This is a genomic window from Paenibacillus sp. FSL H7-0716, assembly GCF_038002705.1.
GTDB classification, from domain to species: Bacteria; Bacillota; Bacilli; order Paenibacillales; family Paenibacillaceae; genus Paenibacillus_AQ; species Paenibacillus_AQ odorifer.
Map to the genome: position 1 here is coordinate 1 of NZ_JBBODA010000036.1, position 56,292 is coordinate 56,292.

47 protein-coding genes, 1 pseudogene and 1 riboswitch are annotated in these 56,292 nt (G+C 44.6%); all 48 genes and pseudogenes read left to right on the forward strand.

Going from position 1 to position 56,292, the window contains the following annotated elements:
• On the forward strand, positions 1–484 hold a 484-nt coding region (locus MHH60_RS28010; protein ID WP_341161182.1), incomplete at its 5' end, for a HemK/PrmC family methyltransferase.
• Between the two features lie 140 nt (positions 485–624).
• Positions 625–1,809 carry an FtsW/RodA/SpoVE family cell cycle protein gene (locus tag MHH60_RS28015; protein WP_076123938.1) on the forward strand — a complete coding sequence of 395 codons (1,185 nt, stop codon included), beginning with the start codon at positions 625–627 and terminating at the stop codon, positions 1,807–1,809.
• 646 nt (positions 1,810–2,455) lie between these two features.
• Positions 2,456–3,643, forward strand: a complete 1,188-nt coding sequence (locus MHH60_RS28020) for an FtsW/RodA/SpoVE family cell cycle protein (RefSeq protein ID WP_076137886.1) — start codon at positions 2,456–2,458, stop codon at positions 3,641–3,643.
• An 83-nt stretch (positions 3,644–3,726) separates the two neighbouring features.
• Positions 3,727–4,485: a stage II sporulation protein R gene (gene spoIIR / locus MHH60_RS28025; RefSeq protein ID WP_081389131.1), complete on the forward strand. Its 759-nt coding sequence runs from the start codon at positions 3,727–3,729 to the stop codon at positions 4,483–4,485.
• Between the two features lie 105 nt (positions 4,486–4,590).
• Entirely contained in the window at positions 4,591–5,946 is a 1,356-nt protein-coding gene (locus MHH60_RS28030; protein WP_076137932.1) for an L-threonylcarbamoyladenylate synthase, read from the forward strand.
• Positions 5,947–6,050: 104 nt separating this feature from the next.
• A complete protein-coding gene (locus MHH60_RS28035; protein WP_038573646.1) occupies positions 6,051–6,623 on the forward strand; it encodes a manganese efflux pump MntP in 573 nt (190 codons plus the stop codon).
• A 45-nt stretch (positions 6,624–6,668) separates the two neighbouring features.
• On the forward strand, positions 6,669–7,256 hold the full coding sequence (locus MHH60_RS28040) for a low molecular weight protein arginine phosphatase (RefSeq protein ID WP_036681588.1): 588 nt from the start codon (positions 6,669–6,671) through the stop codon (positions 7,254–7,256).
• A gap of 48 nt (positions 7,257–7,304) precedes the next feature.
• A riboswitch (ZMP/ZTP riboswitch) is annotated at positions 7,305–7,387 on the forward strand.
• A 74-nt stretch (positions 7,388–7,461) separates the two neighbouring features.
• A complete protein-coding gene (locus MHH60_RS28045) occupies positions 7,462–8,046 on the forward strand; it encodes a TIGR01440 family protein (RefSeq protein ID WP_076137884.1) in 585 nt (194 codons plus the stop codon).
• 115 nt (positions 8,047–8,161) lie between these two features.
• Positions 8,162–9,409, forward strand: a complete 1,248-nt coding sequence (gene glyA, locus MHH60_RS28050; protein WP_076137882.1) for a serine hydroxymethyltransferase — start codon at positions 8,162–8,164, stop codon at positions 9,407–9,409.
• 422 nt (positions 9,410–9,831) lie between these two features.
• The gene (gene upp, locus MHH60_RS28055) at positions 9,832–10,461 is read left to right on the forward strand and encodes a uracil phosphoribosyltransferase (RefSeq protein ID WP_036681583.1); all 630 of its coding nucleotides are present in this window, start codon (positions 9,832–9,834) and stop codon (positions 10,459–10,461) included.
• 58 nt (positions 10,462–10,519) lie between these two features.
• Positions 10,520–11,680 (forward strand): non-hydrolyzing UDP-N-acetylglucosamine 2-epimerase, encoded by a 1,161-nt coding sequence (gene wecB / locus MHH60_RS28060; protein ID WP_076137881.1) that lies wholly within the window; start codon positions 10,520–10,522, stop codon positions 11,678–11,680.
• A 178-nt stretch (positions 11,681–11,858) separates the two neighbouring features.
• A complete protein-coding gene (locus tag MHH60_RS28065) occupies positions 11,859–12,092 on the forward strand; it encodes an AtpZ/AtpI family protein (protein WP_036681579.1) in 234 nt (77 codons plus the stop codon).
• Positions 12,085–12,462 carry an ATP synthase subunit I gene (locus MHH60_RS28070; protein ID WP_036681578.1) on the forward strand — a complete coding sequence of 126 codons (378 nt, stop codon included), beginning with the start codon at positions 12,085–12,087 and terminating at the stop codon, positions 12,460–12,462. The genes MHH60_RS28065 and MHH60_RS28070 overlap by 8 nt, the downstream gene beginning before the upstream one ends.
• Before the next feature lie 29 nt (positions 12,463–12,491).
• Positions 12,492–13,259, forward strand: coding sequence for a F0F1 ATP synthase subunit A (gene atpB, locus MHH60_RS28075; protein ID WP_036681575.1), 768 nt, complete (start codon positions 12,492–12,494; stop codon positions 13,257–13,259).
• A gap of 105 nt (positions 13,260–13,364) precedes the next feature.
• The gene (atpE, locus tag MHH60_RS28080; RefSeq protein ID WP_036681574.1) at positions 13,365–13,577 is read left to right on the forward strand and encodes a F0F1 ATP synthase subunit C; all 213 of its coding nucleotides are present in this window, start codon (positions 13,365–13,367) and stop codon (positions 13,575–13,577) included.
• A 97-nt stretch (positions 13,578–13,674) separates the two neighbouring features.
• On the forward strand, positions 13,675–14,163 hold the full coding sequence (atpF, locus tag MHH60_RS28085; RefSeq protein WP_076123930.1) for a F0F1 ATP synthase subunit B: 489 nt from the start codon (positions 13,675–13,677) through the stop codon (positions 14,161–14,163).
• The gene (locus MHH60_RS28090) at positions 14,160–14,711 is read left to right on the forward strand and encodes a F0F1 ATP synthase subunit delta (RefSeq protein ID WP_076123928.1); all 552 of its coding nucleotides are present in this window, start codon (positions 14,160–14,162) and stop codon (positions 14,709–14,711) included. Before atpF ends, MHH60_RS28090 begins: the two co-directional genes overlap by 4 nt.
• 11 nt (positions 14,712–14,722) lie before the next feature.
• Positions 14,723–16,234, forward strand: coding sequence for a F0F1 ATP synthase subunit alpha (gene atpA, locus MHH60_RS28095; protein ID WP_036681566.1), 1,512 nt, complete (start codon positions 14,723–14,725; stop codon positions 16,232–16,234).
• 191 nt (positions 16,235–16,425) lie between these two features.
• Complete coding sequence (gene atpG, locus MHH60_RS28100) at positions 16,426–17,295, forward strand: ATP synthase F1 subunit gamma (protein WP_036681564.1); 870 nt, start codon at positions 16,426–16,428, stop codon at positions 17,293–17,295.
• 239 nt (positions 17,296–17,534) lie between these two features.
• On the forward strand, positions 17,535–18,935 hold the full coding sequence (atpD, locus tag MHH60_RS28105; RefSeq protein ID WP_036681562.1) for a F0F1 ATP synthase subunit beta: 1,401 nt from the start codon (positions 17,535–17,537) through the stop codon (positions 18,933–18,935).
• A 102-nt stretch (positions 18,936–19,037) separates the two neighbouring features.
• Entirely contained in the window at positions 19,038–19,454 is a 417-nt protein-coding gene (locus MHH60_RS28110; protein WP_036681559.1) for a F0F1 ATP synthase subunit epsilon, read from the forward strand.
• Between the two features lie 195 nt (positions 19,455–19,649).
• The gene (locus MHH60_RS28115) at positions 19,650–19,907 is read left to right on the forward strand and encodes a DUF1146 family protein (protein ID WP_036681556.1); all 258 of its coding nucleotides are present in this window, start codon (positions 19,650–19,652) and stop codon (positions 19,905–19,907) included.
• A 200-nt stretch (positions 19,908–20,107) separates the two neighbouring features.
• On the forward strand, positions 20,108–21,484 hold the full coding sequence (gene murA, locus MHH60_RS28120) for a UDP-N-acetylglucosamine 1-carboxyvinyltransferase (protein WP_076137879.1): 1,377 nt from the start codon (positions 20,108–20,110) through the stop codon (positions 21,482–21,484).
• A 216-nt stretch (positions 21,485–21,700) separates the two neighbouring features.
• Positions 21,701–22,843: a stage II sporulation protein D gene (gene spoIID / locus MHH60_RS28125; RefSeq protein WP_076137877.1), complete on the forward strand. Its 1,143-nt coding sequence runs from the start codon at positions 21,701–21,703 to the stop codon at positions 22,841–22,843.
• A gap of 61 nt (positions 22,844–22,904) precedes the next feature.
• Complete coding sequence (locus tag MHH60_RS28130) at positions 22,905–23,648, forward strand: M23 family metallopeptidase (protein ID WP_076137875.1); 744 nt, start codon at positions 22,905–22,907, stop codon at positions 23,646–23,648.
• A gap of 272 nt (positions 23,649–23,920) precedes the next feature.
• Positions 23,921–24,208 (forward strand): sporulation transcriptional regulator SpoIIID, encoded by a 288-nt coding sequence (gene spoIIID, locus MHH60_RS28135; RefSeq protein ID WP_036681548.1) that lies wholly within the window; start codon positions 23,921–23,923, stop codon positions 24,206–24,208.
• A 129-nt stretch (positions 24,209–24,337) separates the two neighbouring features.
• Positions 24,338–25,336, forward strand: coding sequence for a rod shape-determining protein (locus tag MHH60_RS28140; RefSeq protein WP_036681546.1), 999 nt, complete (start codon positions 24,338–24,340; stop codon positions 25,334–25,336).
• 47 nt (positions 25,337–25,383) lie between these two features.
• On the forward strand, positions 25,384–26,262 hold the full coding sequence (locus tag MHH60_RS28145) for a flagellar hook-basal body protein (protein ID WP_038573634.1): 879 nt from the start codon (positions 25,384–25,386) through the stop codon (positions 26,260–26,262).
• A 52-nt stretch (positions 26,263–26,314) separates the two neighbouring features.
• Positions 26,315–27,136, forward strand: a complete 822-nt coding sequence (locus MHH60_RS28150; protein WP_076099680.1) for a flagellar hook-basal body protein — start codon at positions 26,315–26,317, stop codon at positions 27,134–27,136.
• A 10-nt stretch (positions 27,137–27,146) separates the two neighbouring features.
• Positions 27,147–27,371: a DNA-directed RNA polymerase subunit beta gene (locus tag MHH60_RS28155; RefSeq protein ID WP_081389130.1), complete on the forward strand. Its 225-nt coding sequence runs from the start codon at positions 27,147–27,149 to the stop codon at positions 27,369–27,371.
• A 263-nt stretch (positions 27,372–27,634) separates the two neighbouring features.
• Positions 27,635–28,057 (forward strand): 3-hydroxyacyl-ACP dehydratase FabZ, encoded by a 423-nt coding sequence (fabZ, locus tag MHH60_RS28160; protein WP_036681536.1) that lies wholly within the window; start codon positions 27,635–27,637, stop codon positions 28,055–28,057.
• A 42-nt stretch (positions 28,058–28,099) separates the two neighbouring features.
• On the forward strand, positions 28,100–29,821 hold the full coding sequence (locus MHH60_RS28165) for a phospho-sugar mutase (protein WP_076137873.1): 1,722 nt from the start codon (positions 28,100–28,102) through the stop codon (positions 29,819–29,821).
• A 128-nt stretch (positions 29,822–29,949) separates the two neighbouring features.
• The gene (locus tag MHH60_RS28170; protein ID WP_076137872.1) at positions 29,950–31,986 is read left to right on the forward strand and encodes a DUF5693 family protein; all 2,037 of its coding nucleotides are present in this window, start codon (positions 29,950–29,952) and stop codon (positions 31,984–31,986) included.
• On the forward strand, positions 31,962–33,095 hold the full coding sequence (gene csaB / locus MHH60_RS28175) for a polysaccharide pyruvyl transferase CsaB (RefSeq protein WP_076137870.1): 1,134 nt from the start codon (positions 31,962–31,964) through the stop codon (positions 33,093–33,095). Before MHH60_RS28170 ends, csaB begins: the two co-directional genes overlap by 25 nt.
• Before the next feature lie 6 nt (positions 33,096–33,101).
• Positions 33,102–33,857 (forward strand): WecB/TagA/CpsF family glycosyltransferase, encoded by a 756-nt coding sequence (locus MHH60_RS28180; protein WP_076137869.1) that lies wholly within the window; start codon positions 33,102–33,104, stop codon positions 33,855–33,857.
• 116 nt (positions 33,858–33,973) lie between these two features.
• The gene (locus tag MHH60_RS28185; protein ID WP_036681523.1) at positions 33,974–35,101 is read left to right on the forward strand and encodes a glycosyltransferase family 4 protein; all 1,128 of its coding nucleotides are present in this window, start codon (positions 33,974–33,976) and stop codon (positions 35,099–35,101) included.
• A 160-nt stretch (positions 35,102–35,261) separates the two neighbouring features.
• A complete protein-coding gene (locus tag MHH60_RS28190) occupies positions 35,262–39,188 on the forward strand; it encodes an S-layer homology domain-containing protein (protein ID WP_076137867.1) in 3,927 nt (1,308 codons plus the stop codon).
• Positions 39,189–39,343: 155 nt separating this feature from the next.
• Positions 39,344–39,685 (forward strand): hypothetical protein, encoded by a 342-nt coding sequence (locus MHH60_RS28195; RefSeq protein ID WP_036681520.1) that lies wholly within the window; start codon positions 39,344–39,346, stop codon positions 39,683–39,685.
• A 500-nt stretch (positions 39,686–40,185) separates the two neighbouring features.
• Positions 40,186–42,999: an Ig-like domain-containing protein gene (locus MHH60_RS28200; protein ID WP_076099678.1), complete on the forward strand. Its 2,814-nt coding sequence runs from the start codon at positions 40,186–40,188 to the stop codon at positions 42,997–42,999.
• An 87-nt stretch (positions 43,000–43,086) separates the two neighbouring features.
• Complete coding sequence (locus MHH60_RS28205) at positions 43,087–43,626, forward strand: hypothetical protein (RefSeq protein ID WP_076137865.1); 540 nt, start codon at positions 43,087–43,089, stop codon at positions 43,624–43,626.
• Between the two features lie 153 nt (positions 43,627–43,779).
• Positions 43,780–44,049 carry an alpha/beta-type small acid-soluble spore protein gene (locus MHH60_RS28210; protein ID WP_076137864.1) on the forward strand — a complete coding sequence of 90 codons (270 nt, stop codon included), beginning with the start codon at positions 43,780–43,782 and terminating at the stop codon, positions 44,047–44,049.
• 339 nt (positions 44,050–44,388) lie between these two features.
• Complete coding sequence (gene metK, locus MHH60_RS28215; RefSeq protein ID WP_036681514.1) at positions 44,389–45,591, forward strand: methionine adenosyltransferase; 1,203 nt, start codon at positions 44,389–44,391, stop codon at positions 45,589–45,591.
• Positions 45,592–45,792: 201 nt separating this feature from the next.
• Positions 45,793–49,827, forward strand: coding sequence for an Ig-like domain-containing protein (locus tag MHH60_RS28220; protein WP_076137862.1), 4,035 nt, complete (start codon positions 45,793–45,795; stop codon positions 49,825–49,827).
• A gap of 214 nt (positions 49,828–50,041) precedes the next feature.
• On the forward strand, positions 50,042–52,774 hold the full coding sequence (locus MHH60_RS28225; protein ID WP_081389129.1) for a stalk domain-containing protein: 2,733 nt from the start codon (positions 50,042–50,044) through the stop codon (positions 52,772–52,774).
• Positions 52,775–52,831: 57 nt separating this feature from the next.
• Entirely contained in the window at positions 52,832–53,992 is a 1,161-nt protein-coding gene (locus MHH60_RS28230; RefSeq protein ID WP_036681511.1) for a sensor histidine kinase, read from the forward strand.
• A gap of 4 nt (positions 53,993–53,996) precedes the next feature.
• Positions 53,997–54,719: a response regulator transcription factor gene (locus MHH60_RS28235; protein ID WP_036681509.1), complete on the forward strand. Its 723-nt coding sequence runs from the start codon at positions 53,997–53,999 to the stop codon at positions 54,717–54,719.
• A gap of 135 nt (positions 54,720–54,854) precedes the next feature.
• Positions 54,855–55,298 carry a glycosyltransferase family A protein gene (locus MHH60_RS28240; RefSeq protein WP_051491194.1) on the forward strand — a complete coding sequence of 148 codons (444 nt, stop codon included), beginning with the start codon at positions 54,855–54,857 and terminating at the stop codon, positions 55,296–55,298.
• Between the two features lie 138 nt (positions 55,299–55,436).
• A pseudogene (locus MHH60_RS28245) lies at positions 55,437–56,292 on the forward strand (hypothetical protein); the annotation flags it as partial.

Genomic DNA, 56,292 nt, shown 5'->3' on the forward strand with positions numbered 1-56,292 from the left:
CGCCGGCAGCGGTGCGATCTCCGTCACGTTGGCGGCGGAAGCGCCGGCGTGGCGGGTCTGCGCCGGCGATATTTCGCCGGCGGCTCTGGCTGTGGCCGAGCGCAACGCTTTGCGCAATGGCACAGCTGTGGACTTTCGGCTCGGCGATCTGCTCGAGCCGTTCGCGGGGATGGAGACGGATATTCTCGTCTCCAACCCGCCGTACATCCCCGGCGAGGATATCGCCGGGCTGCAGCGTGAGGTGCGCGACCATGAGCCGCGCACTGCGCTGGATGGCGGAGCGGACGGGCTGGACCCGTACCGCCGCATGATGGAGCAGCTGACGCTGCTCCCGGCACCGCCGCGCCTGATCGGCTTTGAGCTTGGCTTCGGTCAAGCTGAGCAAGTCGCTGCACTCCTTGCGGCAGCGGGCCATTGGACGGAGATTATCACCATTAATGATCTGGCTGGAATCCCGCGTCATGTGCTAGGCATAACGAGATAATATTGCCTGCTATGCAGAGGGTTCATTTTGTCCGGGGTAGAGAAATTGTATTTTCAATCCGACTTCCTTTACAATAGAATTTAGCAGGATTTCTTAGGGGATCATAAAGAAAGCCCAGATATAGAGTAGGGAGGCAGAGCGTGCTTCAGAAGATTAAAAAGATTGATGGTGCTATTGTAGTCGTTCTGTTATTACTCATGGTGGTCAGCATCTTCGCCATATATAGTGTTACTCATGGAAGAGAGAAGCTGGACGGACATCATATTCGTATGATGATGTATTATGCTATTGGTTTTGTAGCTTTTATTGGAATGACCTTTTTGGATTACAGAATTTTAGTGAAATATGCGATATATATTTATTTGTTCGGGATAGGGATGCTGGTGCTCGTCAGCTTTTTAGGCGAGACCAAAAATAATGCGCAAGGCTGGTTGACCCTGCCTGGGGGTCTTAGTCTGCAGCCTGCTGAGCTGTTTAAGCTGATATTAATTCTTTTTCTGGCGGCCATGCTTGTCCGCAAGAATAAGAGTAAGCTTTTGTTCTGGCGGGATGTTGTGCCACTCGGCCTTCTGACCTTGTTTCCGTTCCTTATTGTCCTTACTCAAAATGACCTTGGGAATGCCTTGTCTTACGTTGTGATTCTTGCGGGTCTGTTGTGGATAGGCAATATTAAATACACGCATGCATTAATCGGGTTGGTCATCGTGGCTAGTTCTGCGATTGCGGGAATTATGAGTTATATCCATTATCATGATGAAATTAAAACCTTCCTAACGGATATTGGACGATCTCACTGGATTGAACGTTTTGATCCTTGGCTTGTTCCAGACAAAGCGACAGCCAAAGCTCTTTATCATACTAAAAACGCCAAGCTGGCGATTGCCTCAGGTGGAATGAGTGGCGAAGGCTACATGAACGGCAGCTCCGTTCAGACGGATCGGGTGCCATATACGTATTCAGATTCTATCTTTGTGCAGATTGCCGAAGAATTTGGGTTTGTAGGTTCTGCGTTTGTGTTGCTGCTGTACTTTATTTTGATTCACCGGATGATTCTGATTGCGCTGGAGTCTAGGGATAGAGCTGGCCCTTTCCTGATTGTCGGCGTTGTCGCGATGATGTTGTATCAGATTTTTGAGAATATCGGCGCATTTATCGGCTTGATGCCATTGACTGGTATTACGTTACCTTTCATCAGCTTCGGGGGTACATCACTGCTCATCAATATGGCCAGCATCGGGCTGGTAATGAGTGTGCGTCTGCACGGGCAAGAAGTGGAAGAGGATTTCCCTAAACCTACTCCTTATGCAGCTGCCAAACAGGTGTAACCACGAAATAAAATAGAACCGTCAGGTCCTTATTGTTTAATAGGGGCACTGGCGGTTCTTTTTGCTGGAGGACGGCTTCGTCGGATTGGTGTAATATAATACGGACCGTTTCAGGTAAGCAGGCTGGAAGCAATTCGTATTAGTATTCGTATTCGTATTCGTATTTGTATTTGTATTTGTATTTGTATTTGTATTTGTATTTGTATTTGTATTTGTATTTGTATTTGTATTTGTATTTGTATTTGTATTTGTATTTGTATTTGTATTTGTATTTGTATTTGTATTTGTATCCTGACTCGGACTCAGATGCCCTTATATTCGAATATTAACTACTTATTGGATAGTATCGGACCGCAAAGACGTTATTTGATCAAAAAGACTGGATTTACTGCAAAGTGGCAAGTAATAACGACTCTGGAGTCCGCAAAAGTTCCCGTGGAGCAATAAATCCATAAATAAAGTCTACGGAGTCCGTTAGGTTTGGATCATAGAGTAAAATCACGTCAGAGAGTAATTTTAATAGAAAGATATTTTATAGATTGGCTACATAAATTTGGAATTATATTCACGAATGTTCTACAATAGAAAGGAACGACTTTCCCTGAGAGAGGAGAGTTGAAACCTTAACAGAGTAAGGGGCTTGCAGATGCTTCAAAAGTTCAAAAGGATTGATAAGGTAATTGTTACTGTTCTGATTTTGCTGATGGTGATTAGTATTTTTTCAATATACAGTGTAACCAATGGAAGAATAACGCCTCCGATGAAATTGGATGGATTTCATTTTCAAATGCTTAAATACTATATTTTAGGTTTTGTAGTTTTTATTGTGCTCGCTTTTGTGGACTTTAAGATATTTGTTAAACATGCACTTTATATTTATCTCTTGGGCTTAGTCTTGTTAGTGTCGGTTAGTTTTATTGGTAAAGTAGAGAACGGTGCTCAATTGGGACTTGAGATCGGTGGACTTAGGTTTCAGCCTGCCGAGCTGTTTAAATTGGTATTGATTCTTTTTTTATCATCGATCTTAATTCGAAAACAAGGGTCTACCTTAACCTTCTGGAAAGGGATTGTGCCTCTCACTATTCTTACGTTTATTCCATTTGGTATAGTGATTATGCAAAATGATTTGGGAAATGCCCTTAGCTACATCGTAATATTGATTGGGCTTCTATGGATCGGGAATATCAAATTATCGCATGCACTCATCGGTTTGCTTATAGTGGGTGGGATTGGTCTTGCTGGGATTTTGAGCTACATAAACTATCATGATGAAGCAGTCAATTTTTTTGAAGGCATTGGTAAGGATCATTTAGTGGAGCGGTTTGACCCTTGGCTGGTACCTGATTTAGCGACAGATAAGGCAAGCTATCACACGAAAAATGCCAAATTAGCTATAGCCTCCGGGGGAATGAGTGGAGAGGGATATATGCAGGGCAGCTCTGTGCAGAATAATCGTGTCCCATATACCTATTCGGATGCGATATTCGTGCAGATTGCCGAGGAGTTTGGATTTGTGGGATCTGCGCTGCTTCTCTTGCTCTTTTTTATTTTGCTGCATCGGATGATACTGATTGCTCTCGAGAGTAAGGAGCGTAGCGGTCCATTTCTAATCATTGGAATTACGGCTATGCTGTTGTACCAAATTCTTGAGAATGTTGGAGCTTTTATCGGCCTGATGCCGTTGACAGGAATAACACTTCCGTTTATCAGTTATGGAGGCACGTCTCTTCTAATTAATATGGCCAGCATGGGGGTCGTGATGAGCGTGCATCTTTATGGTCAGGATGTAGAGGAAGATTTGCAGCTGCATAAGGAGCTGGCATTGAAGTTATAAATTTAATAGATTCATAGGTTTGCAGTCTCTTATCTCCGGGCATACTACTAGCATGAGAGTTAAGAGGAGAGGGGCTGCAACAAATGAACGATAATCATATGGATAAAAGAGATTCCTTACGTGTAACTTTTAAGTATACTGCCATTTTAATTTGTTTTTTTATGGTCCTCATGATGGCTTGGGAAGGTCAAAAAACCGATGCTGCAGTAGCTGAAGTATCTATTCCCCAAGAATCTATCCGGTTACGTATTCTAGCTAATTCTGACGGAGCGCAAGATCAGCTGGTGAAACGGCAAATTCGCGATAAAATTGTGGAGCAAATGAACCAGTGGGTATCTGCTCTTGAGGATCCGCAGAGCTTGGAGCAGGCACGTGCTCTGATTAGAAATCATCTGCCGGAGCTTAACGCGTTGGTTGGATCAGAGCTGGAGAAACGGGGCATTGAATATTCCTATAAAGTGGAGCTGGGCGTAGTCCCTTTTCCAACCAAATTATACGGTGGTACCGTCTATCCTGCTGGGGAGTATGAAGCTGTACGGGTCACACTTGGTGCGGGCAAGGGACAAAATTGGTGGTGTGTACTGTTTCCTCCGCTTTGCTTTATCGATGCAGGCTCTGGAGATGCGGCAGCACCTGCTGCTGACAAAGGTACAAAAACAGTGTCCGCTTCTGGTGCTGATAACAGTGCTAAGGTGAAATCAGCAGCTGCAAAAACAGTACAGGCTGATTCCTCGGCAGGAAGTGCTCCATCAGGAGAAACCGCCGCTGAGCCAGAGGTACGGTTCTTCGTCTGGGAGCTGCTGCAAAACCTTTGGAACTGGATCAGTGGATTATGGTCGTAAGACCCCAGATATGTTACTATTTTATAAGCAGATCTATCACGGCTCCCGACTGGGGCCGTTTTTTTGCTAAGATAAATTATATCTTCTAGAAAGCCTGTGATGAGAATGAATGAACACAATAATCCTTTATTCGCCGTTCAACGGCGGAGTGGAAATAGAGATGAGACTGTATACTGGAAGTTGAATTCTGCTGAGGGAACGAATTCTGAGGTATTTCAGCCGAATGAAGCTGACAAGCTGGCGATAGCGGAGGCAGCAACGATGCTTCGTGAAGGCGGAACCGTGGCTTTTACAACCGAAACCGTCTACGGGCTAGGGGCGGATGCGCGAAATACGGCGGCGGTTGAGGCTGTTTTTGCAGCAAAAGGACGGCCATCTGACAATCCGTTAATTGTACATATTGCGGATACGGCAGCTTTGGACGAGCTTGTTGCAGAGGTGCATCCTAAGGCGGCCGCGCTGATGGCAGCTTATTGGCCTGGTCCGCTGACAGTTGTGCTTCCTGTTCGTGAAGGTGTGCTGTCGCCTTGTGTGACGGCGGGTTTGGATACGGTTGGTGTGCGGATGCCGGATCATCCGGTAGCTCTGGCGCTGATCAGTGCCGCAGGTTGTCCGGTTGCGGCGCCCAGTGCTAATCGTTCGGGTCGCCCGAGCCCGACATTAGCTTCGCATGTGATGGAAGATTTGGCTGGATACATTGATGGCGTCCTTGATGGTGGTGCTGCTGGAGTTGGACTAGAGTCAACAGTCGTGCAGGTACAGCCTGACGGAAAAGTTGCTGTGCTGCGCCCCGGAGGGATTACTTCTGAGCAATTGGCTGTAGTGGTGGGAGCAGAAGCTGTAAGCTCAGAGCCCGGTAATGCTGAGGCAACTGCTGCCTCTACCGCTACTGTCATGGCTGATTCGGGGACGACAATCTCTGTTGTTGATTCCAGTGCTGCTGAGCCAATCACAGCTAAAGCAACTACAGCACAATCTTCAGTGGATTGCCTGAATGTTAACAATCGTGAGCCTTTCGAAAGGGCTTCCGCATCTATTGAGCACCATGGTGCGGATGCTGCTAGCGACAATTCTGCACCGCGCGCGCCGGGCATGAAGTACACGCACTACGCACCGCGCGGCTGGCTTGGTGTAGTACGCGGCTCTTCCCCGCAGCGCGTGGCGGACGAAGCCGCAAGTCAACTTCAGGCGGCGCAGCTAAACGGCGAGATCACGGGCCTGCTCCTCTTCGAGGAGCATAAGGCCCTTTATCCCGGCGATCCTGCCGCCTGTGTCCTTTCCCTTGGCTCGTTATCCTCGCCGGAGGAAGGGGCTCGCTCCCTATATGCCGCTTTGCGGCGGTTCGATGAAGTGGGAGCGACTTACATCTTAGCCGAGGCTTGCCCATATACGGGCCTCGGCGCTGCCATCATGAACCGGCTTATGAAAGCCGCCGGCGGATCTGTCATCGACGCCGGATAACTACGGCGTTGCTTTTTCGTATATGACTCCCATATGAAGTCATGATTACCCCCTTGTCCGCATATCGTTGTTGTACAAGATATTTCGGACTTGGGGGGTTAAGCATGGGCTTAGGAGATGTATATACCGAATGGGGGCAGATTGTTACCATTACTATAATGGCGGTTGCATTAGGGATGGATGCCTTTTCGCTCGGTGTAGGGATCGGGATGAAAGGTATTCGTCTGCTGCATGTTCTGCAAATGAGTCTGCTCATTGCTGTTTTTCATATGCTGATGCCTCTCCTGGGTTTATTGACAGGAAGTTATGTTGGACACCTGTTAGGTCAAGTAACGACTTATGCTGCTGGAGGTCTTCTAGTTCTTTTGGGCGGGCATATGGTGTACAACTCCTTTCGTCCGGATACAGGAAGCTCGCGAGCTATGGATCATCGAACCTTGTGGGGGATGATACTTCTTTCGCTCAGTGTCAGTATTGACTCTTTCTCCGTGGGTGTATCACTGGGGATGTTTGTGAATGGAGTGCTTTTGACCATCTTAGCCTTCGGTGCTTGCGGGGGACTAATGTCGATTCTAGGGTTGCTAATTGGACGGCATGTCAGTCGTGGTCTCGGGGATTATGGAGAAGCGCTAGGCGGCGCAATACTTCTGGGGTTTGGCTTGCTATTCATCTTTTGATACAATAACGGCATTAGAATATTTAATTTCATGGGGGTGCAAAACATGCTGCATATTTTATTCGTCTGCACCGGGAATACATGCCGAAGTCCTATGGCTGAGGGGCTTTTACGAAAGCTCGCGAAGGAACGTGGAATCGACCTGGAAGTGCGGTCTGCAGGTGTATCCGCCATTTCCGGTACTTCTATATCAAGACATGCTGCGGCTATACTGCAGGAAGAAGGAATTCATGATTCAATGGAGTCGTCACAATTGACAGGTCAAGCTGTCGCTTGGGCCGACCTTGTGCTGACCTTGACGGGTGGGCATAAGCAGCATTTACTGCAGTATTTTCCGGATGCTGTAACGAAAACCTATACATTGAAGGAATACGTGCATGATGAAGATGCGGTGACGGAGGATATCAAGGAATTGGACAGCCTTTACGCAGATGCGGAGTTGAGCTTAGCCCTTGGTGGTGAACCGAATGCAACGGATCTGCAGCGGATGATTGAGATTCGCCAGCGTATTCCGAGCTTCGATATTTCTGATCCATTTGGTGGCACACGTGAGGACTATGAGCTAACTGCTGCTGAGATTCGCACTGCGCTATTCAGTTTGCTGGATAAGCTGGAAACCTTCCGCCATTTGTAAATGGTTGATTTTCAGTTCACTTTGCTTTAAGATGAAGTTACAAATAATCGGTTCCGATGTAACTGGCGACAAATGTGGATCAAACCACGATGGAGCATCGGAATAAACGGCCGGTCGCCTGGGCAAAAGAGCAAATCCGCAGCTACCTGCGGACTGCTCTTTTTTGTTTAAAATAAGCTTGTTTGAAGTTTGAGGAGGTAGAGTGATGGACGAAGTTGTGGAGCTATCATTAACTGAAGCCACCGTCACTGTGTTAAGAGAGTTGGCGGAGGCTGGTAACCTTGGGTCAGGCAAAATTGTTGTCGTCGGAGTGAGCACAAGTGAAGTTGCTGGTGTCCGGATTGGAACTGGTGGTGCACTTGAAGTTGCAGAACAATTGCTTGAAGGTGTTCGTTTAGTAGCAGCGGAAAAAGGATTTCATCCGGTGTATCAGTGCTGCGAGCATTTAAATCGTGCACTTGTAATGGAACGCTCTCTGCTAGAGTTACTTGGTCTGAAGGAAGTATCAGCTGTACCTATACGAGGTGCTGGAGGTTCGATGGCTACGGCTGCTTATCACGCTATGAAAGATCCTGTTTTGGCGGAAACGATAGAAGCTCATGCTGGTTTAGATATTGGCGAGACTCTGATAGGAATGCATTTACGGCGGGTAGCCGTTCCTTTCCGTCCGACTCTACGCTACATTGGAGCAGCCAGAGTGAATGCGGCATGGACCAGACCCCCACTAATTGGCGGGGAACGTGCGGTATATCGTGGTCCGGAACAAAGTGGTTCACAGTTTTGTGATTAACGAACTTTAGTTTTTATATTTTTTGCAGAAACGTAAACCTAAGTCACTTTATGGCGGGCAAATCGTTTCTACTTAAATACAACATATCTTCACACACTAGGGAGGAAATAAGAACATGGAACAATTGCGTAAGAGTGACCCGGCAGTACTAGAAGCGATGGAACTGGAACTGAAACGTCAGCGTGCCAACATTGAGCTTATTGCCTCAGAGAATATCGTTAGCGAAGCCGTAATGGAAGCTATGGGCTCCGTGCTTACGAACAAATATGCAGAAGGTTATCCAGGTAAACGTTATTATGGCGGCTGTGAAGATGTAGATATCGTTGAGAACCTTGCTCGTGATCGTGCAAAAGAATTATTTGGCGCGGATCATGTCAACGTACAACCACATTCCGGCGCCCAAGCAAATATGGCAGTTTATCTGGCTGCGCTTAAGCCGGGCGACACTGTTCTTGGAATGAATTTGGCGCACGGCGGTCATTTGACACACGGTAGCCCAGTTAATGCTTCTGGATTGCTTTATAACTTCGTTGCTTATGGAGTACAAGAAGATACCTTCCTAATTGATTATGATGAAGTACGTAAAGCAGCCTTCAAGCACCGTCCAAAAATGATTGTAGCTGGTGCTAGTGCCTATCCGCGTATTATTGATTTCGAAAAACTCGGCGCTATCGCCAATGATGTGGGTGCGTTATTTATGGTAGATATGGCCCATATCGCAGGATTGGTTGCTGCTGGCCTTCATCCGAGCCCGGTTCCTCATGCTCATTTCGTTACAACTACTACGCATAAGACTTTGCGCGGTCCCCGCGGAGGTATGATTATGTGCAGACAGCCATGGGCAGCTGCTATTGATAAAGCGGTATTCCCTGGTTCCCAAGGTGGACCTCTGATGCATGTAATTGCTTCAAAAGCAGTCGCATTTGGTGAAGCATTGCAGCCATCCTTTAAGACTTATGCTCAAAATGTAGTGAAGAATGCTAATGTTCTTGCAGAAACGTTGATCAGCGAAGGGGTTAACATTGTATCCGGAGGTACAGATAACCACTTGATGCTGCTGGACACCCGTAATCTGAACATTACCGGAAAAGATGCGGAAAAAGTACTAGATTCCATCGGGATTACTGTGAATAAAAACGCAATTCCATTTGATCCTACAAGTCCTTTCGTAACAAGCGGTATTCGTATTGGTACACCTGCAGTCACATCCCGTGGTATGGACGAGCAGGCGATGGTCACTATTGGACGTATCATTGCTAATGTTCTAAAGAATCCGAAGGATGAGGCAAACTTGGAAAAATCTGCCCGTCAAGTGGCTGAGTTGACTGACCAATACCCTCTTTATCCAGAGTTGAAATACTAAATCTTTGCTTCTAATAAGAAATGACTTTGCCTCCATTCATACCCTCTTCCGGGTTGGATGGAGGCTTTTTTGTTGCATATTGTTCACAAATATTACTGTAGGTATTAGATGAAATTGAATGAAATCAATCATGAAAGTTCATGGAACTTTCAATAAAATTAGTGAAAATAATGTGAATAGTATGAAAAATCCAAAGTTGCACAACATAATCTAGGTTTTATAAGTGATTGGTTTCCTAATTAAGCCAATCATTACCTTTAAAAACAAGGAAATACAAAGGAATATGTTCAATGTGAGTTCAAGTACCATTCTGAGGTGAAATGCAGCGGCGGGAGTGCTATAATAGACAGGATTTAGCCACTGAGAAGCAAAGCGCTTTCTATGGCTATAGACAAGACTTACAATTACCGGAGGGACAGTAAATGGGAAAATTGGTGATTTGCGATCATCCTTTAATTCAACACAAACTAACATTTATTCGCGACGTTAGAACAAACACGAAGGATTTCAGAGAACATGTTGACGAAGTTGCCACATTGATGGCTTATGAGATTACACGTGATATTCCACTAGAGACCATTACGGTACAAACACCGGTCACTGAGACGGAAAGCAAAGTGATTTCGGGAAGAATGCTGGGGCTTATTCCTATTCTCCGTGCGGGTTTAGGTATGCTTGAAGGTGTACTGAAGCTTCTACCTGCGGCTAAAGTAGGACATGTAGGGCTTTTCCGTGATCCAGACACTCTTCAACCAGTGGAGTATTATATCAAGCTTCCAACGGACGTACAGGAACGTGAATTGATAGTAATTGATCCGATGCTTGCTACAGGCGGATCCGCAATTGCTGCGATTACCTCACTGAAGAACCGTGGTTGTACGCAGATCAAAATGATGAACTTGATTGCAGCGCCAGAAGGTGTTGCTGCAGTTCAGGAAGCTCATCCGGATGTTGATATTTATGTAGCGGCGCTTGATGATCATTTGAATGAACATGGTTACATCGTGCCGGGTCTTGGTGATGCTGGTGACCGTCTTTATGGAACCAAGTAATAAGTAATTAAGTATTAAGTATAGTAATGCGAGAATATTTGATGAGAGGGTAGGGGTTATGTCCAAAATCAAAGTAATGACTATTTTCGGAGTGCGCCCCGAGGCGATCAAGATGGCTCCTCTGGTTCTTGAACTGAAGAAGCATCCTGAGCATATCGAATCAATAGTATGTGTAACAGCACAGCATAGAGAACTGCTCGATCAAGTGTTGGAAGTGTTTAATATCACCCCTGATTACGATTTGGACGTGATGAAGGACCGTCAGACCTTGAATGAGATTACTATTCGTGTGCTTGAAGGTTTGGAACCTGTACTGAAAGAAGCTAAACCTGACCTCGTGCTGGTGCATGGGGACACCTTAACAACGTTTTTAGCTAGTTACGCTTCCTTCCTGCAGCAAATTCAAGTTGGGCACGTAGAAGCAGGACTTAGGACATGGAACAAATTGTCTCCGTATCCTGAAGAAATGAACCGTCAACTCACAGGTGTATTAGCTGATCTACATTTCGCTCCAACCGATTTGTCAGCTAACAATCTGAGACACGAGAACAAAAAAGAATCAAGTATTTATATCACAGGCAACACCGTAACTGATGTGTTTCAATATACCGTACAGCCGGATTACCGGCATCCTGTTTTGGATTTTGCTTCAGGAAAAAGACTTATTTTGATGACCGCTCACCGAAGAGAATCTCAAGGTGAACCGCATCGTAATATCTTCCGAGCTATTAAAAGAATCGCTGATGAATTCGAAGATGTCGCCATTGTTTACCCTGTGCATCCGAGTCCTGCCGTTAAGGAACCTGCGCATGAGATACTGGGAGGACATCCAAGAATTAAGCTGATTGATCCGCTGGATGTCGTGGACCTGCATAATTTTTATCCGCATACCCACTTGATATTGACTGATTCCGGCGGTCTGCAAGAGGAAGCTCCTTCTTATGGAGTGCCTGTTCTTGTGCTTCGTGATACAACGGAGCGTCCCGAAGGGATCGAGGCTGGAACGCTGGAACTTGTGGGCACGGACGAGGAGAAGGTGTATCAACGGACACATGCTCTTTTGACTGATAATGAGCTCTATCAGTCGATGAGTCGGGCCGCCAACCCGTATGGAGATGGCAAGGCTTCCCAACGGATTGTCAATGCGATTTTGCACCATTTTGGTGTTAATAAGGAACGTCCTGAAGAGTTTCACAGAATGTTCACAAAAAATAAATAATTTCAATTAAACTAATATCTGATCTGATTAAAATCAACATACAGTGAAACTGTACGGTTTATATGGTTTTGGAACGTTTTGCTGTGATTATTTTCATGTTTTCAAGGGTTTTTAGGCAATGTTCAATGAATTGACAAAGACTCAGGAAATTCAGTAAAATTAGTTGGGATTGTAGCCCATGAAAGAACAAAATAGCAAGGACAGCTTGTTACAGACCGCGCTTGTCATTGGAAGTGCAGGCACTTTGCTTGCCGCTTACATTCTTATTGGTTTTTTTGCGGCAAGATGGCTGAAAGACCTGATGGAGGGTCCGAAATATTGGCTCGCCATTGGCACTATAACTGGAATGATTCTGGGAATTGTGAATGTCGCCTTGTTAATTAAAAAATTTTTGGGGGAGCAGAATGGATAATATGACTCCCATGATCAATACCGTCACTAGAGTTACGCTCGTCCTTATGGCAGGACTCTTAATGGGCTGGGTGCTTCATCATGAGACCCGGGCAATTACACTGGGCATGACTCTGGGTCTGGTGGCGGGATTGGTAAACTTTCGTTATCTGGCCGTCAAGGTTCGACGGGTTACGCAGTCGATTGCGAGCAACGAAGGGAATGCCTTCAGCCTCGGTTTTGTTACACGGATTAGCTTTGCAATTTTGGTCACCATGTTTTCGGTCAAGATTGAGCATTTCTCCCTGGTAGCAACTGTTTCGGGCGTATTCATTCCTCAGCTTCTCGCCATTCCTGCGGGGATATATCTGAGTGTGAAGAATAAGCTTTAACCAGATTAAAGAGAAAGGGGGATGATACTATGCATGACATGCCGAAAATATTTGTCGGGGGAATACCGATAGATTTATCCGCCGTGTTGATGCTTCTGATCAGTTGTACAGTGGTATTTGTTCTGGTTATGCTTTCGGTTCGTAAGCTTTCCGTTGAAAATCCATCCAAGCTTCAGAACTTCATGGAATGGGTAGTGGAATTTGTAGAGGGTGTCATAAGCAGTGCCATGGATCTGAAGAAAGGAAAACCTTACATATCTTTAGGGTTGACATTGATTCTGTTTATCTTTGTTTCCAATCTACTTGGATTGCCTTTCTCCGTTGTAACTGAGGCGCATGGACCTGTAACAGTGTTTGGCCACGTGATTGAAGCAACTAAGAACTTGGCGAATGGTGAGCATGCAGAAATTTTATGGTACAAGTCGCCAACTGCTGACATTAACGTCACTGCAGGATTGGCAATCATAGTATTTGTACTGATGAACTTTCTGGGCATTAAGCTCAACGGCAAACATTATTTCAAACACTACATCGAACCGTTTCCAATCTTTTTGCCACTGAACATTATCGAAAACCTGGCAAAACCTGTAGCGTTGGCTATTCGTCTATTCGCTAACATTTTCGCCGGAGAAGTACTGATTACAGTCATTTTGAAGCTGGGAATTCTCAGTATTCCGTTCCTGGCTGTATGGCAGGGCTTCAGTATTTTCGTCGGGGCACTACAAGCGTTTATCTTTACGATTCTGACGATGGTTTATATCGCACAGATGACGATTCACGAAGAAGAAGCACATTAATGAACTGCTGCGAAGAGAACGGCTATCGTCTGATTTTCCTTCGTGGGAGATATCTTATATCATTAAACACAAATATGAACCGAAATTAAAGGAGGATATTTACAAATGGAATTTTTAGCAGCAGCAATAGCGGTTGGATTGGGTGCACTTGGCGCAGGTCTTGGTAACGGTATGATCGTTAGTAGAACAGTTGAGTCCATCGCTCGTCAACCAGAAGCGAAAAATGCTTTGCAAACAACAATGTTTATTGGTGTAGGTATCGTCGAAGTTATTCCGTTGGCAGCAACAGTTATCGCATTCCTGATTATGTTTACTTAATAAACCGTAGTTACGGTTTGGCGGGGACGGCCGATGCCATCCGCGCCTTACTTTTGTATACGTCCGCATGACGCGGTAACGGAAGGGAGTGACCTCAGTGGATATTGTTTGGACAAACATAGTATTTTCAATTGTCGCCTTTGGGATTTTATATTTCTTGCTTAGCAAATATGCGTTCAGCAAACTTTTTGCAGTTATGGAGAAACGCCGTGAGCTGGTAATGCAGCAAATGGACGAAGCTGCGAAGACTAGAGAACAAGCGGTCGCGTATGTGGAAGAGCAGAAGCAAGCGCTGAACAGTGCACGCCAGGAAGCTCAACAAATTATTCAACAATCGCAAATCACAAGCAATCTACAGGTAGAACAAACTTTGGCACAAGCCAAAGCAGATGCAGCACGTGTCAAAGAAGAGGCCGTGCGCGATATTGAGAACGAAAAGAACAAAGCAGTGGAAGAGTTGCGCAGCGAAATTGGAACGGCATCTGTTCGTATTGCTTCTAAACTTCTTAAGAAAGAAGTTAGTGCTAACGGCGAGCAGGAGCAACTTGTGAACCAATACCTCAAAGAGGTAGGAGGCCAATCATGAGCCGCGATACGGTAGTTGCCAAGCGCTACGCTAGAGCATTGTACAGTGCAGCGGTAGAGAAAGGGATTACCCTTGAAGTAGAAGAAGAGCTCAAGGCAGTGGTTGGATTATTACATTCCGACCAAGAGATAAAGCGGTTTATTCTTGCACCGCGCATCTCGGAGTCCGACAAGCTGAAAGTGCTGCGCACAGCGCTTCAAGATAAGCTCTCTCCCATCGTGATGAACATTGTAGAATTGTTAGTAGAGCGAGGCAGAACCGATATTTTTGCCGATCTGCTGGATACGTATATCAAGATTGAAGGAGACGCTCTTGGCATTGGTGATGCTAAGGTATACTCTGTTTATTCTTTAAGTGAAGAAGAAAAAGCAGCTGTAGCTGCAGAATTCGGCCAACTCGTAAACCGTAAAATCCGGATTACGAATGTGGTGGACCCAAGCCTGTTGGGAGGACTGAAAGTTTATATCGGCGATACGCTGTATGACGGCAGTCTGTCTAACAAATTGGAGCGTCTCGAGAAATCCTTTAATGATAAGCATAGAAGATAGGGGTGAGGATATTGGGCATCAGACCTGAAGAGATCAGCACTTTGATCAAAAGTCAAATTGAGGAATATAAAGCCGATATCGAAGTTGCCGAAGTCGGCACCGTCATTCAAGTCGGCGACGGTATCGCCCGTGTCTACGGTCTGGAAAACGCAATGGCAGGCGAATTGCTAGAGTTCTCCAACGGAGTAGTGGGCATGGCGCTCAATCTGGAAGAAAGCAACGTCGGTGTTGTTATTCTGGGTGAGTACAAGGAAATTCGTGAAGGCGATCAAGTAAAACGTACAGGACAAATTATGCAAGTTCCTGTTGGTGAAGCTCTGCTCGGTCGTGTAGTTAACGCACTTGGTATGCCGCTTGACGGCAAAGGCCCAATTGCTACAACTGAATTCCGTCCTGTAGAAAATAATGCACCAGGTGTTATCGATCGTAAATCGGTACATGAACCGATGCAAACAGGTCTTAAAGCCATTGATGCGATGGTACCAATCGGTCGTGGACAACGCGAACTTATCATTGGTGACCGTCAAACAGGTAAGACTGCAATCGCAATTGACGCGATTATCAACCAAAAAGGCAACGGCATGAAATGTATTTATGTTGCCATTGGTCAAAAGCAATCCACAGTAGCACAGGTTGTAGAAACTCTTCGCCGTCATGGCGCTTTGGAATATACAATCGTTGTAACTGCATCGGCTTCCGAGCCGTCCCCATTGTTGTACATTGCTCCATACGCAGGTTGCGCAATGGGCGAATACTTCATGTACAAGGGCGAGCACGTACTGATCATTTACGATGACCTTTCGAAACAAGCTTCGGCTTATCGCGAATTGTCCTTGCTGCTTCGTCGTCCACCGGGTCGTGAAGCATTCCCAGGTGACGTATTCTACTTGCACTCCCGTCTTTTGGAGCGTGCAGCTAAGCTTAGTGATGAGCTTGGTGGTGGTTCATTAACCGCCCTTCCATTTATCGAAACACAGGCATCTGACGTATCAGCTTACATTCCTACGAACGTAATCTCGATTACAGATGGTCAAATCTTCCTTGAATCCGATCTGTTCTACTCTGGTCAACGTCCGGCGATCAACGTCGGTATCTCCGTTTCCCGTGTAGGGGGCTCCGCTCAAATCAAAGCGATGAAGAAGGTAGCAGGCTCGCTCCGTCTGGATCTTGCCCAATATCGCGAACTTCAAGCCTTCTCACAGTTCGGCTCAGATCTTGATAAATCTACACTTGCCCGTCTGAATCGCGGGGCACGTATGATGGAAGTTCTGAAACAAGGTGTGAATCAGCCGTTGTCTGTTGAGCATCAAGTACTTAGCTTGTACACAGCTGTAAAAGGATATTTGGATGATATTCCAGTTAAAGACGTAAAACGTTTTGAAAAGGAATTCCTTGCTTACATGGATAGCAGTGCTGCTGATGTAGCTCAATCCATCAGGGATACAAAAGATTTGACAGCTGATAACGAAGCCGCTCTTAAAGCAGCGATTGATACCTTTAAAAGAGGTTTCGCTACTAGCTAATATAGATAGACTTTAACGGATTTTACTAAGTGAGCTTTGGCTCTGCCGAAGCTCAGGCTGTGCTTATGAAGTAGCTTTGACTTCGTCAAAGTTAAGAGAATGCTTACGAAGTTAGCTTTGACTCCGTCAAAGCTAAGATGATGCTTACGAAGTTAGCTTTAACTCCGTTAAAGCTTTAAGGTGGTGAAATCATGGCAAGAAGCATGCGTGATATTAAACGTCAAATTAAGAGTGTTCAAAACACAAGACAGATCACAAAAGCGATGGAAATGGTAGCCGCATCCAAGCTGAGAAAAGCTCAGGAGAAGGCAATTGCCGCCCGTCCTTATGCTGAGAAGCTAAAAGAGGTTGTATCGAGCATTGCTGCTGGCACAGAAGGTGTTCAACACCCTATGCTGGTTAGCCGCCCTGTGAAGAAGACTGGTTATCTAATCGTTACCTCTGATAGAGGGCTTGCAGGTGGTTACAACGCTAATATTTTGCGTAAGGTGACGATGCTCATCGCGGAGAAGCATAAGTCCAAAGATGAGTACGCATTGTTTGTTATTGGTCGTAAAGGTCGTGACTTTCTACGTCGCCGTGAATATCCGATTGTACAGGAAGTCACTGAGCTATCGGATGCGCCGAAGTTTGCTGACATCAAGTCTATCGCGAATTCGGCAGTACAGCAGTTTGTAGATGGTACGTATGATGAGCTGTATGTTTGTTACAATCAATTCGTCAATGCTATCACTCAGATCCCAACCGTTGAGCGACTGTTGCCTATGGATGGAGTAGGGAATCAAGAGCATCATGAAGCTTCTGCAAACTACGAATATGAACCTTCACCGGAAGGCGTGCTAGAAGTATTGCTTCCAAAGTACGCTGAAACTTTGATTTATAGCGCAATTCTGGATGGCAAGGCCAGTGAGCTGGGTGCGAAAATGACAGCTATGGGCAGTGCAACGAAGAACGCGTCGAAAATGATCGGAGAACTTACCCTTACGTACAACCGTGCCCGTCAGGCGGCAATTACGCAGGAAATTACCGAGATCGTGGCCGGAGCGAACGCGCAGTCTTAAAATACAAGAAAAGTTAAACTAAGTGCTTAACTTGTCTTGTGTTTTACGAGAAACAGTGTCGCTTGCTTAGGGTGCATAGCTCCTTAAGAACGGCACTGTAAGTTCTTCTTAAAAGATAACAAAGTATAGGTTTTACACTATACAAAATGCTTATATTTCTACGAGAAACGGTTGTCACCTTTATAAGACGACAACGTCGTTTCTTCTTGATGTAACAGCTTTCGAGGAGGGAAAAGAAGATGAACAAAGGACGCGTTGTAAGCATTATGGGTCCGGTTGTCGATATTGAATTTGAACGCGGCCAGTTGCCCGAGATTTTCAACGCTATCAAAATTGAAACCGTCTTGGACAATGGTCGTCAGCTTAACCTAACACTTGAGGTTTCCAATCATTTGGGAGACAATCTGGTACGTTGTATCGCGATGTCTTCTACTGATGGTCTGGTTCGTGGACTGGATGCGATCGATCAAGGAGGTCCAATCTCGGTTCCTGTAGGGGAAGCGACATTAGGCCGTGTATTTAACGTACTTGGCAATCCAATTGATAACGCTGGTGAAGTTCTTGCTGAGAAAAAGAACCCGATTCACCGTCTCGCACCAACATTTGACGAATTGTCAACACAAGCGGAAATCTTGGAAACAGGTATTAAAGTTATCGACTTGCTCGCACCTTATGCTAAGGGTGGTAAAGTCGGCCTCTTCGGCGGTGCCGGCGTAGGTAAAACAGTAACAATCCAAGAATTGATTAATAACATTGCCCAAGAGCACGGTGGTATTTCCGTATTCGCAGGTGTCGGTGAACGTACTCGTGAAGGTAATGACCTTTATCACGAAATGACGGATTCCGGCGTTATTAAGAAGACAGCAATGGTCTTCGGACAAATGAACGAGCCTCCAGGTGCACGTCTTCGTGTAGCTTTGACCGGTTTGACCATGGCGGAATATTTCCGTGATGTGGAAGGCCGCGATACGCTGCTCTTTATCGATAATATATTCCGCTTTACCCAAGCGGGTTCCGAAGTGTCCGCTCTTCTCGGCCGTATGCCATCCGCGGTTGGTTATCAGCCGACTCTGGCTACTGAAATGGGCCAGCTGCAAGAGCGTATCACATCGACTAAAAAAGGTTCCGTTACATCGATTCAAGCAATCTACGTACCGGCGGATGACTACACTGACCCTGCTCCGGCTACAGCGTTTGCTCACTTGGATGCAACAACTAACCTTGAGCGTAAAATTTCCGAGAAGGGGATTTTCCCAGCGGTTGACCCACTGGCTTCCAGCTCGCGTTTGCTAGCTCCAGAAATTGTTGGTGAAGAACATTACAACGTGGCACAAGGTGTTAAACAATTGCTGCAACGTTATACCGAGCTTCAAGACATCATTGCCATCTTGGGTATGGATGAATTGAGTGAGGATGATAAGGTTATCGTAGCTCGTGCTCGTAAAGTTGAACGCTTCCTGTCGCAGCCATTCCACGTGGCTGAACAGTTCACTGGCTTTAAGGGTAAATATGTACCAATCAAAGAAACTGTACGCAGCTTTAAGGAAATCCTGGATGGTAAGCATGATGATCTTCCAGAAGCAGCTTTCCTATTTGTAGGTACGATTGAAGAAGCAGTAGAAAAAGCGAAATCGATGTAACCTGAGCTTAGCTAATGCTTTCGATGCAAGCTTTACTTCGTAAAGCTTAGTGCATGCTTTCGAAGCGAGCTTTACAATGTAAAGCTTTAAGGAGGAATGGAAGTGAATACCTTTTTGTTGGAAATTGTCACGCCGGAGCATCTCGTTTACTCCAAGCAAGTGAATAGCTTGATTGTAAGAGGGGTCGAAGGCGAGTTGGGTATTTTGCCGGGACACATTCCGCTTGTGACTCCACTTCAGGTTGCTCCGTTATCCGTCAAATCGGACGGTGTTACGATCTCCATCGCTGTTCATGGCGGGTTCGTTGAAGTGCATAAGGACAAAGTAACCGTGCTGGCTGAAAGTGCTGAGCTGCCGACAGATATCGATGTTGAGCGCGCCGAAGCGGCTAGAGAACGGGCTCAACGCCGTCTCCAGACTCGGAGCAAACAAGATGATATCGATCACCGCCGTGCGGAATTGGCGCTGCAACGCGCTGTTACACGGATTAAAGTGTCCACTGGAAAAGGACAACAGTAGGATAAAAGCAGTCAAGCCTTAGGGTTTGACTGCTTTTTATTATAGTAATCTATTGAAAAAAGGTTAAAATTTCTTCATTATTTTGGATAATGGCGTTGAATTGTTTAAAAATTTGTAAAAGTACTGGATTCTTTTGCCCTTCACAAGTATGATATAAGAGTCGATTTCCGAGTAATACGAACACGGAGGGTTAGCATGGAGGATATATTGTCGGGTGGGTTGTCTAGCGCAGTTGGAACCAGCAGTATGGTCTCAATGATTGTATCTTTGCTCAGTGTTGTATTATCTTGGTGGGCATTGCAGAACCTTAAGCTCGATTTGGTCATAAGATATCCCAAGAGTCCTCAGGGAAGGCTGCTGCACTTGCTGTTGGCCATTGTACTTGGTCGTTTTGTAGCGGGGTTCTTCCTGGATTACCTGAGCTGGAGTGGGATGATCCGATATATGTTTTAAGGGGATGTAGTTTGGTTATAAGTGTCTTAGGTCGCAGTGGTCAAAAGGTGTCGAATAATAAGGTTTTATTATGTCAACACTGAACTTTAAGGAACATGCCCGAGTAAATGGGCGTATTGATGGAGTAGAGAACTTTTTTTGCAATTACTTTAATCTAAAAAAATAATTTAAGAAATAATGGACGCGGAGGGAAACCGAAAATGAGCAAATTTATCGTCCGCGGTGGCAACAGATTGACCGGGAGCGTGAAAGTTAGCGGCGCAAAAAATTCCGTATTACCGATCATAGCCGCCTCTCTATTGGCAGAAGAAGGAGTAAGCGTCATTGTAGACGCACCTCCGCTTGATGATGTGATGACGATATCAAAAATGCTGGAATCTCTGGGTGCAGGGGTTACATATCAGAACGATATTATCCAGGTGGATGCTACAAATATCACATCCTGTGAAGCACCTTATGAATGGGTTCGAAAAATGCGGGCGTCTTTTTTAGTCATGGGCCCACTGTTATCTAGACTTGGTCAGACAAGAATTTCCCTGCCAGGCGGCTGTGCCATTGGTACACGACCGATTGATCAGCATTTGAAAGGGTTTGAAGCACTGGGTGCGGAGATTAGTCTCGGCCAGGGCTACATTGAAGCGAAAAGCAACGGACGCCTGCGCGGTGCCAAAGTGTATTTGGATGTAGCAAGCGTAGGTGCGACCGAAAATATAATGATGGCAGCTACACTAGCCGAAGGCGTGACCGTTATCGAGAATGCAGCTAAGGAGCCTGAGATTGTCGACCTGGCCAATTACTTGAATGGTATGGGGGCAATCGTACGTGGTGCGGGAACAGGCGTTATCCGTATTGAAGGGGTAGAACGTCTGCATGGGGTCAAACATCATGTAATCCCTGACCGTATCGAAGCAGGTACGTACATGGCGGCTGCAGCAATTACCGGTGGCGATGTATATGTGGAAGGCGCGATTGCTGATCACTTAGGTCCTGTTATTGCTAAGATGGAAGAAATGGGTGTAACCATTATTCCTGACGAGAACGGTATTCGTGTAATCAGTGACAAGCCTCTCAAAGCTGTTGATTTGAAGACTTTGCCGTATCCAGGTTTTCCTACGGATATGCAGTCGCAAATGATGGCATTATTGCTGCGTTCTGAAGGTACCAGTGTCGTTACAGAAACCGTATTTGAGAACAGGTTTATGCATGTGGATGAATTCCACAACATGAATGCTGAGATTAAGATCGAAGGTCGCTCAGCGATCGTTACAGGTAATGCACAATTGGTCGGAGCTAAGGTTTGTGCTACGGATCTGCGTGCGGGAGCTGCGCTTATTTTGGCAGGTCTGGTTGCTGAGGGCACTACTGAAGTAAGCGGAACTCATCATATTGACCGCGGGTATGTTCATTTGGCTGAGAAACTGTCCGGACTGGGTGCGGAAATTTGGCGCATCTTCATGGAAGATACTTCAGCGCAAACCGTGAAGGATGAAGTTCTTAAACCGGAAGTATCCAAGAGTGAATCGACTAAAAACGAAGAGGTTAAACCACGCTTTCAGGTTCAACCAACTTGGGTATAATATCAATCATTAGGAGAGACCAGGCTGCAGGCTGCAGCTTGGTCTTTTTTTATGGAATCCTCATTTGATGGGGATTTTTTTGTATGCAATTTAATAGCCTGTGGTCTAGTAATAGATTGAGGACAGGAACTCTCTTTCTCTCAAATTGTGTTCTAGCAGTTGCTGCAAATTCATATCTATAAGAATCACCAGTGATTCACGGAAGGAGCCATAGAGATGAAAGATTTCCGCTACTTGCGAAGAAACAAGACAACGCGCTGGCACTCGCGTCCCCTTGCTCCCCGGCGCAGGCGACTCATCCCCGTCGCCTGGCTCGCAGCGCCTTTCCTGGCGGCGCTGCTGATTCCGCTGGCGGTTGTCCCGCTACACCGGGGACAACCGGCGCCTGTGGCCGTGCCGGCGGTCACGGCCCCTCCGGCGGCGCCGGAGAAGGCTGCGCAGGAAGCGCCGCAGCCGAACGTCTCTGTCTATTTGTCGCACAGCGGACAAATAGAGACATTGCCGCTGGAGGACTACGTCCGCGGCGTGCTAGCGGCCGAGATGCCGGCCGACTTTGAGCTTGAAGCGCTCAAAGCGCAGGCCGTAGCGGCCCGCACCTTTATCATGCGCCGCCTGGTGGCTGGCGACAGAAGCGGCGTACCCGTTCCGGAGGCGGATGTAACCGATACGGTAAGCCATCAGGCTTACATATCTAAGGACACGCTGGAACGGCAATGGAAGCTCGGCGGAAGAAGCGCCGACCTCGCAAAGCTGCAGCGCGCGGTCCTTGAGACGCGCGGAGTGATCATGACTTATAAAGGGCAGCCGATAACGGCCTCCTTTTTCGCCTCCAGTGGAGGATATACTGAGAACTCAGAAGAGTATTGGAATGCAGCGATTCCCTATCTGCGCAGTGTAACGAGTCCCTGGGAGAAAGAGATTACCCCAAACTATGCAGTGACTAACACCTTTACTGTTGCTGAGATACTTACTAGATTGGGTCTAAACGATAAAGTCATTCCAGCCTCCAAAGAAACTACCAATTCAGGAACTACAACGAAGATTTCATCATCTTCGAGATTACCTATGGAAGTGTTGTCTCTTACCACTGGACATCGGATTAAAGAGATCTCAATTGGAGGCTCTATATTTACTGGACGTGAAGTGAGAGAGAAGCTAGGCCTACGATCCAGCCAATTTAGTTGGAGTCGTAAGGGGAATAAGATCTTAATTACGACCTTCGGAAATGGACATGGAGTAGGGATGAGCCAGTGGGGGGCAAACGGTATGGCCAAAGAGGGTGGAACTGCTACCCAAATTCTCAAACACTATTATAGTGGGATCTCATTTACGCAAATCTCAACTCTTCTGAAAAAATAACTTGAAAGATACGTATAAAAGAGAAAACCCCGGTAACACTGGTTACTGAGGTGATAACCATATGAATGAACAAGACAAAAACAAAACAAACCAAGATGAATCTCTCAAAAAAACTCAGGGAGATTTACCTGGCGCAAAACCTTCTTCATGGAACAGACTGGTATCTAAACGTTGGGTATTCCCAGCAGTCTACACGGCGGCAGCGGCAATTATACTAACCTTGGTGTGGGTCTATCAGGATGCCGGCCAGAAGCCGCTCAACCAGGACACTGCCGCCATTTCGCAGCAAGTAGGAACTTCCGCTAACGAAGCTGGTACAACAACCGGTGGTCCAGATGCACTTGAAGTTGTTGCTTCAACGGAAAGTATGACTTGGCCAGTAGCTAATCCAGGTGAAGTAGAAGTAGTTAAGCCGTATTATGATGAGAATGGTACAGAGGACAATCACGTTGCCGCTATGGTGCAATATAACGACAAATTTATTCCTAATGTCGGAATCGATATTGCCCGTGAAGACAACAATACGTTCGATGTCAAAGCAGCGCTCAGCGGTGAAGTGACCAGAGTGGAAGATGTTGCGGTATTAGGTAAAGTGATTGAAATTACCCATCAAGGTAATTTGAAGACTGTATACCAAAGTCTTGGTGAAACAAAAGTTAAACAAGGCGATGAAGTGAAGCAAGGAGATACTCTTGCTACAGCTGGTCGCAGTGAGATCGAAAAGAACCTTGGAAATCATGTACACTTTGAAGTGTACGAAGATGGCAAAGTAGTCAATCCATCGGATTTACTGCCACAGCGATAAAAATTTCTATAGCAGGGGGCGAAAGCCCCCTATTTTTTTGTGTATATAGGGATTTTTAAGGTTATGTTTGTGATGAGCCTTTTGTTTACGCGGGAAACGGTTGTTGACCTAAAGGGAGAACGACGGCATTTCATCATGCTAATAACACGGGTTATTAGGTTGTCCATTAAATAAAATGAGCCCTCCATAGCTTGTCATGTCTTGAAAGCGCGAATATATAAGCCCGCCCCTCATATAATGTACCAAACTATCCACAGTTGGGAGGCGGGAGCGTGCACGATTACATCAAGGAACGTACGATCAAAATCGGACGCTGCATCGTGGAAACCAGGCATACGGTCCGGACCATAGCCAAGGAATTTGGCGTTTCAAAGAGCACGGTGCATAAAGATTTAACTGAGCGTCTGCCAGAGATCAACCCTGATCTGGCCGATCAGGTGAAGCACATTCTCGAATATCACAAGTCCATCCGACATCTTCGGGGGGGAGAAGCCACAAAAATCAAATATAAAAAATCGACGGGGAAAAAACGTGAGGTTGCTGTAGCATCAAAGCCATGAGATTTTCGGAAATTTAAGGAAATATTCAGCTTTAATACATTGTGTACTTCCCCTAAAGTATGGTATTTTTAAATTTAGTACTAACTGCTGTTTTTTCAATTAAAATAACACTTTGGGGGCTCTTTCATTATGTTTAGCAAGGATATCGGAATCGACCTCGGCACGGCCAATGTGCTCATACATGTTAAGGGAAGGGGAGTCGTTCTGGATGAACCTTCCGTGGTCACACTTGAAAGTGATACGAAGAGAGTCCTTGCGGTGGGAGAACAGGCACGTCGCATGGTTGGACGTACACCTGGAAATATTATAACAATCCGTCCTCTCCGGGATGGTGTCATTGCAGATTTTGAAATCACAGAAATGATGCTTAAGTATTTTATCGACCGCGTTGGCGGCCGGTCCTGGTACGCACGGCCCCGTATTCTGATTTGCGCCCCTACAAATATTACATCTGTGGAACAGAAGTCCATACGGGAAGCGGCGGAGCGGAGCGGGGCTAAGGAAGTTTTTATGGAGGAAGAGCCAAAAGCCGCTGCAATCGGAGCGGGAATGGATATTTATCAGCCTAGTGGGAACATGGTCGTCGATATCGGTGGCGGAACGACGGATGTAGCCGTACTTTCTATGGGCGACGTCGTTACCGCTTCTTCGATTAAAGTCGCAGGAGACAAGTTCGATGAGGCCATTTTAAGATATATTAAACAAAAGTATAAGCTGTTAATCGGCGAACGTACGGCAGAGGATATTAAGGTTACAATTGGCACCGTGCGTCCAGGCCTGATGCAGGCTGAAATGGATATTCGTGGTCGTGATATGGTAAGTGGACTCCCTCAGACGCTCACTATTACTTCAGGCGAGGTAAAAGAAGCACTATGGGATCCGGTTTCTTCTATTGTGGCAGCTGCTAAGTCCGTTCTGGAACGTACACCGCCTGAGCTATCAGCAGATATTATTGACCGGGGTGTTGTTCTAACTGGCGGTGGCGCTTTACTTAATGGATTGGACGAGCTCCTCTCGGAAGAATTACATGTTCCGGTGTGGATAGCGGAAGACCCGATGCATTGTGTAGTTAAGGGAACAGGAATAATGCTGGATAATTTGGACAAGGTCGTTAAGAAAAAGTTCTAAGCAGCCGATATAAAAGGTAGCAAAAGATTCGGAAGGGGACTACCTTCATGATAAGAGGATTATATACAGCCGCTGCAGGTATGGTTACACAGCAGCGTAGACATGATACGGCAACACAGAACATCGCTAACTTGAATACAACGGGGTACAAGCAGGTTGACAGTGTCAATCATGCTTTTCCGGATGTATTGATCTCTGCTATGAGTAATGGCAATACCAAGCCAGTGGGGCGTCTTAACACTGGGGTTTTTGCAGAACAGTCGATATCCCAATATTTACAGGGTGATTTAAGGGAGAGCGGCAAGACCATGGATTTTGCTTTATCTACGGATTTGCAAGTAGCTGATCCTGTGACAGGTCAAAATATCTCCTTTGATGGTTCGGGCAAATATGTAAGCCCTGAGGGTGAGGTTGTTTATCGTCCACAGGCCTTCTTTACTGTACAGGATGCTGAAGGGAATAATCTGTATACGCGAAATGGGAGCTTCTCAATAAACGCGGCTACAGGAGAGGTACTGAGCAGTGGTGGCTTCAAGGTTCTTGATTCCACAGGCAAGCCCCTTGTCTTGACAGGAAATCAGGACACCCTTAAAGTGGACGGGCAGGGTAATTTGCTTAATCCAGTAACAGGACTTCCGACAGGGACCAAGCTTGGTGTGAGTGTAGTAACAAAGCCACAGGAGCTTGTACGTGACGGTAATGGTGTATTTCACGCTGATGATGTAGAGGCGGCAGATATCCGTTTCTCTAACGGAACAGATAACATGCAAGTACGCCAAGGTTACTTGGAAAGCTCCAATGTAGATCCGACTCAGGTTACTGTGGATTTGAATGCCGCCTATCGGGCTTATGAAGCGAACCAGAAGATTGTTCAATATTATGATGGCAGCTTGCAGAAGGCTGTAAGTGAAGTTGGCAGGGTATAGGCAGTGCTTAGGAAATGAGCTTTACAGGTAGAGCTTATAGGAGGTTTGATCTATGAACAACTCAACGATTAGTGCAGCAGTCTCCATGTCGAGCCTTCAGCAGCGGCTTGATATTATAGCTGATAATCTAGCCAACATGGATACCAATGGTTATAAGAGCAAGCAGGGCTCTTTTGAGGACGTGCTGACTCGTGTACAACAGCAATCGGATGATTATGACCAACCGGGCCGTTCTACACCCCTAGGCTTTAATATGGGTTTTGGGACTTATGTGCCTTCGATCTCAACGAATTGGGAAGAGGGACCCCTTAAAGAAACAGGGAGTCCGACCGACTTAGCCATTCAGGGCAACGGGCTTTTTGGTGTTCAGGTCAATGGTACTACGGCGTATACACGTCAGGGTGATTTTCACTTTATTCCTGACACGACTGATGCTAAAAAGATGGTATTGGTTGATAACACAGGAAACTCCGTTTTAAATACAGAGGGCAAACCTCTAACGGTTCCTGTAGGTGTAAATGCTGCTATCGATGAATCCGGTCGTGTGTTAACGAAAAAGACGGAGAATGGACCTGTTCAGGTAGCGGGTACTATAATGATAGTAGAACCTAAGACACAGAATGCCTTAAAGGCTGTCGATGGTAATTTCTATATGCTTGCAGATGGAGTTACAGCACAGCAGGCTTTTGTACAAAGAGCGGCAGGCGAGGCATCTGGAATTGGAGTGCGCTCAGGATGGCTGGAGCAGTCGAATGTCGATATGACCTCAGAAATGACAGAAATGATGCAAATTCAACGCACGTATCAACTCGTAGCTCGGGCACTTTCGTCCAGTGATCAGATGTTTGGTCTAGCCAATAACATGCGCGCGTAGAGGTGAAGGAATGGATCGACAGGAAAAAGTTAAATCGGAAGAGAAGAAAGAACCCTCTCCACGAGGGATCTCCAAATGGACCATGATACAATGGGTTCTTATTCCCTTGCTTCTCGTAGCTGCACTTGGAGGCGGCCTGGCCATCGGTTACGTTGTCCTGGGTAAGAAAGAGTTAAGCGATGCTCTACAGTGGAGCACGTGGAGACATGTATATGATTTGGTTTTTGCTCCATAAATGAAGATGATTTAACCACTCCCTTGTTATATAAGGGAGTTTTCTTTTTTATGCTGAAAAATGTATAATGGTGGGGGGCCTCGGGCAGCAAAAAGGGCCCTCTCCGCCATGCTGCCGCATCCGGTGGAGAAAGCCCCTTATCTCAACCTCCACTTCTGCAGTTGGTGAAGGATAAATATAGTTTTTACCGAACCTGCCTAATTTTATGCATTTCGGCAAAGAATAAAAGAAAATGTGCAACATCCGAAAGGAGTTTTGTCATAATGCTGGATATCAACCAAATTCAAGAAATCATCCCCCATCGGCCTCCATTTCTGCTGGTGGACAAAATTATCGAGATTGAAATGGGCAAAAAAGCTGTAGGAATTAAAAATGTAACGATCAATGAACCGTTCTTTGTAGGTCACTTTCCGGGCTATCCGGTAATGCCGGGTGTGCTGATTACAGAAGCCCTTGCTCAAGTGGGTGCGGTTGCTATTCTGGGAGTAGAAGCTAATCGCGGCCGAATCGGTTTTTTAGCTGGGCTGGACGGATTCCGTTTCCGTGGTCAAGTGGTACCGGGCGATACACTTACTCTTGAAGTAGAGATCACCCGCCTTAAGGGCAGCATCGGAAAAGGACAAGCTACTGCTTCCGTTGAAGGTAAGGTTGTAGCCTCTGGAGAAATTATGTTTGCTCTGAGCTAAATATTTTATTTTTTTATAAATATATCTAAAGGAGAGATTCATATGACTCAATTAAGTGCAAAAGCGGCAGACACATTATCCCGCTGGTTGCAGGACCCTTCTGTTGACGAGGCTACAAAGGCAGAGCTTCGCGCTCTTGAGAATGAGCCACAGGAGCTCGAAGAGCGTTTTTACAGAGACTTAGAATTTGGTACAGGCGGCTTGCGAGGGGTTATAGGTGCGGGCAGCAATCGTATCAATCGTTATACTGTTGGCAGAGCTACACAAGGCTTCGCTAATTATATTCTAGAAAAGCATACTGGAGAAGGCAGACCTTCGGTTGTTATCGCGCATGACTCTCGTCGCTTCTCGCCTGAATTCACACTTGAGGCTGCTCTCGTACTGGCTGCTAATGGTATCGAGGCGCATTTGTTTACCTCCCTTCGTTCAACACCACAGCTGTCATTCAGCGTGCGTTATTTGAAAGCAACGGGTGGTATTGTAATCACCGCAAGCCATAACCCTCCTGAATACAATGGTTATAAGGTCTATAATTCGGAAGGCGGACAGCTTGTACCACACGAAGCCGAAAAGGTCATTTCTTACATACTAGAGGTTGACACTTTTGATGGTGTAAAGCGGATTTCGCAAGAAGAAGCTGAAGCTCAAGGGCTGTTGCACTGGCTAGGAGAGAAGGATGACGAAGCGTTTACCGATACTGTTGCTGCGGTCAGTCTTGCAAGTGAAGAGATTGCCTCTACGCTTGGAAAAGACTTTAAAATCGTATACACTCCGCTGCATGGTACAGGTAATTTACCAGTCCGCCGTGTACTTGAGAAAATCGGCTTCACCCAGCTGCATGTTGTACCTGAGCAAGAGCAGCCGGATTCTGAATTCTCTACAGTGAAATCTCCGAACCCGGAGGAACGTGAAGCTTTTACGCTGGCTATGAAGCTGGGCGAAGAGTTGAATGCTGACCTTTTGATTGGCACGGATCCCGATGCAGACCGTATGGGTGCGGTAGTTCGCGACAATGAAGGTAAATTTGTTGTTCTGTCCGGCAATCAATCCGGAGCACTGATGATTCATTACTATTTGAGTCGTTTGCAGGAACAAGGAAAGCTGCCTAGCAATGGTGCGGTTGTAAAGACTATCGTTACTAGTGAAATGGGGGCTGCTGTAGCTTCTCATTATGGTGCAACTGTATTTAATACGCTAACTGGCTTCAAATATATTGGAGAAAAGATGACGCAGTTCGAACAATCCGGAGAATACACATATCTTTTCGGATATGAAGAAAGCTATGGTTATCTTGCAGGCAATTATGCTCGTGATAAAGATGCTGTTCTTGCTGCTATGCTTATCGCTGAAGCAGGTGCTTATTATAAAGCTCAAGGCAAAACATTATATGATGTTCTTCAGGAATTGTACGAGCAGTTCGGATACTTCTTGGAAAGCTTGGAGTCCCGTACGCTGAAAGGCAAAGATGGCGTTGCGCAAATTCAAGGAATCATGAATGATTGGCGTTCTAATGCACCACAAGAAATTGCTGGATCTGCCGTAACAGAAATTCAGGATTATTCCCTGGGCTTAAATGGACTGCCGAAGGAAAATGTACTGAAGTATTTGCTGGCTGACGGATCTTGGTTCTGCCTGCGCCCTTCCGGCACAGAGCCTAAGATTAAAGTTTATTTTGCAGTAGTAGGAGACTCTCTGCAGAATGCTAAGGATAAGGTTGCTGCACTGTCGAAACAGGTTATGGCTCGCGTTGACGGAGGACAATAATAAATATAGAGTGCCTTCTATATTGTGAATTATATTTTATGTAGAAACGGGTACCGTCTCTAAAAGGATGACGATCCGTTTCTACTTTTGTTAAAAGAGTTTTTAAAGCGAAAGAGGAGGTACTTTTGGTGCGGCAAAAATGGCAACGTTGGAATATTACTTCCCGAAAGTGGCTGTGGATCATAGTTGTGGTTGGCGTTATAGCAGCCTTGCCTGTGGTCTATGATCGACTGCAGACGGAGAAGTCTTCCAAGACAGTAGAATTTGTATTTGATTATCGTGATCTGGTTGATGTAGCCAGCTATCGTGCAAATCCACAAGATTATATTTCCGAGCAGTTAGATCGCCTTAAAGACGCTGGTGTTCAGAGTATGGCGATTTACGAAAGCACATTGGAAGATTATCGTAAGGCGCGTCGTCTGATGATATGGGGTGCGGCTGATATAGCTAATCTTACGGACACGATCATTCCTGAAAATGAAAACTATACCTATATTCTTTTTACCAGTGCTGATTACAGCGATACTTTAGCGCCTGTAATTAAAGAAGCATTTAGTAATCTTGGGATTAATTCAAGAGACTGGAGTTTCCGCGGACAGCAGGGTCTTATCATTGAGACTCCGCTAGAAGACGCTACATTGAAGCCGCTACAGCCCGATCCATTTACACTGGAGATGCTGCACAGCAAGGGATTCAGTATTGTACCTCGTCTTGTGGATTCACTGACTTATAATGAAGCCACGGTAAAGAAGCTGTTGGATCGTTATGAGGAATTGGGTGTTAAACGGATTCTATTTGAAGGTGAGTCTGTTAAAGGGTTTAATGATGATGCCGATACTGGCAGTATCACTGACTTTGCTAATCTCCTTAAGGAACGTGGAATGGGGATTGCAGCAATTGAGAATATTAAGAAACAGCAAAAGGGCTTCAACAGGCTCGCTTATTTGCTGGATTATAATGTGACACGTCTATATTCCCTTAGTGAGGGAGATTCTGCCCTAGATCCAAAAGTAATTTCGGACCGTTTCGCTCTGGCAACAAAGGATCGGAATATCCGCATGATCTACTTAAACACGATTCCTGCAAGAAATACTGCTAAGGCACAGGTTACAGATACATTAGATAACCTTATTACCAGCCTAAGCGAACCAGGCGGAGCTGTTGAACAGATTAAAGACAATGGATTTAAACTGGGACAAGCTACGGCATTTGAGGTTGTAGATTCCTCTTATCAACGTTACTTTAAGCTAGTTGCGGTGGTTGGAGCAGTGTCTTTAGTGGCTCTGCTGGTCTCTTACTTCATTCCACAGCTCACGCTTGCTGCTTGGGTGTTAGGTCTGATTGGAAGTGCAGGCCTAATGCTAGTGAAGCCTGAAATGTTTGAACAAGCGCTCGCGCTTGCCGCTGCGATAAGTGCACCAACGCTTGCCGTTGTGCTTGCCATTCGTAAGGTTAATGAAATGGGGCCACCTCTACGGAGTAATCCCCTTACCTATAAGGCTATGAGCCCGCAACGCCGGTTTACACATAGCTTAGTGCTTTATTTTAAGACTTCACTGATCTCTTTGAGTGCTGTGCCGTTTATGATAGCACTGCTTAATAATGTTACTTATAGCCTGGTTCTCAACCAGTTCCGTGGTGTCAGTCTTCTTCATATGGCGCCTATCGGTCTTGTGGCACTTTACGTGCTTTTGTATCGTGGGGACTTTGTCTTTAACAAGACAGGCAAGCTACTGCGGACACCAATCACATTTGCGATGATTATCATTGCTTTTGTTTTGGCAGTTGTTGGTTATTATTACATGACCCGTACAGGTAACGGTGGCAGTGTGAGTCCGTTGGAAATGGTTTTACGTACCTTCTTGGAAAATACGGTTGGCGTTCGGCCGCGTAATAAAGAGTTTTTGCTAGCGCATCCGTTATTAATTCTTGGGGCATTCTTGGCCTTTAGATATCGGAATGCAGCGTTTATCATGATTATTGCTGTAATCGGTCAGCTATCCATGGTGGATACCTTTGCACATATTCACTCGCCAGTTCTGATCTCGCTCATTCGTGGCTTGCTCGGTCTTGGATTAGGACTGATCATTGGTGTAATTGCCGTAATCGTATGGCAAATTGCAGAAGGGTGTTGGAAACGATGGTCACCACTCCTAAAAAGATAGTTATTTCCGGTTATTACGGTTTCCATAACAGCGGGGATGAGGCGGTACTGCAATCTATATTGATTGCACTGCAACAACATTCTCAAGCTGCAGGTATAGAGATCGAACCCATTGTCTTGTCCATCGATCCTGAGTGGACTAGCGCCACATATGGAGTGAAATCTGTGCACCGGATGAAGCTGGTTGAAGTCCGTCAAGCTATTTATGAGAGTTCTGGCCTGATCAGCGGTGGAGGTAGCTTGCTGCAAGATGTAACAGGAAGCAAGAGTATTCCTTACTATTTAGGTATTATCAAGCTTGCGCAGTGGATGGGTAAACCGACCTTTATTTATGCTCAAGGAATCGGACCTGTGAATCGTAAGCTTTTCCACCCATTAATCAAATCAGTGTTTCGCAAATGTACCTATATCTCTGTGCGGGATGAACAATCCCGCGAGCTTTTACTTTCTATGGGATTAGAACAGAAGAACATAGAGGTTGTTCCTGACCCAGTGATGGGCTTATCTTTACCTGAAGAGACTGATGATGCTGAATTGCCAGAGTCTTCAGATTCACTTCCGGTAGTAGGTATTTCGGTACGTTATTGGGAACAAGATCGCAAGGAGCTGGACGCTCTTGCTCAAGGCTTGATTAAGGCGAATCTTGAAAAACCATTGCATTTAAGATTCCTTCCGTTTCATCTTCCATCTGATATTGAAGCCTCACGTTATGTGATGGAGAAGCTGGAAGAAAATATAAGCCAGCATGGGGGGCAGGTCAGTATTTGTGAAGATGCCAGTCATCCGCAACACATGCTGCGGGAAGTAGGGCAATGTGAAGTGCTGATCGGAATGCGTCTTCATAGCCTGATTTATGCCGCAGGGCGGCGAGTTCCGCTGATTGGGATCTCTTATGATCCGAAAATTGATCATTTTCTAGACAGAGTTCGGTGTCAGCCTGTGGGCACGACCCAATCATTAGATGCTGGACAAGTTGCTGCTGAGATAGGCCATCTTTTGGAAACAGCAGAGGGATGGAGAAATGAGCGGGAGACGATCCTCTCCTCGTTGATTCAAGAAGCAGGGGCTCCAGCACGGCAAATCGTAGAATATTTTCACCATAAAGGATGATCTAAAGTGAAAGCAGAAAGCGCGGTACCTACAGTTCCTATTTTTGGGATTAGAGTCTCCAAGGTGGATATGGCAGCAACTGTTGCATATTTGACAGAGGCAGTTCATACCCGTATCCCGCATCAAGTGATTACAGCTAATCCGATTATGGTGATGGCTGCTTTGGAAGATCCAGCTTATATGGAGATAATGAAGTCAGCTGAATTGGTTGTCCCCGATGGAACCGGTGTGGTATGGGCTGCTAATTATTGTAAGGAGCCTGTAACCGAACGGGTAGCTGGTTTTGACCTGTTACATGAATTGATGCAACAGGGTGAAAGATATGGATGGAAGGTATATCTCCTTGGTTCTACACCTGAGGTGATTCAGGAAACCGCTGAAAGGTTACAATTGCAATATCCGCGTGTTATTATTGCAGGATATCATGACGGTTATTTTGGTCCGGAATCGGACGATGAAATTATTGCTGGAATTGTTAAAACCAATCCTGACTTATTATTTGTAGCCAGAGGCGCGGATAGTCAGGAACCATGGATTGCAAAATACAAATCCAAGTTAGGTGTTCCGATCATGATGGGGGTCGGCGGCAGCTTTGATGTAATTTCTGGCAAGAGCAAGAGAGCGCCAAAAGTCTTCCAAAAAATGAGAGTTGAATGGTTGTACCGTTTATTAAAAGAGCCTACGCGGTACAAAAGAATGCTTGCGTTGCCGAAATTCGCATTAAAAGTGGTGCGTGAGAAAGATAAAGTAACAAAAGTCTAGTCAAATGCCGATATTCACCTAGAAAATCAGATGAATAGCCTAAAAAAGGGATTGGAATTTGTTTTTGTAACAGCGTATAATTCAATGCGGTAGAGAAATGGGGGTCGACTGATCAAATGTTAATCATATACATCGCTGGATTTATCGTATGCATGGGACTCGCACTTGGCCTCACACCTTTGGTGAAGAAATTCGCCATTAAGATTGGTGCGACAGATGTGCCGAATGCTCGTAAAGTGCACACGAAAATTATGCCCCGCCTCGGCGGATTAGCTATTTTTCTGGCGTTTGTGTTAGGCCTGCTTGCCGTATTGCCGATTATTCCATATGAGTTCACTCCGCGGGAGGCCAACTTCATCAAGGCGCTGCTGTGTGGCGGCGGACTGATTGTACTTATCGGAGGTTTGGATGACCGATTTGAATTATCAGCAAAGTTGAAGCTGCTGGGCCAAATTGTCGCAGCATGTATTGTAGTTTTCGGTTTTGGTATTACTGTAGATTTTGTGAATATTCCATTTAACAATACGTATTCTTCATTGGAAAGCTGGATTGCTATCCCGCTTACGATTTTCTGGATTGTTGGTGTCACCAATGCTGTTAACCTGATTGACGGGTTGGACGGGCTTGCTGCTGGTGTATCAGGGATTGCGATTGCTACGATTGCGGTAATGGCTTTCTTGATGGGTAACACGATGGTTGCCATGTTATGCCTGTTGCTTCTGGGTAGCATAATCGGATTCTTGTTCTTCAACTTCCATCCCGCCAAGATTTTTATGGGGGATACGGGATCGCTGTTCTTAGGCTTCTGCTTAGCTTTACTTGCTTTGCTAGGGTTTAAACAGATTGCCGTGGTTTCGTTTATTACACCTTTGCTTATTATTGGTGTACCGTTGTCGGACACGTTCTTTGCGATCGTGCGCCGTAAGCTGCAGAAGAAACCAATCTTTGCACCAGACAAAGGTCACTTGCATCATTGCCTTCGCGAGCTAGGCTTTAGTCATCGTCAGACTGTGCTCATTATTTATGGCATTGCTGCATTTTTCGGAGTTTTAGCTGTAATTCAATCCTCTGCCGCTCTTTACGAGGCGAACTGGGTTACCTTTGTAGTCATCTGCATCATGCTCTTCTTCTTGCAGATCGGTGCGGAAGTTACAGGTTTGATCGGTAAGACTAAACGTCCGTTGATTGATTTCTTTCTAAGAATTCGTATGAAGGCTAATCCGGAAAGAGGTTCCAAATCTTAATTTATTAATGGTATTATTCTAATATTTTCTATAACTAACAAAACTCATCCCTTTTCGGATGAGTTTTTTGTTGTTTTCCCTAAAAATATCGCTTCTTATGACCGATAAAGAACAAAGTGAAGGTTTACGAGAATTTATACTCAAAGGAGAGATATAACACATGCAACGCTTTAAGAGACCGTTCGTTTGGCTGATGCTGGCGGCTTTGATCGTTTCTATGTTCCCAGGTAAATACACGCCCATAGCGGCAGCGGCTACCACGAGCTCCACGACTTTCTTCAGTCCGGATGATCTCACATTACGTAATACTGTTCTGTTGAAACAGGATGTTGTAGCAACAACAGCTAATCCTAATCCTGAGGGACTTATTGACCGCTCTAGTGTTTACAAAGTAAGTAGCCCTACCTTTTCAATTACAGGAACCTACTCTCAGGTAACATCTTCCACGATGAAGGTTACTGTAGAGCAGCTTACAAAAGATAGTCAGTCTAATAAATGGGTAACAGATGCTACTCACCTGACGACAGGAGCGGTAACAACAGATACCAATAGCCCGGATAACCGTTTTGTAGCATCTGGACTTGTTTTGTATACAGGTTTTAATAAGGTGACCTTTTCTGGTATGCAAGGGAATCTCCAACGTTCAGAATCATTTTATGTTCTTTACGATAAAGTTCCCTATGTAACAGAATTAAAAGTTTTGGGTGGTCCTTCTGCGCTTAATTTAAATGAAGGAACACAAGTTGTCGTACCAGTATCTACAGTTACTCTTCAAGGTAAAGTAACGAATGCCACTAAAGTCAGTGTCTCCGTGAATGGAGGAACTGCATTACAAACTTCCCTATTGGAAGACGGAACATTTTTCACCCCCGCGCTGAACTTGAGTCCGGGATTAAGTACGCTTAAGATTGTTATTCAAAATGCTTCGGATTCAATAACAATAGACAGATCCGTATATTTCTTTGATAAGGATCAACCGTACGCTTCTCTGAACATCAACCACGACAATGCGGACTATAATATCTTAAATGATAATGTGCCTACGTTGACTGCTGATTTGACTCCAAGTGTTGCAGGTTTTACTGGACAGATCTTAGTTCCATATAACGTGGCTCCGTTTGCAACAAATGCTGTGCTAACTCTTAATAAAGGTAATAGTTCCGAAAAAGTTGTAACGATTAGTGCTGTGACAGAAGAATTAACAATTCCTGGTCCTGATGGCGTTACGCCAACGTATAAATTGGTTAAATTTAAGACTGCAGCTGATTTAGAAATCTTGGCGGGTGTAAATGACTTTAAATTGTCTGTCGATTATGGCAGCCACAGCAGTTCTCATCTTTATTCATATAAATTTTTAAAAAATGAGACTGTTATAACAGAAATGTACTACCTTCCTGGATATACAGGCTCAGGTGATCTTACCAATATCTCTAAATTGCCTTTGAATGGCCAACAGTTAGAGACGGATAGTTTCTATATAATGGCGAAGACAAATAGATCAACAACCCCAGAAGATATAACTGCGAACTATTTGCCATTGAGTAATAAACCACTATCCATAGTTTATGTAACTGCAGGCACAGGAACAAATGAATATATTTATAAAATATCAGGGTTCTCTAATGGTCAACAAAAGGTGCAATTCCGTTATAAAGGATCAGAATCCTTCTATAATGCTGATATTTCATATGTATCGAAAAACTATATATATGTAAGTAATCTGCAAGATGGTCAGACCTACGAATTCGATTCCAGTGTAGAAAGAAAACTTAATGTTTCTGGGGAATATATCGGGTTCGAAAATATAGAAAATGCACAAGTGCAAATTAACGGCACAGACAGTAACTCATTAACTAGCAACCCTTTTAAGCTTGAAGTAGAAAAAAACTCAACAGTAAATAAAACAACTTTTAATTTCACTGTGACAATCAGTCAGACGGGACCACTGGTATACGGTGAGAATAAAATCGTATTTACTGGAGTCTCAAGAGATAATGCTGGTAACCAACGTATTATCAAAAAAGAACTTAAAATCTACATCATTGATACCAATATTTCTGGGGTAAAACAATTCCATCCTACTTTAGGGGATAATCGTTTACCATTTACAACTACAACCCTTTCTAATGAAGTCGAGCGTAATGCCATGCTGGCATTGCCAGCTGAGATTGTATATAAGGATGAAAAATATACAACAAGCAAAGATAAATTCGACTTGGTACTACAAGGTAGTGGTGCTACAACGCTGAATCTTTATCAGGGCTCTACTCTGGTGTTTACTTCGACGGGGCAGGATAAGCTGCTAATTGACGGTACGGAATCCGATGGACCTATTGGTCCTAAACGTTATCCTGATGAAGTGGCTGCAAATGGTTTGTATTATGACTACATTGGCAGTGCTAAAAACTTTATTTTAAGATTACGTGACATTAAGTTTGATGCCCCAGGAAGTCAAGTTTATACCCTAGAGCTTATTAACAAAACAGGGGCAAGAACTACACAACGTCTTGAAGTAGTGCGGGAAGTTGCTCCATATCGTCTTTTGTCACCTGTAGCGACAGTAGGTGAGCAAATTGTTGTTAACAAAAACTTTGTTCGTTTTGATATTGAGGCTGAAGGTGCCACTAAAGTAATAATTGGCAAAGAAGAAGCAATAAAACGTACGGATTTGCCAAATCAAGATCGCTTCACCTATGATTATGTGGGTTTAAAAGCAGACAAATCGAATCCTATTAAGATACAAGTGGTTCGTGCTAACTCCACAATAAGCGATACCATAAATGTTTATTATGCCAGTGCTGTGCAGATTGATACACAATATATGGCGGAGAAGGTAGCTACGAAGTATAGTGTCTTTAATAAAACCTTGGAGTTGAACTTCCCTAAAGGTACGATTATGAAGGGATATACTAGCTCTGGTGCTGCAAAATATTATCCTAATACAAAACTGTTGTTTGGTATCGCGGATCCCGCTGATGGCGTTGTTGAACGTAAGAATGATTACGGGAACATTATCAACGTAACGGGTAGTGACGACAGAACCGAAGGCGGGGGCGGGCAGCTTGTGATTCCACAGGATCTTGCTCTACGCTTTACATCAACCGTTTCTACTAATAACTTTTCGAGAGTATCGGATATCTACTGGCTTAGTGGGGGTCTAGGAAATGATGGCGTTAATCTTGAGACCAACGGGGTTACCCCACATTTCGTGGATGCCAGTGGAAAGACTGGATACTTTACACAGTATAGTCAAACAAGAAAAATCGTACCTTCCCAACGTGGTGAATTGACGCTTACTTTCAACTCCAGCATTGTGGATGAAGTGGGATCGACTATTACAGTATTCCGATATACAGATTCAGGCAAGTGGGAGAACTTAGGCGGGGTCGTAGATACGAAAAAACATACCATCACCGTTCCATTCGATGAATTTGGTTATTACACTGTTATGAAGCTGCGCCGTGGTTTTGTTGATATTACGAATCATCCATGGGGCAGAAATATAATGAATGGATTGTATTCCAAAGGATTTATGACTAACCTTCGAGCAGATGCATTCGGGGCGGATGATTTGACCACTCGTGGTGAATTCGCTACATTGTTGGTGAAATCATTAAGTATTCCTTTGAACTATGATGCTAATAAACAAACCTTCTTTGATATTGTGCCAGAAGCCGTCGCGGCCACATGGGATTTCAAACACATTGAGACAGCTGCTAGGGCAGGTATTGTTACAGGCCTCAGTGATGGCTTCTTTGGGCCTGATCAAGCCTTAACACGTGAACAAGCCGCAGTGATGATAGCTAGGGCGTTGAAACTCAAGATGTCTTTGAATGACAGTAAACTGCTGGCAAGCTTAAGCAAATCATTTGTTGATACAAGCAATATGGATTTCTACTCACGTCCTGCAATTGAAGCTATATCTAAAGCTAAGATTATGGAAGGAAGCGCTGTGACTGTTACAGGCCAAAAGAAGCCCGTCTATAACTTTAACCCGAAGGGTAAGTTGACTAGAGCAGAGGCCGGTAAGATTACTGTGGCACTCTTACAGAAGAGTACAAGCATCTTCCCTAAGAACTTTAACTAAAGAATAAAAAAAGTGCTCCGGCCTGCGAAAAGTATTCGTAGGTCGGAGTTTTGATGTAAAGATAACAATTACCAGCGACATAAATTTTGTAATCTGCACCGATTTACGATACAATAATGTAGAAAATATTATTTTCTGAAAGGTGAAAGCCATCGATGAAACCGATTTTATCAAAAGCACAGTTGGATTACATGAAAGCCAAGAATATGTTTGAGAATAGAGCAAAAGTGTTGGAGAAGGAAATTGCAGCTAAACGGGCACTACAGGAGATCACTCAAGAGGTCATGGAAGAACTGGTGCAAGCAACAGGATTCCACGATTCATACAACGAGCTTGTTGTTACTGAGAATGCTCTGATCGAATGGTCTCATACTACAATCAAGCATGAGAAGAGCTACCGCGAGAACCGCGCAGCTATTGATGCAATGTATGACAATGTGAACTCGAGTCCTGAGAAGCGTCAGGAATTGATCCAATTATCTATGAAGATTCGTTAGAAACAATGTAATAGAAGCAAGCGTCGGCAACGGCGCTTTTTTTGTTTTTTGTAGGAATGTTTAAATTAATAGCACAAGTGTTAATGATTCTTAGTAAATATTGCATAATGACGTTTAGAAAGCGACTATGATATACTGTTTTCCGTAGGCACCCATGATTAACAATAGTTAGTAGAACATACATATGTATCTTCTAATGGGATCACACCGGAAAATATAAAAAAGAAGATTTTTTTTGAGAAACCGCAACTTTTTCAAATCTTCTGCGTTTAAGGTGTAGAGTCATTTACACAGGGGCTCAAATTAACCGCTGGTAAAGCCAATTTAACAAAATGGAAAAATTAGCTTTACGTGACTTGAGGCACATTGTATAATACTTAGGTATAATTAGGAATCTAGTATTGTCATGTCCTAAATTCGTTTACCAGTTTCTGTGATACCCGTCACAGACATTATTTATACTTAATTTGCTCAACTCGGGAAAGGGGGTGCATCGGCTAATGAGTGACATGAGCTACTCAACTAAAGAAAAATCTCAGTTTATGAACGTCCAAGGAGGAGAAAAAAAGGTTATGAAGAAAATTTTATCCGTAGCATTATCTACAGCAATGGCATTCTCGATGTTTGCCTCTGTAGCGTTTGGTGACGCAGCAACAACTCCGCAACAAAAATTTGATGCTTTGGCAGCGAAAGGTATTCTCAACGGATACCCAGATGGTCAAGCTCACCTTGAAAAAGATCTTACTCGTGCTGAGTTCGCGAAGATCGTTACTAAATTGTTCGACCTTACTGAAGTAAGTAACAAATTGTCTTACAAAGACAAAGGTTACAACGCATCGAACTGGGCTGTGCCTTACATCGAAGCTGTTACTGCAGTAAACTACATGCAAGGTAAAGATACTGTTAAAGGTATCTTCGATTACAACGGTAAAGTAACAGTTGAAGAAGTTGCGGCTGTATTGTTCCGCGCTTTGAAATTGGAACAACCAACTACAACTGATAACTCTGCATCTGCATGGGCTAAAGGTTATGCTCAAGCAGTAATCAATGCAGGTTTGGTTGCTAAAGATACTAACTTCAAAGCTAACGCTAGCCGTTCTTTGGTAGTTGAAACAGCTTATGCTGTTGATCAATTGAGCCAAGCAGCTACAATCGCTTCTGCTGAAGCAGTAAGCCCAACTAAAGTAGTTGTAACTTTCTCTGACAAAACTACTACAACTGTTGAATTGACAACTGCTCTTGTAGCTGGAGTTGAAACTACAATCAACTTCAAACACAACGATCATGATTACACTACTAAAGTAACTTTGGCAGCTCCTAAGGTTGTTTCCGCAACTGCTCCAAATGCTAAACAAGTAGTAATCAAATTCAACCGTTCGATCGATGCAGATACACTGGCTGAATCCAGCAAAGTTATCGACGGTGTTGTAAAAGTAACTAAAGTTGGTAGCAAAGATGATGAAGTGGCTAACGCTTATGTAACTTTCAATGCTGACAACACAGAAGCTACTATTACTGTGCCAGGAACTAAAGGTCTTAAAGGTAACTACACAGTTGTTGTGAACGATACTGTTAAAACAACTGCTGGTGAAGCTGTTCCAGCATTCACAACTTTGCTTCCTATCGCTGACACTGTAGCTCCAACTGTTGCTACTATTAGTTCTACAGCTAAAGCAACAACTAAAGACGTATACGTAACATTTAGCGAACCAGTTAAAACTACTGGCATCGTGGCTTACGTAAATGGTTCTTCTGCTTCCGCGACTGTACAAAATGACACTTACACTGAGTTCAAACTGAGTGGAGTATCGTTGGAAAGTGGTAAATCATATGATGTATCCCTGCTTAATGTAACTGACTATGCAGGTAACGTTGCTAATCCAAACCCAATCAAAACAACTGTAACTGTTGTTTCTGACGTTGCTGCTCCTGTAATCAAGAGTGTAACTCCAGTTAGCGACAAGTTTGTTGAAGTTGAGTTTGACAAGAACGTTGACCGTGCATCTTTGGTTGGTAATGTTCGTCTCTTGAACTCTGTTGGAGAAAGCCAAGGTACATTTAGTGTTATTACTACTGGTAATGGCAAGAAATTCACCTTGCAAAGTCCTCTGAATAGCTTCCCATCCACTGGTACTTTCACTGGAACCGTTGTATTCGGAGCAACTGTTAAGGATACATTGGGTAACACATTGGGAACTGCTTCAAGTCAAGCAATCACTTTCACTAAGGACACTGTAGCTCCTACAGTTACTGGTATCACTTACTCAACTTCAACTTCCGTTAAAGGTCTAAAATTGACTTTCTCTGAAGATGTTGTAAACACTGGATTGGGTTCAGTAGTACTGATCAATAACAAAACTGGTCAATCTACTGCAATTGCTAACACTACAAATGGTAGCGGAAAAACACATACATTAACTGCTGTTAATGTAGATACTGGTGAGTACACTGTGCGTCTGCCAGAAGGACTCTTCAAAGATAAATCTTTCTCTGGCAACAAGCTTGCTGCAACTGTATTGACTGTGAAAATCGGATCAGAATCTACTGATGGCGATGCTCCAGTACTGTTCAACAACGGCATTGTAATCAATGACAGCCAAAAAGTTGTAACTGCAACTGGAACTGTTTATGGTGACGCTACTGTCACTGTTGATCTGAAAGATGCAAGTGGCCTTAACGTTGCTTCTGTACTAGATGTTAATAGCTACACATTGAACGACAAGGCATTGCCTGCTGGTACTTATGTAAATATTAGTACTCTTGATGAGAAGGGTAATGTAACAACTAGCTCTTCCAGTCCAAAATATGCTCGTGCAACAATCAATATCCCTAGCTCTTCAATCACTGAAACTAAATCTGACTACAAATTTGTAGTTAACGGTGTTACTGATGTATCTGGTAACACTATCGAAGCAGTTTCCAAGACAGGTAAACTTACTAGCAGAACTAGCCCAGTGTTCGAATCTGCAGTAGTTTCCAGCGGCAACTCTTATGAATTGATTCTTGGATTCTCTAAAGAAATAACAAATCTAGACGAACAACATCTGGCAATCTACATCAACAATGATACCGTTGGAACTCGTCTTGATCAAAAGTATTACAAAGTAACTAAGATTGCTAATGGATCGGATAAAGGCAAATGGTCTGTTACTTTCTCGAAACAAATCATTGATTCCAAAGCAAATATCAATGATGAATTGGATCTGAACTCCAATGAAGTTAACAGAATCATCGTTAAGATTGTTAAAGATGCAGACGCACACGATGAAGTTGGTAACAAAATCACTGGCGAAACAGAAATCTCCGCTAAGTAATCTCCGATTACCGAAGCACAGAATAGCCTCTTCGGAGGCTATTCTTTTTTTATAGGTTTTTATCCCCAATAATGAGGAGGAACTTCTTTGAAATCGGTATGGAAAGTAACAACCGCTGCTGTATTGCTGGCTGGTGGTGTATGGGCTGGATCTTTGTTAAACATTACTGCTGAAGGTGCAGGTGTTGGTTCTCAGCCTGGCACAACCGATGATCCTGTAGTTACGAAAAGCTACGTAGATCAGCAAATTCAGAAAGCACTTTCGGGTGGTACAGTAACGACTCCGGTAGCAACTGCTACACCTGCGCCTAGTGCAACCACAGCTCCAGTAGCTACACCTGGTCAAAACAGCAATAACGAATCTGTAATTGTTGATGTGAAGCTTGGCCAAACTTTAATTGCTTCTGCAGGCGCTGAGTTTATCGTTCGCGCGGGTAAAGCAGTAATCGTTTCACAAGATGCGAATGGTGTGGCCGATTTAACAGATGGTAAAGATCTTACAAATGGACTAGCTGCACCATCTAACCACTTATTGTCCTTCCCTCGTGATGGTCGTGGTATAGCTGTTCAAGAGGGTCAAACCCTTGGTCTTGTTGTGATGGTTCGTGGTGGATATACCCTGAAATAATGTGTAATGATATATATTCATAATGCCCGTAAACGGACTTAATCATACCTTCAAACTGTTTTCCAAAGTTACAAATCATTGGCGCGATTGAAGATTAAGTGATGGACGCACAATATTCCTGTAATCTTACAAATTCACAGGAGGTGCTGTAACATGGCACGTAATAATCGTACAGTCGTACCTGAAAGTCGGACAATGCTGAAACAAATGCAATATGAAATTGCAGCTGAATTTGGTTTATATGGGGCTCATTATGGAGGCGGGGCAGACACGGAGTTTGCTTCTGAGTTAGGAGCAGTCGGAGGTAGTGGTTCTGGCCTTAGTCAGTACCTTGGGCATCTGAGTTCAAGGGATAATGGGTCTGTTGGAGGAGAAATTACGAAGAGACTCATTAAGCAAGCTGAACAGTCTCTTTTTCAATAATATCAGGGGTTAGGATACCCTTATTCCTTATCTGATATTGCTTTTTTATAGCGTGAAATCAATATTCATACTCTCACGGGGGGCTCTGTGTTTAATTGACACCACCCCCTAAATAAGATAATATGACTTTTGAGGAAAGCCTTAGACCTTTTCCATATGGAAAAGGTTCATTTTTTGAAGAGTTTAGTGAATGCAGGCATTAAATTTTGCGAAAATCCTTCATAAAAAGAAATCAGGCAAACCTGAATTATTTATATTATTTAGTTTTATTATTTGGCCTGTTATCATTAAGGAATCCCTTATACAGTGTCAGACTAACCATATGGGAGGTTGTTATACTTGTCTATTAAAGGGCGTCATTTGTTTACTTCTGAGTCCGTTACGGAAGGGCATCCGGATAAAATCTGTGACCAGATTTCCGACGCGGTATTGGATGCATTTTTAGTTAATGATCCTAATGCACGTGTAGCCTGCGAAGTAGCAGTAGCAACAGGTCTTGTACTGGTGATCGGGGAAATCAGTACCAAATCAGAGTATGTTGATATTCCTGCCATCGTACGCAATACCATCAAAGAAATTGGATACACACGTGCAAAATATGGTTTCGACTATAATACATGTGCTGTGTTGAGTTCTCTTAACGAGCAGTCCGCTGATATTGCCCAAGGTGTTAACTCTGCTTTAGAACACCGGGATCCTGCTCAAGTAGCTGAAGAAACAGCTAATATTGGTGCAGGCGATCAAGGACTCATGTTTGGGTTTGCTACGAACGAGACACCTGAACTGATGCCACTGCCGATTGCTTTATCACATCGTATTGCACGTCGGTTATCTGAAGTTCGTAAGAACGGAACCTTGGACTATCTTCGTCCAGACGGCAAAACACAAGTTACGATTGAGTATCAAGATGAAAAACCTGTACGCGTAGACGCTATCGTAGTATCTACACAACATGCAGAGGAAATTTCTCTTGAACAAATTCAGGCGGATATTAAAGAACATGTTATTTTGCCTGTTGTTCCTGCGGAACTGCTTGATGCAGAAACCAAATACTTTATTAACCCAACCGGACGTTTTGTTATTGGGGGTCCTCAAGGGGATGCTGGTCTAACTGGCCGTAAGATTATCGTCGATACATACGGCGGATATGCTCGTCATGGCGGCGGAGCATTCTCAGGTAAGGATCCAACTAAAGTGGACCGTTCTGCGGCTTACGCGGCTCGTTATGTAGCTAAGAATCTTGTAGCTGCTGGTTTGGCCGACAAATGTGAGATCCAACTTGCCTATGCCATCGGTGTAGCTACTCCTGTCTCGATAAATGTGGATACATACGGAACAGGTAAAATCAGTGAAGAGAAAATGGTTCAACTGATCAGCAACAACTTTGATCTTCGCCCTGCGGGCATCATTTCTATGCTTGATTTGCGTAAACCGATTTACAGACAAACCGCAGCTTACGGTCATTTCGGACGTACTGATGTTGATCTTCCATGGGAACGCGTAGATAAAGCAGAATTGCTAAGAGATCAAGCAGGGTTGTAATTCAATCATACGGTCTTATAATATGTTAGCCCGCAAGTTGGCCATGGTGTCAGCTCTGCGGGCTATTTTGCGTGCGAAAACGAGCAGGGCTAGTGAATCTAACCATAGAGAAGTAGACTACTAAACTTTGCCAGCCTTTTAGCCGAAATATAAGAATATACATAAAGACGATAGTATGGCTTGAGAGGAGTCTATCACGGAATGAAAAGAAAAATTTCAATATGGACGGCACTTATTCTAGCGGGAGAGTTAGTACTTGGTTCGGGTTATCCTGCTATTGGAATAGGGAATTCAGCAGTGTACGCTGCATCAGAGTTTGGTATAACAGTCTCGCCAGCGCCTGGAGCAAGTTATGTAACTATCGGATCATCTCTTAGACTGAGCTTTGATCGTCAAGTAAACCCGCAGTCAGGTGAAATTACCATCACGGGTCAGGGTGATAGCTCACCTTTTTTAACGATTCCTATTGGTAGTTATGGTCTAATTGGTAGTTCAAAAGATTACGAGCTTAAGCTAAATCAACAGTTTACTTCAAACAAGACTTATACAGTGACAATCCCTAAGGGGTTGTTCAAGGATAATGATGGTAATGAGTCAGGTGTTACTTCATGGGCATTTACCACTGCGCCTGAGAGTAATACAGCGATTACGGCAGGTAACTTTTCACCTGCTAATAATACAAGAGTGGATGCAGGAGCCCTTAAGGAGCTAAGTCTAACCTTAAATAAAAACCTGATAAAAGGTGGAGGTTCCATTCGAATTTTGTCGTCTGCAGATAATGCAACCGTACAAGAGTTCAAAATTAAGGATGATGATACTAGAGTCAACGTTCAGACTGATGCTAACTCTACTACAGTTAAACTAACATTGGATAAAACATTGGCCTCCGGAAGTAACTATTATGTTCTTATAGATTCTTATGCTTTTAAGGATGTTGATAATCGAACGTATTCCGGAATTTCAAGCGGTGATGTGTGGAGCTTCTCTACTAAAGGCGTGGCAGAGATTCCAGTGACTCCTGCACCGGCAAACGGATCAGGTGGGGTATCTACCACTGGTGCCCTACAGCTTACATTTGATCGTCCTATGATGCCTGCAGCTGGAACCATAACAGTATCTCCAGGTGCTGCTAACGATGCTAGAACGAGATGGCTCAATGTAAACTCCCCGGCCGTTACAGGAGGAAGCAGCAGAACTATAACATTGCTTCCAGCATCAGCAGCATCACCCTTGCTAAACAGTACGCAGTATACGGTGACGATACCGCAGGGAGCTTTTTACGATCAAGACGGAAATGTATTTCCAGCTTCGGGTGCGTATACCTGGACATTTACAACGGCTTCTTTGACAGGACTTAACGTAAGCGCGCTAAATCCAGCTGACCGGAGTGAATCCATAGCTAACAACAGATCATTTTCTGTCACATTCAATCGTAATGTGAATTATAACAGTGCTGTGGAAAATGGTGTAGCGCTTTATAAAAGTGGTGGCGCACAGGTTCCGGTTACTGTTAACCGGATTACAACTGCAGCAAACGAATATGTAATTACGCCTAAAACAGCTTTAGATAGCGACTCAACCTATTATATTGATATTGCTAAAGGAGCTTTTGTAGACGCTATTGATGCTAATGTTATCTATGATGGACTAAGCGGCAAAAATTCATGGAGCTTCCGGACCTTGTCTCAGGACAAAACAGCTCCACAGCTCACATCTGCATCACTCGAGAACAATCGGACCATTCGTTTAAAATACAATGAGAGTCTCAACTCTTCCATTGCACTGTTGATCTCCAGCTTTGGTGCTACGGTGAATGATGAGAACCGTACAATTGAAAGTGTCTATATCCAGGGAGACAGCGCCTATGTGGTACTCAGTACAGGGGTAGCGGTTGGACAGAACGTGAAGGTTAGCTATACAGGTGGCCTGCGGACCATTCAAGATCCAAGCGGAAATGCAGCCAGCACCTTTAGCTCAAAGCAGGTTACTAACACGATCGAGTCCTCCATGCCTACACCAAAAGATGGACGGATCACAGGTAGAACTGTAGCGTTGAATTTCAATGACTCCTTAAAGGCAGTTTCCTCTTACGCACATAGTCAGTTTCTAGTGACTTCAGATGGGGGATCCCTAGGGGTCAACTCCATAAGCTCCAGCGGGAACACTGTATATTTAGGGTTAAACAGCGATGCTTCTAATGGCCAGACCGTTCGTGTCTCCTATTATGCAGGCTCTTATCCTTTGCAGAATTCTTTTGGACAAAATATTGCGGATTTCACAGATTTCTACATTCGCAACAGCAACGATACAATTCCACCCGTGTTCCAAAGTGCAACCGGAGGTGGCAATAAAATCCTTCTGAATTACAATGAAGGCTTATCAACGACAAACCTCCCGATGAACAGCCAGTTCTCTGTGCTTGTTGGCAGCACTCCTAACTATGTTACGAATGTATCCGTCAGTGGCTCACAGGTCACGCTAACGCTCCAAAGTGCTTTGACGGTGAATCAGAATGTTACTGTATCCTATGTTCCGGGGACTACCGGAATAAGCGATTTAAATGGAAACCGTGCAGCTTATATTAACCTGCAGCCTGTGTCCATCTCGGAAAATAGCGGCACTAGCATACCTGAGATTAGTTCTGCCACCATCAATGGCGACGAGCTTACGGTTACATTCAGTAAAAACATGCAGGTATCTGGTTCCCTCTACGCTAATCAGTTCGGAGTTAGAGCAGATGGAAGCAGTATGGGTGTACAAAACTACACTTTGTCAGGGGATATTTTGAAAATAACAACATCCTCAGTAGTAAAGACCGGGCAAACTATCGATTTGTCCTATATGTCAGGTTCAGGTACGATCAAGGATCTGAACGGTAATGTACTGTCCTCATTCTCTTCTCTCTCTGTTAAGAACCTAACCGGCGTGAGCACCGGAACGGGAAATCGTCCATCCTATCTAGGGACGCTTGCAACAAGTGAGTTTGGAAAAGAATACGCGCTGCTGAAGAGTGACTCTTCACAAATCGTGGATGACCGTTCGTTATACAATCAATCTGTAAAAAGATATACCTTAAACACAGATCGCCTGACGGCCAGTTATGAATATCTGTATAAGGCAAGTAGTGATACATTAGCTTTTGAGGTGCCTGCTACAGAACAATCGGCCTATGTGACTGTTCCTTTAAAGCCTTTGCTTGATGCTGTAAATCGCAGTAAAACCACAAAATTTATGATACGTTATGGCGATCACTTATATAGCGTAGGACTAGACGATATCGATATGAACGGATTAGCGACTAGCTTGATTGCAGACAGTAAAAATATCTCGCTGGTGTTTCGCTTAGAAAAGGTTCCGGCAGGTACGTTCTCCCCATTTGAGCAAAAGCTAAAAACTATGGGGATGCAGAGCGTTACTAGTCTTATGGATGTCCGGGTGACTGCGATAGTAAGCAGCAATTATTCTAATGCTAAGGCATTATCGGTACCTGGAGAATACACTGTGCGTACAACTTCTTCATTGAACAATGCGCAGACATCTGCTGCTAGACTGGATCTTTCCTATTACGATGCAGCCTATCTGCCAACAAAAGTAAGTACGGTAGGTAGCTATACGATTATTCGTGCTCGTACGGAGGGTAATCAGGTGTTAGGAACCTTTATATCAACCCGGGCCTTCTCAGATATGAGTAAGCATTGGAGTAATTCGATCGTAGCTGAGCTTAGTGCAAAGACTATCATCGATAGCAGTTACGGGACTACATTTAGTCCAGAAAAAAAGATTACCCGTGCAGAGTTTGCAGTAATGCTTAGCCGGGGGCTTGGTTTGCTAGGCGATCGCGAGACCGCACAGCGCTTCCGGGATGTGCAGCCTTCTACACAAACTGGAGACTATATTGGTGCAGCAGCTAAGGCTGGTATTATTACAGGGAACACGGATGGCTCCTTCCGGCCTAACGATAATATCACTCGTGAGCAGATGGCAATCATGATGATTCGGGCAATGGAATACACCAAACATCCTATTACTTTAAGCGGCGCTTCTGCCTCAACACTGGCTCGCTTTAAGGATAAGTCCAAAATTCAGAATCAAAGTGCAGAATTCGTAGCTAAAGCTGTGCAATCGGGGATTATTTTGGGAATGACCACAAGTGAGTTCCAGCCTCAGGGTAATGCCACTCGTGCACAAGCTGCTGTGATGTTGCATCGGATGCTGAAGCAAACAGATTATTTGTAGAATAAATTGATTGGTAAAGCCTGGCATTCTGCTGGGCTTTTTTTTATGTTAATAGTTTGTGTTACGAGACTCTATAAAGCTTGAAATCTCTCAATTTCGCAACTTTTTCGCTTATTTTCAGTCTATTAAAAGAGTACTAGAAAATAGGAACCAGTTTCCAGACTTTTGATAACGGACTTGAAGAGTAAAAAAGAGATGGGAGAGTTACGTCGAAATGAATGAAGTTTTCATGGAGAAGAAGAGTAGAGAAGTTGTTCGGGGAATAAAATTATCATCTACTAAAAAATGGGTTGCCGCTTCATTAGCAGGTGTGTTGTGGATTATGCCGGTAATTGGCAGTGAAGGCTTAGCTATGTTTGGTCATAGTTCCACACCAATTGCTGCCGCAGCCACATCTAATTTTAAAGTAAGCAAGCTGGGAGAAGAAGTAATTACTTCGGGCGCCATTATGATGAAATACAAATATACGGCTACACGTTCAGGAGCGAGCGCTTCTGGCTTGGCGGATGTTATTCGCGTTGACCTCAACAATCCATATGTTTCTTTAGATGTTATGACTGGTAAAGGTGGAAACCTGACAACACGTCAGAGTACTGGCGGGATGGCTAAGGAAACTGGAGCCGTGGCTGCAGTAAACGGAGATTATTTTAATACAGGCGGGGAAGGCGCTCCGATTGGTGGACAAGTATCCAGTGGAGTATTGGTTTCCACCCCTTCGCAATTGGATGGAATGTATGCCTTTGCAGTGACTAAAGATCGTAAGCCTCTTATTGATGAGTTCAGCTTTGAAGGAATGATAACCGCACCTGACGGCGCACAGTTTGAGATATCCGGTATCAATAAAGGTGCTTATAGTCCTGAAGGTGGGAGCTCGACTTATAGCCATGCTAATGCAATGTATATCTATACGGATGTATGGACCGCACTCGATCGTCCCAAAAACAGCTCAACCACACCGACAGAGGTGCTCGTTGAGAACGGCGTAGTTACTCAAATATCTGAAAATGCTGCGCTTCCTACAGCGGTTCCAAAGGGAGCTTATATTTTGCGGGCCCATGGCTTAGCCGCACGGTATGTTACTGCCCATCTGACTGTTGGACAACCGGTAACAAGTGTGTACTCCCTGAAATCCAAGACTACGCAGCAATCGCTAGATCCTGCTAATCTGCAAACAATGATTGGTGGACATACGATTCTTGTAAATAACGGAAAAGCAGCAACGTTTTCTCGCTCGACTAGCAGCATTGGCGGTTATCGTGCACGTACGGCTTTAGGATACTCTCAGGATGGACGTTATGTATATATCATAGCTACTGAAAAAAATGGCAACAGCTCAGGAATGTCATTGACCGAGCTGCAATCTTTTATGACCAATATTGGAGTCTGGAAAGGGCTTAACTTAGACGGAGGCGGCTCTACAACGATGGTAGACCGGCCTCTCGGTGAAACCTCAGCCACACTAACCTTTAATACAGAGTATGGCACAGAGCAGCGCAGCATCGTTAACGCGCTTGGTGTTTATACTAACGCACCACAAGGTGAAGTGAAAGGAATTAAAATTAGCGGAAGCACTTCACTATTAGTTGGACAAAAGGCTACTTATTCGTTAAAAGGTTATGACACTTACTATAACCCTATAGATGTAGCAGCAGGCAATCCTACTTGGACATCAAGTGGAGGAAGCGCAACTGTAAGTGCAGGAGAAGTAACGGCAGTGAAGCCAGGCACCGTTACCTTAACGGCTAAAAGCGGCGTAGCAAGCGCTTCTACAACCCTTACAGTCTTGGGTGGAGATGATCTATCCAGCATGAGTGTAGGCACTGCTACAGCGCCACTGACAGCTGGGACAACAGTATCTGTCCCTGTAAAGGCCTCTACGAAGAGTGGAGCAACCATAAGCGTTCCAGATTCAGCGCTGAAGTGGGAGTTTGTAGGCTTTAAGGGAGTCGTGCAAAATGGCAAGCTTACTGTAAACTCTGTGGATGCAGGGGTTACTACAGGTTACGCTATTGCTCGTTATGATGGATTTAGCACAGCGGTTGTATTATCGACAGCAGCAGCTACAACATGGGAAGATTTCGAGAAAGTAAGTTATCCAGTCAACTTTACTACCAATGTGCCAGCGGTACAGGGGACTGCAACAATAGTAGACGGATCGGCTGAAAGAGTAGGCTCCAAGGTGCTGTCACTCAGTTATGATATGACGGCTGGCAGCGGTAAAATGTACGCTTATGCTCAACTTAACGGCACAAGTGGAAAAGCCGTTCCAGCGCTTGCAACTTCGATGTCAGTTGATGTGATGGGCGATATGAGCTTAAACTGGCTGCGTGCTGAGTTTGTCGACAATAGTGGAGCTACAGCCTATGTAGATCTTGCGAAGATTATCGATTGGAACGGTTGGAAGAACATAAACATCGACTTGTCAGGATCAGGGATTAAATTCCCGGCTACGCTGAAGAGACTTTATGTAGTCAACGTAGAGGAAGGCCAAGATGAACGGGCGAAGACAGGTACCGTTGCTTTTGATAATATCACCTTCACAATGCCTTCACTTTCCAGTGATGCTGGGTTACCAAAGGGTACAGCTTCGATGAGCATCGGCTCCAAAGCAATGACCGTAAACGGAAATAAGAAGGCTATTGATGTAGCTCCAATTGTGAAAGACGGCAGTACTTATGTGCCGATCCGTTATGTGCTGGATGCTTTTGGAGGGAATGCTACCTGGGATCAGGTGAATAAGAAGATCATGGTGTTGCGCGGAGCTAAGGCACTGGATCTGACGGTAAATAAAAAGGAATACCTGTTAAATGGTAAGCGACAAAGTGCTGAAGTAGCACCTATTATTTTACAGGGTAGGACTTTAGTACCTCTGAGACTGGTTTCTGAACAGTTAGGATTAACTGTAAAATGGGAACAGAAAACGAAGACCGTAACTATCGAATCGTGATATGTTAATATATAAGGAAAACCTTAATACGATCCGATAGAAAAGGGGCAAGCATCCGTGGAATTTCAAGCCGATGCGATTGATCGCGTTATTAAAAATACCATCGACGTGATGGAGAGCAGCAAGTATCAGATTTTTGAAATATTGCAGGTTGCACGTGATGAACTTGCTGCACTCAACAAGGAACTGCAGCGGGTCATGGACGAAACGGATGAAACATTGAAAAAGGTAGACAAGCTGGAGCTACAGTATCACCGCTCCAGAATCCGGCTGACAGAGGTCAGCCGGGACTTTGTCCGCTACTCAGAGAAAGATATCCGTATTGCTTATGAGAAGGCTACGGAGCTTCAGCTCGAACTCATGATGACGCGTGAGCGAGAGGTCTATCTTCGAAGCAGACGTGATGAATTACAAATGCGAGTGCGCAGTGTCGAAAATTCTGTAGAGCGTGCAGAGTCAATTGGTTCGCAAATGAGCGTAGTGCTCGAATATTTGTCGGGAGAACTAGGCCAAGTGACGAGAATTGTCGAATCTGCGAAGAACAGACAGATGATCGGACTCAAAATTATCCTGGCTCAAGAAGAAGAACGGAAGAGAATTGCCCGGGAAATTCATGATGGTCCCGCTCAAATGCTGGCAAATCTAGTCCTTAGGACGGAAATTGTAGAAAGAATGCTGGTAAAGCAGGAATTTGGGCTGGTGCAGGACGAAGTAGTAGATTTAAAAGGGCAGGTACGTAACAGCCTGGAAGAAATGCGTAAGGTTATTTTTAATTTACGACCGATGGCTCTCGATGATTTGGGCTTAATTCCGACTTTGCGGAAATATGTGCATGATTTTGAAGAGAAGACGAAACTGCGGACGACTTTGGAAACCCGAGGACAGGAACACCGACTATCTTCAGCGATGGAGGCGGCGGTATATCGTCTGGTTCAGGAAGCATTGTCTAATGCAGCAAAACATGCCTACCCAAGCTTCGTATTGGTGGAGATTACATACCAAGCGCAGTTAATTAAGATTGTGATTAAAGATAACGGATTAGGCTTTAATGTACAAAAGTTAAAAAATCAGCAAGGTAACCGGGAAAGCTTCGGGTTAGTAGGTATGCGGGAACGTGTAGAACTACTTGAAGGAAGAATGGAAATTGTATCAGCCGAGAATCAGGGGACAACAATCGTGATCCATATTCCGACGAATGTGGAGAAGGGGAAGGAGTAGTGTGATGGAGAACTTAAACTCTAGTAAAACGCCCATTAAGGTTCTTTTGGCGGATGATCATCAGCTTTTTCGTGAAGGGCTGAAACGCATTTTGAATATGGAGGAGGATATCGAGGTCATAGGTGAGTGCGGCGACGGTATTCAGGTATTAGAGTTTTGTAACGGGACTAAACCGGACATCGTATTGATGGACATCAATATGCCTGTTGAGAATGGCGTAGAAGCCACTCAAAAACTTCGGGAAATGTTCCCGGAGGTTAAGGTAATTATTTTATCCATTCATGATGATGAGAGTTATGTATTTGAGACCCTACGTAAGGGCGCCAATGGTTATTTATTGAAGGATATGGAGGCCGAATCCCTTATTAATGCCATTCGTTCGGTCTGTGAAGGACATGCCTTTATCCATCCAAAGGTTACTGGAAAGCTTATCAATCAATTGCGGCGTATGACTTACCTTAACGAGACTGGCGTAACTACAGATACAGTGGTGAAGGAAGCTGGTGTTAAATTTATTGCTGGCGACAACAATCCTCTAACCCGTCGTGAAGCAGAAGTGCTGCGTCTAATGGCTGAAGGTAAGAGCAACAAAATGATTGGTGAATATTTATTCATTAGTGAAAAAACAGTTAAAAACCATGTTAGCAGTATTTTGCAAAAAATGGAAGTGGATGATCGGACTCAAGCCGTTATTAATTCGATTAAATATGGCTGGGTAACCTTGTAGAAGCTTCACAGTAATACGTTACATAAAGGAAAGAAATTAAGTAGACACAGCTTGCTTCCCTGATGGGTATTCTAGGCAGTCACCGACCTTTTAATGCCGGCATATAGTGTTGGTATACAGAGGAGGTGCATCTCCATGGTAGCCCAGTTGATATGGATTGCGGTTGTTTATGTATCCGCTGCAGTGATGATTCATATGTTGCATAACCGGCAGAAGGTGCGTAAAACACCGCAGTCCGGAAAATGGATTCATTATATTTTTATTACCCGCAATCATGAATCTGTTGTGGAATGGTACATTCGGGCACTGACATTTCAAGCTCTTCTAACCGGAAAACGATTGCGAGTAACGTTCATGGATGATGGTTCGAGCGATGGAACACTGGGGATAGTTTCCAAAATGGCCGCTAGCGGCTGCTCTATCGATCTTGCAACATCTTTGTACTCTCTTCAGATGAGTGAAGAATTACAGCATGAAGGAATTGTAGTAGACTTGCGGCTGTCAGGGCAGTCTGTATCGCTGCCTTTTATGGGGATGGCAGGAAGTAGGGGATGCGAATCAAAGCGCAACAGATCTTAAGTAAATATGTAAGTAACGGGTGAAGCACACTCTCCAAGAACTGGGGGAGTGTGCTTTTTGCATTTGGGGAGACGGAGTCGTGAATTTGGGATCAAATATGGAGTTGCTAAGTACAAGCGAAAGGTAGGAGGGATTATTATGCAAGTCGCTGTATATGCTGTGGAATGCAAGGGAAGCTGGAGGGTTGAAATTTCATTAGATCTTAGCGTGGATAGATGGTGGTGGTCTGTAGCTAGACCGGATAAGAAAACTGGGAGTTCCTTAGCGGCGAATAGTTTGGTTCTGCTTTCTTCTGCGTTGCCGCTAGGGTGGGCTGTGAAGCTCCGGGACAGCTTCAAACAAAGAAGCGTAATGAGCACCTGGGCGATTAAGGAGTGGGGGCAATATATTAATAGTATGCTCGAGGCTGAGTTGAGAGAGGAGAAAGAGGCAGGGGGACTGTGGGAGGCACAGTGGCTGAATGATGGAATATTCATATGGAAGCCTAATAAATCGAGTTTCGGAATAGAACAGGACAATAAGAAGAATGAAAGGTATGGCTGGAGTGAAAAAAAGAATTTTGATTCTGGATTTGATTCTGGATTGCTAGAATCGGATTCAGAACAATTATTGCGGGCTGTGGCCGGGCGCTCTTTATTGGAGCCGGAAGTAGAAGCGCTGTTGGCAGAAGAATTGCCAGAGCTAGGGGGTTGCTGGCGTCAGGCGGCACAACTGGCGCATCTGCAGGGGCGGCTGTTGCTTACAGCCGCCGTAGGCAATGCAGCCCCGGCTGCGCACGGGGCGCGGGCCCGCCAGCTCCCTGCGGGTGCTGGCGTTATGGTGCGTGCGGCGGCTAAGCTGCCGCACGTATTGTGGCGCGGCGCTGTCGCTCGCCGCAGGGTTTTGCGCTGCCTGCGTTGCGGCAGCGTGCCCACCGGCCGCACGGAATGCGCCGCGTGCGGGCTTATGGGCTGCGCCTATTGCGAGGCCTGCCTCGCGCTTGGGCGCAGCCGGG

Excerpts from the sequence above, each read along its gene's own strand:
- spoIID (WP_076137877.1), top strand. The coding sequence starts at position 21,701 with ATGAAAGATTTCCGCTACTTGCGAAGAAACAAGACAACGCGCTGGCAC.
- MHH60_RS28035 (WP_038573646.1), top strand. The coding sequence starts at position 6,051 with ATGGGCTTAGGAGATGTATATACCGAATGGGGGCAGATTGTTACCATT.
- fabZ (WP_036681536.1), top strand. The coding sequence starts at position 27,635 with ATGCTGGATATCAACCAAATTCAAGAAATCATCCCCCATCGGCCTCCA.
- spoIIR (WP_081389131.1), top strand. The coding sequence starts at position 3,727 with ATGAACGATAATCATATGGATAAAAGAGATTCCTTACGTGTAACTTTT.
- atpE (WP_036681574.1), top strand. The coding sequence starts at position 13,365 with ATGGAATTTTTAGCAGCAGCAATAGCGGTTGGATTGGGTGCACTTGGC.
- MHH60_RS28115 (WP_036681556.1), top strand. The coding sequence starts at position 19,650 with ATGGAGGATATATTGTCGGGTGGGTTGTCTAGCGCAGTTGGAACCAGC.
- MHH60_RS28200 (WP_076099678.1), top strand. The coding sequence starts at position 40,186 with ATGAGTGACATGAGCTACTCAACTAAAGAAAAATCTCAGTTTATGAAC.
- MHH60_RS28210 (WP_076137864.1), top strand. The coding sequence starts at position 43,780 with ATGGCACGTAATAATCGTACAGTCGTACCTGAAAGTCGGACAATGCTG.
- MHH60_RS28070 (WP_036681578.1), top strand. The coding sequence starts at position 12,085 with ATGGATAATATGACTCCCATGATCAATACCGTCACTAGAGTTACGCTC.
- MHH60_RS28140 (WP_036681546.1), top strand. The coding sequence starts at position 24,338 with ATGTTTAGCAAGGATATCGGAATCGACCTCGGCACGGCCAATGTGCTC.
- MHH60_RS28240 (WP_051491194.1), top strand. The coding sequence starts at position 54,855 with ATGGTAGCCCAGTTGATATGGATTGCGGTTGTTTATGTATCCGCTGCA.
- wecB (WP_076137881.1), top strand. The coding sequence starts at position 10,520 with ATGTCCAAAATCAAAGTAATGACTATTTTCGGAGTGCGCCCCGAGGCG.
- MHH60_RS28155 (WP_081389130.1), top strand. The coding sequence starts at position 27,147 with ATGGATCGACAGGAAAAAGTTAAATCGGAAGAGAAGAAAGAACCCTCT.
- MHH60_RS28190 (WP_076137867.1), top strand. The coding sequence starts at position 35,262 with ATGCAACGCTTTAAGAGACCGTTCGTTTGGCTGATGCTGGCGGCTTTG.
- MHH60_RS28145 (WP_038573634.1), top strand. The coding sequence starts at position 25,384 with ATGATAAGAGGATTATATACAGCCGCTGCAGGTATGGTTACACAGCAG.
- csaB (WP_076137870.1), top strand. The coding sequence starts at position 31,962 with ATGGTCACCACTCCTAAAAAGATAGTTATTTCCGGTTATTACGGTTTC.
- MHH60_RS28225 (WP_081389129.1), top strand. The coding sequence starts at position 50,042 with ATGAATGAAGTTTTCATGGAGAAGAAGAGTAGAGAAGTTGTTCGGGGA.
- atpG (WP_036681564.1), top strand. The coding sequence starts at position 16,426 with ATGGCAAGAAGCATGCGTGATATTAAACGTCAAATTAAGAGTGTTCAA.
- MHH60_RS28235 (WP_036681509.1), top strand. The coding sequence starts at position 53,997 with ATGGAGAACTTAAACTCTAGTAAAACGCCCATTAAGGTTCTTTTGGCG.
- MHH60_RS28020 (WP_076137886.1), top strand. The coding sequence starts at position 2,456 with ATGCTTCAAAAGTTCAAAAGGATTGATAAGGTAATTGTTACTGTTCTG.
- MHH60_RS28185 (WP_036681523.1), top strand. The coding sequence starts at position 33,974 with ATGTTAATCATATACATCGCTGGATTTATCGTATGCATGGGACTCGCA.
- MHH60_RS28040 (WP_036681588.1), top strand. The coding sequence starts at position 6,669 with ATGCTGCATATTTTATTCGTCTGCACCGGGAATACATGCCGAAGTCCT.
- MHH60_RS28045 (WP_076137884.1), top strand. The coding sequence starts at position 7,462 with ATGGACGAAGTTGTGGAGCTATCATTAACTGAAGCCACCGTCACTGTG.
- MHH60_RS28220 (WP_076137862.1), top strand. The coding sequence starts at position 45,793 with ATGAAAAGAAAAATTTCAATATGGACGGCACTTATTCTAGCGGGAGAG.
- MHH60_RS28165 (WP_076137873.1), top strand. The coding sequence starts at position 28,100 with ATGACTCAATTAAGTGCAAAAGCGGCAGACACATTATCCCGCTGGTTG.
- MHH60_RS28195 (WP_036681520.1), top strand. The coding sequence starts at position 39,344 with ATGAAACCGATTTTATCAAAAGCACAGTTGGATTACATGAAAGCCAAG.
- upp (WP_036681583.1), top strand. The coding sequence starts at position 9,832 with ATGGGAAAATTGGTGATTTGCGATCATCCTTTAATTCAACACAAACTA.
- murA (WP_076137879.1), top strand. The coding sequence starts at position 20,108 with ATGAGCAAATTTATCGTCCGCGGTGGCAACAGATTGACCGGGAGCGTG.
- MHH60_RS28065 (WP_036681579.1), top strand. The coding sequence starts at position 11,859 with ATGAAAGAACAAAATAGCAAGGACAGCTTGTTACAGACCGCGCTTGTC.
- MHH60_RS28030 (WP_076137932.1), top strand. The coding sequence starts at position 4,591 with ATGAATGAACACAATAATCCTTTATTCGCCGTTCAACGGCGGAGTGGA.
- MHH60_RS28150 (WP_076099680.1), top strand. The coding sequence starts at position 26,315 with ATGAACAACTCAACGATTAGTGCAGCAGTCTCCATGTCGAGCCTTCAG.
- atpB (WP_036681575.1), top strand. The coding sequence starts at position 12,492 with ATGCATGACATGCCGAAAATATTTGTCGGGGGAATACCGATAGATTTA.
- atpD (WP_036681562.1), top strand. The coding sequence starts at position 17,535 with ATGAACAAAGGACGCGTTGTAAGCATTATGGGTCCGGTTGTCGATATT.
- MHH60_RS28130 (WP_076137875.1), top strand. The coding sequence starts at position 22,905 with ATGAATGAACAAGACAAAAACAAAACAAACCAAGATGAATCTCTCAAA.
- MHH60_RS28090 (WP_076123928.1), top strand. The coding sequence starts at position 14,160 with ATGAGCCGCGATACGGTAGTTGCCAAGCGCTACGCTAGAGCATTGTAC.
- glyA (WP_076137882.1), top strand. The coding sequence starts at position 8,162 with ATGGAACAATTGCGTAAGAGTGACCCGGCAGTACTAGAAGCGATGGAA.